The organism is Bradyrhizobium sp. U531, assembly GCF_051710265.1.
Classification (GTDB): Bacteria; Pseudomonadota; Alphaproteobacteria; order Rhizobiales; family Xanthobacteraceae; genus Bradyrhizobium.
In genome coordinates, this window is sequence record NZ_JASVEN010000001.1 from 1560578 (window position 1) to 1618248 (window position 57671).

Here is a 57671-nt window from a genome sequence, read left to right on the forward strand (position 1 = left end):
ATTTGTCGAGCATGAAGCGGGTGGCGACCCCGGACACCAGGAACAGCAGCGACAGCCGCCAGGGGTTGAGGAACAGCATCACGGGTTCCAGCCAGGTCAGCCGGTGCACGCTCTTGATGTGAAATCCCCAGGACACGTAGAGCATGCCGACGTGGTAGAAGATCAAGAGCCCGAAGGCTAAAATCCGCACCCAGTCCAGATCGATGCGCCTGTCCGAGTTTTGGAATTGCTGTGGTGTTGTCATGGTTTTCTGCTCCTTGACGGACGACGAACGCGGTTTCCGGGCCATGGCTGACACTGAAAATGTCTGACACTGAAAATGGCTGACACCGAAAATGCGCCGCCGACGGCGCGCGTCGAGCCGGTTTGGGATCAGAATCGGACGCGAGGGGATGAGCCGCCGGCGGCTGGGACGAGTCGCGGGCCTTTCGGGACCAGCGGCGGCGACCGGACGATGTTCGCTGCGATCGCGGCGGTCGCGCTCGCAACCGGAATCGTCAACGCGTTTTCGGGCGCCCAGGACGCCGCCTGGCGCGGCGACAGCTACGACATCGGCCGGCGGCTGTTCTGGGAGATGTCGAGCATCGCAATCATCCTGCTGCTGCTGCCGCTCCTGGTGCTGGCGGTCCGACGCATGCGCCGGACATCGGGCTTCGCCTCCCGCGCGGCCATCGGGGCGATCGCCCTGCTCGGCTTCTCGGCACTCCACATCACCGGCATGGTCTGGGTGCGGAAGCTCGCGCTCTGGCTCGCCGGCGGCGCCTATGATTTCCGTTTCTCGCTCGCGACGGTGCTGTACGAATTCCGCAAGGACGCTGTGGCTGTCCTCTTGATCGCCGGCACGATCTGGCTATTCGAAAGCCGGCGGGAGCTGAAGACCGCCGCAGCCGCTCCCTTCGCGCCACCGGCCCCGCAACAGCCGTCGTCGCCCGACGTGATCTGGCTGCGCGATGGAACGAGCCGCATTCGCGTGGTGCCGCGCGATATCCTCTGGGTCGCGTCCGCCGGCAACTACATCGAATACAGCCTCGCCGACGGCACAAGGCACCTGATCCGGGGCACGCTGGCGGCGGCGGAAAGCGAGCTGGCGCGCTTCTCCATCGTTCGTGTTCACAGGACCAAGCTTGCCAATCTCGACCGGGTCTGCGGCGTGGACCTCAATCCATCAGGAGATTTCGAGCTCGCCTTCGACAACGGGCAGAAGCTCGGGGGCAGCCGACGCTACCGGCCGGCGGTCGCCTCGCTCGGAGGTCGGATCGAGGCGGCGGGAATCGCCGCTGCCGATCAACCGATGATCGATAAACAGCCGTGATTCCAATCGGTTGATGGGCTCCCTCCGGCATGGCGGTGCGCTTCCATCATCGCCCGGCTGATCCGCGCCGCACCCCCGTCCCCGGGGCATGATCGGCCATGACGCCGCGATGACGGGCTAAGCTCTTGAGCCGATTGAGAGATGTCGAAGAAGCTTGCTTTTTGACCCGTGCCTCGTGTTAGAAGCGCGCGTCAGTTCACCTGCGCGCCACTCGCGCATCATCCGAGGGCGCGCCTCTCCATCCTTCATCCGTGCTCCCGTCGGCGGCAACGCTGGCAGAGCCACAATCGGACGATGCGCAGGGATCACCTCCAAGGGACTCAATCAGAGATCTTCCATGCCTGAAGTCATTTTCACTGGCCCTGCCGGCCGCCTCGAAGGTCGCTACCACCCGGCCAAGCAGAAGAACGCGCCGATCGCGATGATCCTGCATCCGCATCCGCAGTTTCACGGCACGATGAACCATCAGATCGTGTACCAGTGCTACTACGCCTTCGCGCATCGCGGCTTCTCGGTCCTGCGCTTCAATTTCCGCGGCGTCGGCCGCAGCCAGGGCTCGTTCGACCACGGCACCGGCGAATTGTCGGATGCGGCGGCAGCCCTCGACTGGGCGCAGACCATCAATCCCGAAGCGCGCGCCTGCTGGGTCGCCGGCTTCTCCTTCGGCGCCTGGATCGGCATGCAGCTGTTGATGCGCCGCCCCGAGGTCGAAGGCTTCATCTCGATCGCACCGCCGGCCAATCTCTACGACTTCTCGTTCCTGGCGCCCTGCCCGTCCTCGGGCCTGATCGTGCACGGCGAGAAGGACGCGGTGGTGCCGCCCAAGGACGTCAACACGCTGGTCGAGAAGCTGAAGACGCAGAAGGGCATCGTGATCGACCAGCAGGTCATCCCCGGCGCCAACCACTTCTTCGACGCCAAGCTCGAGCCGCTGATGGAGACCATCACGGCCTATCTCGACATGCGGCTGGCGAACGTTCGCTGAGGCTTGGCCTTGTAGCCCGGATGGAGCGAAGCGAAATCCGGGACACCTATCGCTGCAGAAACACCGTCCCGGATTGCGCTTCGCTCCATCCGGGCTACGGGACTGAGCTCGCAGCTCACGCGAGCTTCAACGCCACGATCCCCATCAAGACCAGCGCGATGCCCGCAAGCTTCATCGCGCTCAAGCTCTCGCCGAACAGCACGACGCCCATCACGAAGGTGCCGGCAGCCCCGATGCCGGTCCACACCGAATAGGCGACGCCGACCTCCAGCACTTTCAGGGCGCGCCCGAGCAGGACGACGAAGGCCGCGAGCAGCACCACCGACACGATGCTCCAGCCCAGACGCGTATAACCTTCGGCATATTTCATCGAGATTGCCCAGCCGACATCGAGCGCGCCGGCGATCACCAGCATCAACCACGCCAGGGATTGCGACATCGCTGCGTGCTCACGCCGCGAGCTTGAGCAGATGCGCGTCGTGACGCACGAGGAAGGCGCGCAGCAATTGCGGATAGTCTTCACTCACGGCCGTGCGGACGCTCGGGCGCTTGGCCAGCTCAGTGCGCCAGGCGCGGACCTTCGGCACATCCCTGAAGATGCCGTGCTCGGTCAGTTCGTCGAACAGGTCGAAATAGCGGAACACCGGCGCGAACACCGCGTCGACGAGACTGAACGCCTCGCCTGCGAAATAGGGCCCTGCGCCGAGCGCCGCTTCAACGCGCGCGAATTTTGCAACGAGCGCCTGCCGCTTGCTCTCGAACGTCGCCGCATCCGTCGTCGTCTCCAGGCCCCAGAGATCGCCGAGGATCGCCGAGCCGAACTCCATCCAGGCGCGATGCGCAGCGCAATGCAGCGCGTCGGCCGGATGAAGCCTGATGCCGCCTTGCGTCTCCTCGATGTATTCGCAGATCACGTTGCTCTCGAACAGCGCCACTTCACCCTGCTCCGTCGTCACCACCAGCACAGGCACCTTGCCGAGCGGCGACAGCTTCAGAAACCAGTCCGGCTTGTTCGCGAGGTCGATGTCGACCCGCTCGAACGGCACGCCCTTCTCCTTGAGCGCGATCACGGCGCGCTGCACGTAGGGGCAAAGCTTGTGGCTGATGAGTTTGAGTGAGGCGGTCATGGCGGCGATCCCGGCAGTTAGATGCAACTGCATCCAACATAGATGCATTTGCATACACTCGTCAAGATCGATGCACCTGCATTAATGACAGCCAGGGGCGCGCGACCACCTCGCCCGTCGGGCAAAACACCCCAAACCCGTCAACTCCTCGCGCTAAAAATATTCCACTTTCCCGAATTTCGGATTTATGGCATAAACCCGTCATCCCGGCCCTGCCAGAGGGGCGCTTCGCGATCGTCACGAGATGCGGGCCGGGGTGCGGTGGACGCGGTAGCGCCGGCGCGGATGTGTGGCGACAGGGCGGGCAACCGTGAGTCTCACGCAACGTGCATACGACACGGCGCGGTCACAGCGGCCACGTTGGACATCGGGGGCGAGCACGCGTCAGCCCCCGATGATCTGGCGGGGACGTCCGCGGACGGAGAAGTCGTGTGGTCCCGACGCCCGCGGTTCTGGCGTCAAGGTTTGCGGTGATGCGGCGGCCAACCGGTGCGCACATCGATCAGCCGCAAGGCGACGGGGGCAATAGTGCAACGCTCCCCGAGGAGAGCACGAAGGACACCGTTAAAACCATCCGCGCAGGGAAGGCCGGGCGACCGGCACACCTGTGGTCCACCCCGTGTGCGTTCTTTACGCTCACGGACCTGCGGGTGCCGCCGGCGCCCGGCCTTCCCTGCGCCCTCTGGTCATCATGGGGCGCAAGACGGCAGCAAAGCTCGGGCCAAATGCGCCGCGAGATCGCGAAGGTGTGTCTGCGATGACGGTCCCTATTGAAGGAGCAATCCAGTGCTGCAAACTCCGTCATTGCGAGCGCAGCGAAGCAATCCAGGACTGCCACCGCGGAACGATTCTGGATTGCTTCGCTGCGCTCGCAATGACGTTGAAACAGCGGGGCCCCGCCCCTCAGGGCCGGGCGATCACTCCGCCCGTCATCGGCATCGGCACGCCCGTGGTGGCCGGATAGGACAGCGGCAGCCCCTTCAGGCCGCGGGCGGCGAGGAAACCGAAGGCCTGGGCCTCGATGGCGTCGGAGGCCCAGCCAAGCGTTCCGGCGGCCTCGACGGTGGCCGAGCCCACCCGTTCGCGCAGCATCCTCAGCATGGTGAGGTTGCGGGCGCCGCCGCCGCAGACGATCCAGCTCCGTGGCCGCCGCGGCAGCAGCGGGATGATGCGGGCGATGGCCGCCGCGGTGAAGGCGGTGAGCGTGGCCGCGCCATCGGCCGGCGCAACATCGCCGAGCCTCAAGGCCGCAAAATCGTTGCGGTCGAGCGATTTGGGCGGAGGCAAGGCGAAGAACGGCAGCTCCAGCGCACGCGCGACCCAGGCCTCGTCTACCTTGCCGAGGGCTGCGAACTTTCCTTCCGCATCGAACGCCTGGTTCATGGTGCGGTACATGAAATCGTCGAGCAGCGCGTTGCCGGGGCCGGTATCGCAGGCGATCAGCGTGTCGTTGCCGTCGATATAGGTGATGTTGGAGACGCCGCCGATATTGACCACAACGATCGGCCCCTCGCGGTCCAGCGAATTGGCGAGCGCGCGGTGGTAGACGGGTACGAACGGGGCGCCCTGCCCGCCGGCCTCGACATCGGCGGCGCGGAAATCGTGCATCACGGGAATATGGATCGCCTTGGCCAATGCCGGTGCATCGCCGATCTGCACCGTCAGGCGCCGCTCGGGCCGGTGCAGCACGGTCTGGCCGTGGAAGCCGACGATGTCGATGTCCTCCGGCCGCATCCGGTTCTGGGCGACGAAGGCGGCCACCGCCTCGGCGTGGGCCTGGGTCACCGCGCGCTCGGCCTCGGCCAGGATGCCCGGCCGGGCGTCACGCTGCGGCAGGTTCACGGCCTCGGCGAGCGCCTGGCGCAGCAGATTGCGCTCGGCCGGGCTATAGGCCCGGTAGCCGGACGGCCCGAACGCCTTCACCTGCTTTCCATCGGTTTCGATCAGCGCAACATCCACCCCGTCCAGCGAGGTGCCGCTCATCAAACCGAGTGCCGTCAACATCATGGATCAGCGTCCTCAAAACACCCCCTCCGGCATGCCGATCTTGTGCCAGAGGGACACATCTTATAATGCCACAGCGCCAAGTGGCGGGCAGCAATCGGGTTCCCATGGAAGACCCTTAAATTGCTCCCAAAACAGTAAACCAAGAATTTCTGGGCATGCCGACAGATGACTGCATTTAAATCGGATTTCCTCAATACCCTGCAGGAACGTGGCTTCATCCACCAATGCTCCGATTTCGAGGGGCTGGACGCCCTCGCCGCCAAGGGCGAGGCGACCGCCTATGTCGGCTACGATTGCACCGCCCGCTCGCTGCATATCGGCAATTACCTGACCATGATGCTGCTGCACTGGCTGCAGCAGTCCGGCAACAAGCCGATCACGCTGATGGGCGGCGGCACCACCATGGTGGGCGACCCCTCCGGCAAGGACGAGACGCGCGCGATGCGCACCGTCGCCGAGATCGAAGCCAACAAGGCCTCGATCCGCGGCGTGTTCGCCAAGGTGCTGAACTACGGCGATGGCAAGAGCGACGCCATCATGCTCGACAATGCGGAGTGGCTGACCAAGCTGAACTGGATCGAGATGCTGCGCGACGTCGGCCGGCATTTCTCGGTCAACCGCATGCTGACCATGGACTCCGTGCGGCTGCGCCTCGAGCGCGAGCAGGAGATGAGCTTCATCGAGTTCAACTACATGGTCTGCCAGGCCTACGACTTCGTCGAGCTCGCCAAGCGCACCGGTTGCAAATTGCAGATGGGCGGCTCGGACCAGTGGGGCAACATCATCATGGGCGTCGATCTCGGCCGTCGCATGGGCACGCACCAGCTGTTCGCGCTGACGACGCCGCTGTTGACCACGGCCTCGGGCGCCAAGATGGGCAAGACCGCGCAAGGCGCGGTGTGGCTCAACGCCGACGCGTTCTCGCCGTATGATTTCTGGCAGTACTGGCGCAACACCGAGGATGCCGACGTCGGCAAATTCCTCAAGCTGTTCACGACGCTGCCGATGGCCGAGATCAGGAAGCTCGAGGCGCTCGGCGGCTCGGAGATCAACGAGGCCAAGAAGGTGCTCGCCACCGAAGCGACCGCGCTGCTGCACGGCCGCGACGCCGCGAACGAAGCGGCGGAGACCGCCCGCCGCACCTTCGAGGAAGGCGCCCTCGCCGAGAGCCTGCCGACCGTGGAAATTCCGCGCGGTGAGCTGGACGCGGGCCTCGGCGTGCTCAACGCCTTCGTCAAGGCGGGCCTCGTCGCCTCCAACGGCGAAGCCCGGCGGCAGATCAAGGGCGGCGGCCTGCGCGTCAACGACGAGCCGGTCACGGACGAGAAGATGGCGCTGTCGGCGGCCAATCTGACACCGGAAGGCGTGATCAAGCTGTCCTTCGGCAAGAAGAAGCACATCCTGATCAAGCCTGCATAGGCGTATGAGCTTTTCGCTGCTTGTCAGGGCGCGCCGATGCGCGCTCCCTGACGGGCAATGGATCAGAACACGCCCAGGGAAACGACCAGGGAAACGACCAGGGAACACGCGCGTTCGCAGCAAGGCGCTGTGCGCACCGCGCTCGTGGTGCTCGGGCTTTGCTTTACACTGGCGGTGCTCGGCCGCGGCCTGAGCGATAGTTTCACCGTCTTCCTCAAGCCGATCTCCGAGAGCTTCGGCTGGGACCGTGCACAGGTCGTGTCGATCTACTCACTGACCTGGCTGGTCAGCGGGCTGACCGCACCGCTGGTCGGGCGCCTGTTCGATCATTCCGGACCGCGCATCGTCTACGCGCTTGGGCTGTTCCTGCTCGGCTCGGCCTTTCTGATCGCGGCGCACGCGCAATCGCTCTGGCAATTCCAGATCTCGATCGGGCTCTGCGTCGGCATCGGCGTCGCCTTTATCGGCAACGTGCCGAACACGATCCTGCTCGGTCGCTGGTTCGGCCCCAAGCTGCCGACCGCGATGGCCGTGGTGTATTCGGCGATGGGCGGCGGCGTGCTGGTGCTGCTGCCCGCCTCGCAGCTGCTGATCGACCATCTCGGCTGGCGTGACACCTATCAGCTGTACGGCTTCGCCGCGCTGGGCCTGCTGGTGCCGCTGATGCTGCTGCCATGGCGCATGTTCGCGGCCGGCTCGCCCCATATGACCAAGAGGACCGATCCCGACTTCATCGACAATGGCTGGACGCTTGCCAGCGCGATGCGCCACCACGCCTTTTGGGCGCTGTTTTCGACGTTTTTCTTCACCGCCGTCGGCATGTATGCGATCGCCGCCCAGATCGTGGCCTATCTGATCGATGCCGGCTTCCCGCCGCTGCAGGCGGCGACCGCCTGGGGATTTTCAGGCGTCGTCCTCGTGTTCGGCATGATCGGCGTCTCCGCACTCGATGGGCTGATCGGACGGCGGCCATCGGTGCTGCTCAGCTACGCGATCTCGATTATCGGCATCGCCCTGCTCTGGCTGCTTCAGTATTATCCGAACATTATCCTGCTCACCGGCTTCGTCGTCTGCTTCGGCAGCATGATGGGCTCGCGCGGCCCGCTGATCACGGCGACCGCGATGAAGATCTTCCGCGGCAAGCGCGTCGGCACCATCTTCGGCACCATCTCGATCGGCAGCGGATTGGGCTCCGCCTTCGGCTCATGGAGCGGAGGCCTGATTCACGACGTCACGCACGGCTACAATCTGCTGCTGGTTTTCGCACTTGCGAGCGTGATCCTCGGAATGATTCCATTCCTGATCGTCCCCGCCTTGCGGGAGTAAGTCTCCCCGACGTAACCTGCATCCCTCGATGTCACCGGGGAATTACGGACGACATGCGGGGGACCGTACGGAAAAAATCCGAAGCAAGCAGCATGAACGGACGAACTGCGGTGTTTTGTCCGACATGACGAAAATGTCAGCGCGGAATTGATCCGGATTGGCTTGCGAGGCAGAGCTGAATACGATCCTAGTCGCGCATTGGATGGAGGGCACAAACCAATGAACTTTCCCTATCTCACTCGCTTTCAACCGGTTCTCTTGAGCCTGTTTCGCTTCATCACCGGCCTCTTGCTGTTCCAGTATGGCGTCGCCAAGCTGTTCAAGTTTCCGGTGCTTCCCTATTTCGCGAACATCCCGCCGTTGATCTACGCCGCAGGCACGCTCGAGCTCGTGCTCGGCGCGCTGCTGATGATCGGCCTGTTCACCCGCCTCACCGCCTTCATCCTCGCCGGTGAAATGGCCTTCGCCTACTTCATGGGCCACATGTTCAAGGGCGAGACGCCGGTGTTCCTGCCGCTGCTCAATGGCGGCACGGCGGCGATCCTGTTCTGCTTTTCCTGCCTCTATCTGTCCGCCGCCGGCGGCGGCTCGGTCAGCGCCGATGCGGCGATGGGCAAGGAATAGCGGCACGTTCGCACGGCGCCGACGCGCCCCTGTTTGACCAGCAAAGCAGCACGGCACCGGCGGATCCGCCGGTGCCGTCTCAGCGCGCCCCGAGCACGTTCCAGATCAGAACGAGGGCCGCGACCAGCAGCGCGGACATGATGATGCGGTGAACGAATCGGTTCACTGCCGCCTCCGCCGGGCTCGATTCCCACCCAATCTCGACATCCCCCGTCCTCCGCAACCTGCCGCGCCACGTGCGGACCGGGCGCATTCGGCCTGCATGTTTGCGCACGCGGTTGCGGGCGCCACGCGCGCGGCAGCACGTCGCACGCGTCCATTCATGATTAGTAAGAACTTCATGCTACCGACGCGAGCAATAACAACCCTTTCGTCGAGGCCGAGATGAAGCTGCTGAGCCACCTCAAGATCCGAACCAAGCTTGCCAGCATGGTCTGTCTTTCGGCCCTCACAGTCACGGCCATCATCGGCGTGTCGTCCGTCCTCAGCAAGAGCCGCATGATGGAGGACCGCGTCCAGCAGATGCGGACCGCCGTCGAGCTGCTCTACAACTACGCGCAATCGCTTCAGGACGAAGTGACCGCCGGCAAGCTGACGCTGGCCGATGCCAAGGCCCAGTTCCACCAGCGCGGCCGCCGCATGAACTTCAACGGCAACCAGGGCTACCCCGTCGTCTACAACGCCGACACCTCGATCCTGGTGAACGGGGCCAACCAGCAGCTCGAAGGCAAGGTCACCGGCGCGAAGGACTCCAACGGCGTCCTGATCGCCGACGCCATTCTCAAGGCCGGCGAAGCGACGCAGGGCGGCGTGACCTCCTATCTCTACCCCCGTCCCGGCCAGACCGAGCCGGTCCGCAAGACCGTGTTCGCGCGCAAATTCGCGCCCTGGAATGCGACCATCAGCTACGGTCTCTATGTCGACGACATCGATGCCGACGTGCGCGCCCTGACGCTGGAGCTCGCGGCCATCGGCCTCGGCCTGATGCTGCTGATGGCGACGCTGTCCTGGCTGATCGCCCGCGACGTGCTCAGCGCGCTCGATCGCCAGAAGACCCGCATGCAGGAGATCTCCGAAGGCGCGATCGACAAGCCGGTCGAGGAAACCGAACGCGGCGACGAGATCGGCCGCATGGCCGAGACCCTCGAAGTGCTCAGGCAGACGGCTTTGACCGCGCGTGCGCTGGAGGCCGAACAGGCCGCCACCAAGACCCGCACCGAGCAGGAGAAGCGCGACGCGCTGATCGCGCTCGCCGATCGCTTCGATGCCTCGGTCGGCCAGCTCGTCGGCCTGATGGCCTCGGGCTCCGGCGAGCTCGAGCATACCGCCAAGTCCATGTCCTCGACGGCCGAAGGCACCAATCGCCGCGCCGCCGTAGTCGGCTCGGCTGCGACCGAAGCCAGTCAGCGCGTCCAGACTGTCGCAGCGGCCGCCGAAGAACTCTCCTCCTCCATTACCGAGATCAGCCGTCAGGTCGCCCAGTCCGCCGAAGTCACGGGACGCGCGGTCGACAGCGCGCGCCGCACCGACACCATCGTGCGCGCGCTCTCGGATGGCGCCCAGCAGATCGAGCACGTCGCCGAGTTGATCTCCAGCATCGCGGCGCAGACCAATTTGCTCGCGCTCAACGCCACCATCGAGGCTGCCCGTGCCGGCGAAGCCGGCCGCGGCTTTGCCGTCGTCGCCTCCGAAGTGAAGTCGCTGGCGAGCCAGACCGCGGAAGCCACCCGCGAGATCGGCGACAAGATCGCCCAGATCCAGGGCGCGACCAAGGAGGCCGTGGACGCCATCGGCGGCATCACCGCCACCATCGAGGAGGTCAGCCGCATCGCCACCTCGATCGGAGCTGCCATCGAGGAGCAAGGCGCCGCCACCGCCGAGATCGCCCGCAGCGTCTCGCAGACCGCGGATGCGACCAAGCAAGTCACCACCAATATCGACGGGGTCTCGACCGCTGCGAACGAGACCGGCAATGCCGCCGGAATGGTGCTCGCCGCAGCTTCAAGCCTCTCCAAGCAGGCCGAGCAGCTCTCCGGCGAAGTCGGAACGTTCCTGGCGGGCGTGCGCGCGGCCTAGGCCTTCGGGCGCAGACATCTCCACTTGCGTCATGGCCGGGCTCGTCCCGGCCATCTACGTTTTAGGCCATCGCGACAGCAAGAACGTGGATGCCCGGGACGAGCCCGGGCATGACGACCGTGAGAATGTCCGTGGGCAAAGAGCCTTGCTATTGCCGCCGCGCGACGCTGCAGCCGCTCGAGAGCTGGCGGGTCGAGCCGGTCGAGCCGTCGTTCGACTGCGAGGGGAATTCCTCGAACGGCGTGTTCTGCTTGCCGGTGTTGAACTCGAAGATCTTGCGGAACACACCCGGCACCATGGCCGAGACCGGATTGACGCGCATCACGGGCGCGGCCGGCGTGCCCACGACCTCGTAGGTCACGCCGATCAGTCCCTCTTTGTCGCCGGCGCCGAGGAACAACCCGAGGACCGGGATCTGTCCGAACATGTTGTTCAGTCCGTACATCGGCACGAAGGTGCCGCTCATGCACACCTGGTTGCCGGGATAGTCGATCGACCCCTCGATGGTGGCGCCGATCATCGGGCCCTTGACCACGCCGTCGCGGATCGTGAGCGCGCCGTTCTGACGGATGAACTCGGCGCGGAGCGCGCTGAAGGAAACGCCGTTCCCGGTGCCGTTGGGCGCGCCGGCGGCGACGCGTTCGAGCTGGGCCTCGCCCTTCACCGTGAAGTCACGCACGTTGATGAGGCCCTCGCGAGCACTGTTCGGCTCGGACGTCGGCGGCTCCATCGCCACCACCATCTGGCCACCGACCGCCTTGGTGTAGGTGTCGGTGAAGCGCAGCAGCGCGCCGGCATCGTTGGTCTGGAGGTAGATCACCTCGCGGTTGCCCTGCGCACGCCCGCCGCGCAGGTCCGCCGCCACCGGCGTGTCCTTGCCGACCTTGCCGCTCAGGGTGAACGCCTTGATGGCGCCGTTGCGCTTCGACATCTTGGCATCGACGCTGCGCATCGCCTCGCCATTGAAGCCGGCGACGGCGCCGAGCTTCACGTCGATGTCGAAGTCGACGTTTTTCATCTTGTTGTTTTTGTCGTCCTTGGAATTGCCCGAGATCGCAGATTTCAGGAAGCCGCGGCCGTCGAACACGTCGCCGCGCATGGTGCCCTTGACGACGCCGTCCTGGCTGCGCTCCACCTTCAGCGACGCCTTGTCGCCGTCAGACGGCGAGTAGACCGGGAAGTTCGCGTTCATGAGGTCGCCGCTCGAATCGACCTCGATCGAGCCCTTGATGGAGGCGCCGCCACCTTCGATGACGATGTCCTCGAGGCGCGTCGATTGCGCGGTCGGCACGACCTTGAAGCTCGCCTTGCCCGACTTGCCCGGCAGCTTGACCCAGCCCGGCAGGATGTTGTCGAGCTTGACCGAGGTCAGGTCGGCCTCGACGCCAAGCTTGGTGGTCTGGTCGGGACCGCCGGCGATCTTGCCCGACAGCTTGATCGGTAGCGATCCGCTGACCGCGGGGCTGAGATCAAATCCGAGGCGCGCGCGGCCGGCATCGTCCAGCGTCGCCTGCAGCCTGACGTCCGCATCGCCTTCGGCCGGCTTGCGATAGTCGAGCGAGGCCGCCTGCCCGTTGATCTTGACGTCGCCCTTGACCTGATAGCCCTGGTTGCTCGCGACGATCTTGAGATTGTTGGCTTCCAGCTTCTGGTTCATCACCAGCTTGTCGGCGGCAAAGCCGTTGAGATCGGCGGCGACCGTGTAGGTCGTGTCGGCCTTGGTCAGCTCGCCCTTCACCGGCAGGCCGAGCTGAATGTTCGCCGTGAACGTCCCCTTGCTGGTGTTGGGATCAATCACGGTCGACGACAGATCGCTCAGGCGATCATTGGACAGCATTTCAGCCGCCGCGGGCACGGGACCCTCGACGCGGAATCTGGTCCGCGAGGGCGAGGGCTTCGGCGCCATGTCCGGCACCTCGAAGACGAAATCGGAGATCGTGACCTTGCGGCCGGCCGGCGTATCGGCAATGCCCTGGCCGATCGTCACGGTCGCGGTGCGGCCGGTCACACGCGCCTTCAAATCCGCATCGTGCACGACAGGCATGCCGTCCACGGGACGAACCGCGACGCCGCTCGCCACGATATTGACCGACAGGCCGTCGTCGGGAATGGGCGGTCCCTTGCGCGGAAGATTCTTCGTCGGCGAATTGACGCCGATCTCGATGCGCTGGAGCGTGCCGCGCTCGATGCGCTCGATCACCCATTCGCGCAGCTCGGGCACGACCAACGTCGGCCACATGCGCTTCAAGGCGGAGGCCGACATCGGCGTTCCCGCAAAGCCCAGCGTCAGCCGCGGCTCGCCCGAATAGTCGATGGCGCCCGTGCCGGCGACGCCGATCTCACCGTTGCTGATGTCGGCCTGCGTCAGCAGGAAGCGCTTGTGGTCGGTGTCGAAGCGGAAGCCGACCGCGATGCGGTTGAAGACGAGCGGCGGCTCGTTGTCGATGCCGCCGAGCAGGATCGAACCGCCGCTGAAGCCGAGCTGCCAGTCGTTGACGGTACCGTTCGGCGGCTCGACATGGGCCAGGAGCGTCAGGCGGTTGGCACCCGACAGGACCTTGAACGGCGCGACCAGCACCCGCCGATTGGCGTCCCACTCGATGTTGATCTCGGCCTGGTCGATCGCCATCGGGTAATCGGGCGTGTCGGTGTCGATGATCTGGCCGGCGCCGACGGCGATCTTGCCGCGGAAGAAGGTCGGCACGCCGTCGCGGCCGAGCTCGCCCTTGAGCTCGCCGGTGAGCGGCAGGTCGGCGGTGTAGGTGAGGTCCTTGACGCGGAGCGCCAGCAGGATGTTGGAGGTCGAGACTTTGTCGGCCTTGATATCGACCGCGCGCACGCCGTTCTCGGCCGGCCCGATCGTGGCCCGCAGCATCCAGGGACGCGCGCCCTCCTCGCCAAGACTCAACGTGACGCCACCGCGGCTCGGCCTGCGCAGGCTGAGGGTGATGTTCTCAAACGACCATTTGCTGCCGCGCTGCTGATCGTCGACGATCAGGTTGCCGTTCTTCAGACCGATCTCGTTGAGGTTCTGGCCGTCGAGGCCGGTCATGCTCAGGCTGTCGAGCCAGTCGAGCCCCTGCAGGATGCCGCTCTGGGCGGTCGCTTGAGGCGCGCCCTGGGAGGCGGCCTGGGACGGATCCTGGCCGGCGGGCGCCGTGGCGAATGGCGGCGGCGGCACGCCGTTGCGCGGGAAGGTCGGCGGAAGGCCCGCTTCCTTCTTCGAGGCGACGCCGGTTGCCAGCGGCTTTGCAGTATCGCCGGCGGAAACGGTGACGGTGCCGTCGGGCGCGATGCGGATCGCAAGTTCGGCATCGACGAGATTGAGGCTCTCGGCGCGCAGGTGCCCCATCAGGAGGCCCGCGCCCGACAGCTTCACCTCGGCCTTCGGCGCGCTGGCGACGATGGCATGATCGCGGTCGCGCACGATGATGTCACGGATACGGACGGCGATGCGGACGCGGCCGGCGCGCTCGATCTGGGTGCCCCCGATCTCGACCGAGTTGCCGTGACCGATATTGTCCTCGATCGCGGCCGCCAGCCATGGCGTTGCGATGTCGAGGTTGATGGGGCCGGCGCCGAGCCGCCACCACAGCGCGCCGAAGCAGCCGACGAAAACGACGGCAAGCGTCCCGACGACGAGGACGACACGCTTCAGCCAGCGATCGGCGACCAGCCAGCGGCGCAGCCCGCCAAACACGTCACCGAAGCGATGAAAGCCCGAATTGGAACGCGACAACAGCCGGCGCGCGCGATGCCCCGCGGCCGCCTCCTGATCGGGATCCCAATCGGCGTCGTCCCATTCCTGCGGCTGTTGCTGACCGCCGTGCCGATCGTAGTCCCGATTGTAATCCTGGGGCGACTTGTTCCTTGCCATTGCCTCTCGATACAGGCGCCCGTCGTTGGATTGAGCGCCGCCGGGACCGCAGCCGTCCGCGGGAAGCGAAGCTCCCTGCGCCGGCACTGCCGCCATACCTCGAATATTCCTGCTGTTCGTCATCTCGCCCCGGGAGCGCGTTCAACGAGCAGTGGGGTGGTGCGTGGAATTCCTTGTAACCATACTCCGGCGTCGTCAGACTTGCCCAGCCAGGGGCACGATTCCGGCACACCGGACGAGAGCTGCAATACCGCTTCGGTTGACCCGCCGAAAGCGACGAAAGGAAGGCGTATGTCCAAGAAATCCCGAAAGAAATCGTCCACAACGCCCTCCGGCAGTCCAGCGTCTAAAAAGAAGGCCCTGAAAACGCGGGCATCGACTGAAACAAAGCCTGCAAAAACCCAGCGAACGGTGGCCCGCAAATCAGCCGCGACCATAGCAAAAGCAGGATCACATAAGGCCGCGTCGAAACAGTTAAATTCTTCCAAATCGGCCTCCCCGCCCGCCGGGGCGAAGTCCGGCCCGACCGAGGGCCAAAAAGCCCCCGCCTTCCGCCTGCCCCGCGACGGCGGCGACATCGTCACATCAGCGGATTATGCCGGCCGGAAGCTCGTCCTGTTCTTCTACCCGCGTGCCGATACGCCCGGCTGCACGAAGGAGGCGATCGACTTCACCCGCCTCGCCGGCGCGTTCGCGGCCGCCGGCACCGCCGTGCTCGGGATCTCCGCCGATCCGTTAAAGGCCCAGGAGAAGTTCCGCGACAAGCACGGTCTCGGTATCCCGCTGATCTCGGATGAGCAGCACGCGATGCTGGAGGCTTATGGCGCCTGGGGCGAAAAATCCATGTATGGCAAGAGCTTCCTCGGAATTCTTCGCACCACGATACTGGTCGGCGCCGACGGGAAAGTCGCCCGGATCTGGCGCAACGTCCGGGTCGACGGCCATGCCGACGCGGTGCTGGAAGCGGCAAGAAGTCTTTAACCAGACCTTTAAATTCGCGCGTTCCCGTTTCCGGAAAATTAACCATGACCGGCCCAGATTGCTGCGGCAATTAGGGCCGTACGGACTCATCCGACCGGCGCGGGAGTGCCGATGTCGAAAAGTTCTGCCCAATATTCGCAGTACCCCCAACATCACCCTCACGACCACGGCCGGGCCTACCAACGCCGCCCCGCGGCGGCGGCAGCCGTTGCCATTCCCCTTCCCGCGGCCGACGACGCCTACACCATCGTCCATCACGGCAAGCAGTTTCGCCTTGGACCCGTGGTGTTCTGGATCGTGGTCGGCACCGTCGTGCTGCTCGGTCTCTGGTCGGCGGCAACCGCGACCTATTTTGCTTTCCGCGACGACGTCCTCACCCGGCTGATCGCCCGCCAGGCCGAGATGCAATACGCCTATGAGGACCGCATCGCCGAGCTGCGCACCAAGGTCGACCGTACCACCAGCCGCCAGTTGCTCGACCAGGAACAGTTCGACCAGAAGCTCGATCAGATCATGAAGCGCCAGACGGCGCTGGAGTCCCGGGCGACGGCGCTCGGAGCCATGCCCGACGTGACCGGCTCGATTCCGCGCGCGGTCCCGCAGCGCGGTGATTCGAGTCAGGCCACGCCAAAGCCCTCGCCGATCAGCGACACCGTCATCTTCGTGGCGCCGCCGGATCGTGAGGCGCGCCTCGAATCCCGCGCTCCGAACGTGGCTGCACCGCCGACCAACCAATTCGCCAAGAACCAGGGTTTCGACAACGTCCTGATCCGGCTCACGACCGCCCTCGATCAGGTCGAGCGTCGCCAGATGGCGGCGCTCAGCGCCGTCGAGGAAGGCATGGATTCGCGCATGCGCCGGATGCGCGGCGTGGTCAGCGATCTCGGCCTGAACCTTGCCAATCTCGAAGCCGCGGTGCCGCGCACCGCGATGGGCGGCCCCTTCGTGCCGGTCAAGCTGACGTCCAATGCCGGGCCGTTCGAGAAGCAGCTCAATCGCATCAACGTCACCCGCGCCGAGATGGATCGTCTCAACCGTACGCTGGCGCTGGTGCCCTATCGCAAGCCCGTCGTCGGCGAGGTCGAGTTCACCTCCGGCTTCGGCGTGCGCAGCGACCCCTTCCTCGGCCGGCCCGCGATGCATACCGGGCTCGACTTCCGTGCCGCCACCGGCGATCCCGTGCGTGTCACTGCCTACGGCAAGGTGGTCTCCGCCGGCTGGTCCGGCGGCTACGGCCGCATGATCGAGGTCGATCACGGCAACGGGCTTTCGACCCGCTACGGCCATCTCTCCGAGATCAACGTCAAGGTCGGCGAGGTCGTGAAGATCGGCCAGGTCGTCGGCCTGGTCGGCTCAACCGGGCGCTCCACCGGTCCGCATCTGCATTACGAGACCCGCATCGAAGGCGAAGCGGTCGATCCGCAGAAATTCCTGCGCGCCGGCGTGCGCCTCAGCGCGGGCTAGATCCCGCGCTCACTTTTCGCGCCCGCGCGTTCCTCAACGCCGGCCGCCGCCCATCCCGCCTCCGGGACCGCCGAAGCCGCCACCACCCATTCCACCGCCGGGCCCCATGGGTCCGCCGGGCGACCCCATGCCGCCTGGGCCTGACGGACCGCCAGCTCCCGTCGGCGCAGAACCGGGCGCCGCTCCCGAAGGCGATCCCGGTACGGGCGCGCCGGGCCCGCCGCCGGCCGGACTGGGCGTGCTGCGATTCGGATGCAGGATCGAGCCGCCGGGCGACCGGTTGGGATTATTGCCGCCACCAGACGGAGGTGCTCCAGGTCCCTGACCGATGGCCTGCGCCGAATCCACCTGGAAGCCGCGCGACCGATCGAATGCGCCGCCCACCACCATGCGCGCTTCGCCGGCCGCAGGCCCGAATCGTGAGCCGTCACGGGCCACGAAGCCGGAGCCGAGCTGCAGGTTCGCCCCCGCGCGTTGTACGTAAGCCTCGACCGACAGACGGCTCGCGCCGACCAGATCCGAGAAATCGTCGATCCGCGTGCGCGCCACCTGCATTGCGCCCTGGCTGGTGCTGCCCTCGATCTGGACCCGCTGGCCGGCCAGCAAGGGATCGACGCCGTTCAGCTTCAGCCCGCCAATCCGCAAGCCGTCGGGCCCGCGTTCGACCAGGCCGGTCACACGCTCGGTCGTCCCGCGTCGCGGCTCGACCAGGCTTGCCACGATGACGCCGTCGGTGCGGCGCAGACCATAGACGGCCACTTGCGCGCCAGGACGGAGCTTGCTCTCCTTGTCGCTCACGATCTTCTGGCCGAGCACCGTCAATTCGTTGCCCTTCACCGTCTCGACGGGACCGGCAACTTCGCTCGCGATCGCGATGTTGCGCGTGACGAGAGTGCCATCGGCCTGACGGACCGCGACCACACGGGCGAGCTGGCCGATGCGCAAGGCTTTGGGGCTCGCCGCCTCGCCGTCGATCCGCAACGCCACGTCGCTGGCATAGGTAACCCGCTCGCCGTTGACGTAGATGCTGCCGAAGCGCTGGATGACGCCGACGATACCGGTGCCGCCGATGCCGTGATCATCGCCGCGCGTGATGCCGGTGCCGCCGATTCCCTGGTCGGTGCCACGCTTGACCTGCGCACGCGCCATCGCCGTGCCGGCCAGCCAGAACCCCATCAACAGCAGACGGCGCGAGATCAATGGCGGCCGGCTCATGAGGAACCGCCCTCCTTGCCGCCGTCCTTGCTGTTGTCCTTGCCACCGTCCCTGGAATCGCCCTGCTCGTCGGCGTCCTCGCTGTAGATGTAGATGCCGAAATTCCAGCGGGCGTCACCGCCCTTGTCCTTGGCAAGCGCGCGGTTGGCCTCGCGATTGGCGGTCTTCAGCGCCTCCATGGCGAGCTCGCGCGAGCGCGCCTCGAGCTTCCGCGCCAGCTTCGGCGAGATGTTGTTGTAGTGCACCGCGCGCTCGAGAAAGCGCGGCCCATCCGCGACGTTCTGCGCGGCGGCCGCGATGTGGTCATGCAGGTTGCGGCCGAGATAGTGCCACTTGCTGTCGTCCTCGCCCGACGGGACGAAGGCGGCCTCGACCAGCTCGATCTCGTCAGCCTCGTTGATGGTCACGAGCTCGCGGTCGATCCATTCGTCGAGCACTGCGCGCGGACGCACGTCCTTGGTGACGGACGCGACCAGCTGCTCGAACGACGGCGCATCGTCCTCCGCCGTGCGCGGCAACGGCAGCGGCTCTCCCCTCGCATCGGTAAATTCAGGCGCGGCCAGCCAGCGCGCGATCACGGCGCTGGTCAGCGATACCGCCGCGGGCGCCTCGTGCACGGGAGCACCCGCGCCGCGCAACCGCGCCACCTCCTTGCGATGGATGCCGGTGAGCAGGCTGACGCGGCTGTCGGTCTGCTCCTTTCCCTCCAGCGCGAAATCGTGCTCGGCCACGTTGACGAACAACTCGCGCAGCAATTGCGCCAGCGCCGGAAAGGTCATGCCGCTGCGGATGCAGAGCCGCACCAGCGGGCGCAGCAGCCGCGCCAGCGGCGCGTGCAGCTTATCGGCGGCATTCGGCTGCGGAGCCGCTGCTTTGGACCCTGGCTTGGCAATCATGTCCGAATTGTAGCGACCCCCGGCGTGGGACACAATCCCACTTTTTCCTGTTTGCCGATTGACGTGGTAAATTTTCCCACATATACGGATCGGCACTGAGGGGCGCGACGTAAAGGGACACGACATGGCTGACCATCTGGTCCGCATTTCCAGTTCACCGCGTGCGGTGCCGGCTCCCGCCTGGGGGCACGGCGCGATCGAACCAATGCTGCCGGCGCTGCTGCGCGGCGTGATCTTCATCTCGGTGCTGGCCGCACCGTTCGTCGCAGCACTCCTGGCAGGCTGACGCCATCATGCATCACACCCAAGAAACCTCGCACGAGATCACACGCCGCCCGTCGGTGCTGCACATCTTCAAGATCTACTATCCCGACCTGTTCGGCGGCACGCTCACGGTGATCCGCGACATCTGCGCGAGCTTGAAGGACGCCTTCGACTCCGCCGTGCTGGTCTGCTCGCAATCGGCCGAGAAGCGCCGGATCGTCGTCAACGACGTGCCGGTCGAGCGCGTCCGCTCGTTCGGCAATCTGCTGTCGCTGCCGGCCGCCCCCACCTATCCCTGGCGTCTCTGGCGCAAGATCGCCGAGCACGACCTGCTGGCGCTGCACGCGCCCTTCCCGCTCGCCGACCTCGTTTTCGCGTTCGGTTTCGGACGCAAGCGGCCGCTCGTGGTGCACTGGCACGCCGACATCGTCACCCATGCCGGCCTGCGCTGGTTCATCGAACCCTTGATGCGGCAAACCCTGCGGCGCGCCAAGGCGATCATCGTCTCGGACCACGTGTTGGTCGACACCACGCCGCTGTTGCGTGAATTCGAGGACAAATGCCACGTCGTGCCGTTCGGCATCGACACCTCCGGTTACGACTGGCCGACGATCGAGCCGCACCACGTCAACGACCGCGGCCGGCTCGTGCTCGCCTGCGGCCGGCTCGTGCCCTACAAGGGGTTCGACGTGCTGATCCGCGCGGCGGCCGCCCATAATTTCGAGGTCTGGATCATCGGCGAAGGCGTCGAGCGGCCGCGGCTGGTGCAGCTCATCGAGGAGCTCGGCCTCACCGAGCGCGTCCGCCTGCTCGGCTCGGTCAACGATTGCGAGCGCATCAAGCTGATGTGCCTTGCCGACGTCTTCGTGATGCCCTCGCTCACCAATGCCGAGACGTTCGGGCTGGCTCAGCTGGAAGCCATGGCCGCGGGCCGCCCTGTCGTGAACACGGCGCTCGACACGGCCGTGCCCCGCGTTGCCCGCCACGGCGTGGAGGCGATCACCGTCCCGCCCGGCGACGCCGAGAAACTGGGCGAAGCCATCGACACCCTTATCCGCGATCCCGAACGTCGTCGCCACATGGGACTTGCCGCGCGGACGCGCGCACTCACCCGCTATTCGGCGACCGCATTCAGGCAGGGCATGGAGACCGTCTATCGCGATGCCGTCGCTGCGCCCAGCGAGCAGCGATCGGCAAATGCCGAACCGCCGCCGGCGACCGCATGGTTCGACAGCATCCGGATCGCGGCGACGCTGGCCTGGTCGGACATGCGCCACCGCTACGTCCGCTCACTGCTCGGCCCGTTCTGGATGTCGCTCCAGATGGCGATCGTGGTCGCTGTATTGGGCTCGGTGATCGGGCAGATCTCGAATGCCGACGTGCTGTCGCGTCTGCCGATGCTCGCGCTGTCGATGACGGCCTGGACCTTCCTCAACAGCGTGGTACTCGACGCCACCACGGCGCTGCAGAACTCCGCGAGCCTGATCCGCGACCGCGCGCTGCCGCCGGTCATCTTCCTCCTGCAGTGCACGTTCCGCCAGGCGCTGTTCGCACTTCATAACGCCTGCGTGCCGCTGGTGCTGTGGTTGATCCTGTCGCCACACGACCTCTCGCACGGGTTTGCGGCGCTGCCCGGCCTGCTGCTGTTCGTGGTCTGCACCTTCGCCCTCAGTCTCGTCCTCGGCGCGATGGCAACCCGCTATCGCGACCTCAAGCCGATCATCGAATCGACCCTGATGCTCGCCTTCCTGGCCTCACCCGTGATCTGGTCCTCGGACGTGATCAGCCATCGCTCGACGGTGATGCGGCTCAATCCGCTGACGCATCTCTTCGCGGTGTGGCGCGAGCCTCTCACGGGCAGTCCCGTCGATCCCGTCAGCATTGCCTACGTCCTCGTCGCGCTGGCGCTGCTGATCGGTGCGAGCGTGCTGACGCTGGTCCATCTGCGCAAAGCGGCGTTCTGGATCTGAACCATGGTCTCCATCAACCTGCGCAACGTCTGCCTCGATTATCCGCTCTACGGCGCCTACGACTATTCGCTGAAGCGGCGGCTGCTCGGCCATCTCATCCGCGAGCCGGGCGAGATGCGGATCATCCGCGCCGTGGACGACGTCACGATCGAGGCCGAAACCGGCGCCCGCATCGGGCTCGCCGGCCCCAACGGCTCCGGCAAGTCGACGCTGTTGCGGCTGATCGCCGGTGTCTATCCGCCGAGCAGCGGCGGCATCGCGATCCAGGGCAATGTCGTGCCCCTGCTCGGCCTCAACGCCGGCGTCAACCTCGACTTCGTCGCGGAGGACAACATCGCGCTGCTGCTGCGGATCAGCGGCCACAAGCCGACCCGAACGATGATCGACGAGATCTGGGCCTTCACCGAACTCGAGACCCGCATGCGGCGGCTTCCCCTGAGGATGTTCTCCTCGGGCATGCTGATGCGGGTGCTGTTTGCGACCGCGACCGCCTTTCCCGCGGACATTCTGCTGCTCGACGAATGGCTCAGCGTGGTCGACGAGCACTTTGCGGAGAAGGCCCAGGCGCGGCTGTTGAACCTCGTGTCGCAGGCGGCGATCGTCATCATCGCCTCGCACGACCAGCCGCTGCTGCGCCGCACCTGCACGCGCATCATCAACCTCGATCACGGCCGCATCGCCTCGACCGTCACGGTCGAGCCGCCGGCCGCACAATTTCCCGAGCTCCGCGAGAAACGCGCATGAAGCAGAACATCCTCGTCGTCTCCGAAGCGCTGGGCGAGCCCAACCACAAGCGCGGCATCTTCCACTTCACCCGCGAGCTGGTGCGTTCGCTCGCGGCCGAGGGGCATGACCTGACGCTGCTGGTCGAGACCACGCGGCGCTATCGCAAGCTGCAGCGGCGCGAGCGACGCACCAGGCTATTTCCGGCGGCGGCACGCAACATCGAGCTGCTCGCGCTCTACCGTTTCCTGGATGAGATCAACATGGGCGAGCCGGCCGTACGCGGCGGCCTGCGCCGCACGCTGGACTGGATCCGCCACAAGGCCACCATGTCGGTGTCGTGGGACTATATCGTCTGCTTCCTGCGCGCGGTCGGCCTGCGAGCCTTGCACGCCCGCCTGATCGAGAACAGGACCGCGGCGCTCGAATACGTCCCGCCGGATCTGCGCCATCTCGAACTGTTCCGTGATTTCCAGCTCGAGCCCGGCTTCTACAGCTATCAGGATTCTTCGGCCTTCTTCCTGCTGCCGCCGCCGCGGATCGACGCGCGCGATTACGACGTCATCGTCGTGGACACCCCGACCCGGGTGGCGATCACGCGCAAGCCCGGCGCCAAGGTGATCTGCGTCGTGCATGACCTGCTGCCGCTCACCGACCTCAAGCTCAGCGACGTCGCAACGCGCTTGTTCCTGTCACGGCTCCTCACCAGCCTCCGCCAGGCCGACGAGCTCGCCTTCGTTTCAAACTACAGCATGATGCGGTTCAGGGACCTGTTACCGCAATTTGCGCACCTACCGGCGCGGGTCGTTTATCCCCGCACCCGGTTCGACGCCCCGGATGTCCTGCACCTCCCAGCCCCGTCGGGGCGTCCGGGGCGGCCGAGCTTCGTCGTCATCGTCTCGAACGAGCCGCGCAAGAATGTTGCCACCGTCGTCCGTGCCTTCCGTGGCGTGCCCCAGGCCGATCTCGTCGTGATCGGTTACGCCGGCGAGATCGGCCGGATGCGCAATCCGCCGCCGAACGTCCGCTTCGCCGGCTATGTCGACGAGCACGAAAAGGCGAGCCTGATTGCGGAGGCGCACGGCCTGATCATGCCAAGCCTCGCCGAGGGTTTTGGCGTGCCGATCATCGAGGCCCTTGCTGCGAACACGCCGGTGCTGTGCTCCGACATCGCCGTGTTCCGCGAGGTCGCGGGCGAGCTTGCCGACTATTTCGACCCGTTCTCCACGGACTCGATCGCCGCCTCCGTCACCCGCGCGCTGACCCGGCAGGAGGAGTGGCGCGGCAGGATCCGGGCACGGCGCCACGAGCTCGCGCAGCGCTTCGGCTACGAGACCCAGGCCCGCGATTTCCTCGGCCAGCCTGATCCCGCCGCAGGCCTCGCCGCCGCACCGCTCGCATCGTACGGATGAGCGCCGAAACCGCGTTGCTGCCCGCTCCGGCCGATCGGCGAAACGGTCGGGGCGCATGGCGAACCTGGAGCAAATCGGCCGCGCTGGTCCGGGCGACGGACGTGCTAGTCATCCTGATCGCGGCCTCGCTGCCGTGGTCGACCACGGCGCCTTCGATCCTTGTCGGGCTCTTTCTGCTTGCGGTGACGCCCACTATCGACTGGCCGGACTATGCGCGCAGGCTCAAGCAGCCGGCCTATGTGCTGCCCTTCGCGATCTTGCTGCTCGCCGTCGTGGGCCTGCTGTGGTCGGACGCAGCCTGGGCTGACCGTTTGCATGCAATCAAGCCGGTCGCAAAGCTCGTGCTGATACCGCCGCTGCTTTATCATTTCAGCCGCTCGGACCGCGGCGTTTGGGTTGCCCTCGCCTTTCTCGTCTCCTGTGCCTTGCTTGCGGTCTTCTCCTGGGTCGTGCTGCTCGACCCCGCCTGGAAGCTCACGGCGACGGCATCGCCAGGCGTTCCCGTCAAGAACTACATCGACCAGAGCCAGGAGTTCACGCTCTGCGCCTTCGCGCTCGCCCTGCCGGTGCTCACCTGCTGGCGCAATGGACACGCGATCGCGGCAGCCGCCTGCCTTGCCCTGATCCTGCTGTTCGCCACCAACATGGTCTTCGTGGCCTCGGCTCGCACCGCGCTGCTGTGCATCGTTGTGCTGCTGGCCTTGTTTGCGTGGAAGCATCTCAACCGGCGGGCAGCACTGGTCCTGCTCGCAGGCTCGGTCGCCGCGAGCCTCTTCGCCTGGACGGCGTCGCCTTACCTGCGCCAGCGCATCACCGATATTGCCGTCGAGTATCGACACGGCCATGAGGACATCAGCCGCGCCTCCACCGCCCAGCGCCTGACCTATTGGCGCAAATCGCTGCACGCCTTCGCCGAGGCGCCTCTGCTCGGCCACGGCACCGGCTCGATCAAGCGACAGTTCGAACGCGCCGCCACGTGCGAAAGCAATCTCGATGGGGAGATCGTCAGCAATCCCCACAACCAGACCCTCAACGTCGCCGTCCAATGGGGCCTCCTCGGCGTCGTCCTGCTCTACGCGATGTGGATCGCCCATCTCCGCCTGTTCCTCGGCGGCGGTGTTGCGGTCTGGATCGGCCTTGTGGCCGTGGTGCAGAACATCGCGAGCTCGCTCGTGAACTCGCACCTGTTCGATTTCCACGAGGGATGGATGTACGTGCTCGCCGTCGGCGTCGCCGGCGGCATGGTTTTGAAGAGGACCGCCGGCGAGCCCTGACTACTGGCTGCGCTCGTGGCCGACTTCCCCGGTGATGACGTCGCCGAACAGCTCCCAGGCCTGCCCGTTGAAGCGCATCAGCTGCATCTGCTCGATCGGAAAATAGTCGTCCGGCGACGTGTTGACCATGATGCCGGGCAGCATCAAGTCGGTGTGAAAGTCCTTCAGGCTGGCCGCCTGCTTCATGACGTTCTCGTGCGTGAGATTATCGCCGCACTGCTTCAACACCTGCGTCATGGCCTCGGCCTGCACATAGCCGTAGATGTTGTTGGCGTTGGCCTTGTCGCCGTCGGGATAATATTTGTCCATGAACTCCCGCCATTTCACGATGGCCGGATCCTTGTCCCAGGTCGGATCGGTGGGATCCTTCAGATAGGCGGTCGAAATGATGTCCTTGGAATAGTCGAGCCCGGCGGGCTTGAGCACCGAGGCGACCGAGGTTGCGGTGTTGGCGAGGAAGAACTTCGGCTTCCAGCCGAGCTCGCCCACTTTCCGGATCGCCTGTGCCGAACCCTTCGGCGCAGCCCATGAGAAGAAGATGTCGGCGCCGGAATCGTGCAAGGCGACGATCTGCGAGTCGATCGAGGGATCGCTGACCTCATAGGATTTGTCGGCGATGATCATGTTCACCTTGTCGCCGAGCCCGTCTTTCAGGCCCTTGAACTGGTCCTTGCCGGCGTCGTCGTTCTGCCAGAACACGGCGATCTTGCCGTTCGGGAATTTGTCGCGGATGTATTTGGCGTAGATCCGCCCCTCGCTCTGGTAGTTGGGCTGGAAGCCCATGGTCCACGGAAAGCTCTTGGGGTCGCCGAACTTGGTGCCGCCGGAGGCAACGAAGAGCTGCGGCACCTTCTTGGCGTTCATGTATTTCATGATCGCCGAGTTCGAGGGTGTGCCGAGCGGCTGGAAGATCAGCAGCACCTCGTCGCTCTCGACCAGCTTGCGCGCCTGCTCGATCGCCTTCGGCGGCGAATAGGCATCGTCATAGCTGATGAAGTTGATCTTGCGCCCGTTGATGCCGCCCTGCTCGTTGATCATCTTGAAATAGGCGGCCTCGGTCTTGCCGATCACGCCATAGGACGAGGCAGGCCCGCTATAGGGCATGATGTTGCCGATCTTGACTTCGGTGTCGCTGGCGCCGGGATCGTATTTCTTCTGCGCCAAGGCCGGGCTCGCGGCGAGCGCTCCGGCAACAAGCATGGCGAGGGCAGCAAGGTTTTCGCGACGACCCGGCATCGTTCTCTCCCCTATTTTGTAGTCTTGTTTTGCCGGGGAGTGTCGCAAGGAGGATAGCCGCTGGCAAGCGCTGCGATTTTCCGCGAGATGAAACGGCGCGTCGGGAACTTACGTGAGGCGCCACCGGAATACGCGCCCATCGATCACGAGCAGCGCGCTGGCAATGACCAGGGCGCCGGCAATCTCGCGCACCGAAATCGGCTCACCCAGGACCAGATAGCCGAGCAGGATCGCAGTCACGGGAAGAAGGAGCGTCACCAGCGTCACGTTGGTTGCCCCCGACCGCCGCAGCACCTGAAAAAAGACGAGATACGCGAGGGCGGTCGAGAGGCCAGCCGAGCCGAGTACGGCAAGCCAGGTCGTCACGCCAGGCATCGGCAGGCGCCATGGCCGATCGAACACGAAGGCGAGCACCGTCATCATGACCGTCGACGCGAGCAACTGGCATGTCGCCGTCGCAAGCGGTGGCGATTTCGACAGCCAGCGCCGAGCCACCAAAGCCGCGAATCCGTAGCTGAGAGCCGCCCCGAGACAAAGCAGGATCCCGAGCCCCTGCCCCGTCAGCAACTCGATCCCGGCTCCCTTCAGAATGATGACGCCGATCAGGCCGACGACAACACCCGCCGCCCGACGCGCTATCAGCCTCTCTTCTCCGACAGCAGCCATGACGACGACCGTGAATAGGGGCGTGGTCGCGTTGAGGATCGACGCCAGCCCACTCGAAATGGACAATTGCGCCGTCACGATCATGCAAAAAGGCAATACGTTGTTGAGCAACGCCATGGCGATATACGGGCGCCAACTCGCGATGTCTCCGGGAAGGCTGATCCGGTAAAGCCGCAGGAGCGGCAGAAGGAAGGCCGCGCCGACCGCCACTCGCAGCAGCACCAGCGTCAGCGGCGGCAATTCCTTCAAGGCTGCGCTGTTGAAGAAGAACGAACCGCCCCACAGGATCGAAAGGAGGCCCAGCAACAACCAGTCGCGTGCGTCGATCCTGTTATCGGTGGGAGGCATTACATCTCGCATCTGGCGGCCAGAGCCGACGCCTAGCGCGAAGCCATGGACGTGACCACCCGATTTCCGCAACAGAACCGTGCGGCTTATTTCGGCCGCGACACCAGCTCGATCATCTTGCCTTCGTCGTCGTCAGGCATCGCCGCCTTCGCCTGCGCGTAGGACTCGACCGCAGCGCGCGAGACCAGCGGCTTGTCGGCCAGCAGGCTCTCGGCGAGCCTCACGGCATAGTCGGCATCCTTGTGCCGGAGCGCCGCGGTGAAGGTCGCGCCGGAAAAGTCGCGGGCGACCATGCGCTTGGAGTGACGCTGAACCTGCGGGCTGGCGGCAACGCCCGCCTGGATCGACTCCAGCACCAGGTTCATGTCGAGCCCGGCCTGCTCGGCGATCGCAAGGCCCTCGGCGAGGCCGGCGATCTGGATTGCGCCCATGAGATTGTTGATGAGCTTGTAGACCGTGCCGGAGCCCACCGCGCCGAAATGGCGGATGGTCGAGCCGATCGGAGCCAGATAAGGCCGCGCACGCTCGAGATCGGCGGCGTCAGCGCCGACCAGCAGCGTCAGCTTTCCGGCCGCCGCCGCGTCCGGCAGTCCCGTCACGGGGCAGTCGATATAGATCAGCCCGCGCGCGTTGAGCTCGCGGCCCATCTCGCGGGCGTGGTCATACGAAACAGTCGAGCATTCGATCGCGATGGTGCCGGCCTTGGCGGTCTTGGCCGCACCCTTCGGCCCGAGCCAGACCGCGCGCGAAGCCTCGTCGTCGGCGACCATGGTCACGACGGCATCGGCATCGATCGCGGCATCCTCGGGCGACGTCGCCCAATGCGCGCCGCGCGCGATCAGGTCTTCAGCCTTGGCCTTGCTGCGATTCCACAAGCTGACCGTGAAGCCGGCATCGAGATAGCGGCCGGCCATGCCATGCCCCATCCGTCCAAGCCCGATGAAGGCGACGCGGGGCATGATCAGTCCACATCCTCGATGTCAACACCCGTGGTCCCGAACGCGCGCTGCGCCAGGGTCGCGGCCATGAAGTCGTCGAGCTCGCCGTTGAGCACGCCCGATGTGTCGGAGGTCTGCACGCCCGTGCGCAGATCCTTCACCATCTGATAGGGCTGCAGCACGTAGGAGCGGATCTGGTGGCCCCAGCCGATATCGGTCTTGGCGGCCTGGTCGGCGGCGGCCTTTTCCTCGCGCTTCTTCAGCTCGATTTCATAAAGACGTGCGCGCAGCATGTCCCAAGCCTGGGCGCGATTCTTGTGCTGGGAGCGGCCGGCCTGGCAGACCACGGCAACGCCGGTCGGAATGTGGGTCAGACGCACCGCGGATTCGGTCTTGTTGACGTGCTGACCGCCGGCGCCGCCCGAGCGCATGGTATCGACTCGAACGTCGGATTCCTTGATGTCGATCTTGATGCTGTCGTCGATGACCGGGAATACCTGCACGCTCGAAAACGAGGTGTGGCGCCGCGCGTTCGAGTCGAACGGCGAGATGCGCACCAGGCGATGCACGCCGGCCTCCGTCTTCAGCCAGCCATAGGCGTTGTGGCCGGAGACCTGGATGGTCGCGGACTTGATGCCGGCTTCTTCGCCCTCGGACTCTTCGAGATATTCGACCTTGAAGCCGTGCGTTTCGGCCCAGCGCGTGTACATGCGCAAGAGCATCTGCGCCCAGTCCTGGCTCTCGGTGCCGCCGGCGCCGGCATGGACTTCGAGATAGGAATCGAAGCGGTCGGCCTCGCCCGAGAGCAGCGCCTCGAGCTCGCGCCGCGCGACTTCCTTCTTCAGGTTCTTCAGCGCGGCTTCGGCTTCGGCAACGACACCGTCATCGCCCTCGGCCTCGCCGAGCTCGATCATGCCGATGTCGTCTTCGAGCTCCTGCTCGACCTTGCCGATGCCCGAGAGCGAATCCTCCAGCGAGGTCCGCTCCTGCATCAACTTCTGGGCCTTCTGGGGATCGTTCCAGAGGTTGGGATCTTCTGCGAGCTTGTTCAGCTCAGCGAGGCGCGCCGTCGATTTCTCGACGTCAAAGATGCCTCCTCAGCAGCCCGACTGACTGCTTGATCTCTTCTACCAACCGTTCGATTTCGGCGCGCATGTCGTTCTCTGATCTCGCGGAATCCCGCGTGCAATTCGAGATGGGGATGTAGCGGCGGCGGCTGCAAAGCGCAACCACCCCGCCCCGTTCGCATCAGGCGTTATCCGCTACCACAATCCGCCGGTGCCCGGCCGAATGAGGAAGCCGGAATCCGGCTGCTGCTGCTGCGAGGCGGGCATGCCACCGCGCCCGTCGGCGTCGGCAACGCCGATGACCGAATAATTGTCCGGCGGCGCCGTGCCCGGCTTGAAGGCCTCGAGGATGGTCCCGCCGGTCTCGCCGGGACCTGCGCGCATGCCGGTCTTGGAGACGACGCGCACCAGCTTGATGCCGGCCGGTACCTTGAACGGAACCGCGGGCTTGTCGGCGAGCGCGAGCTTGAGGAAATCGCGGGCGATAGGCGCCGCCAGATGGCCGCCGGTCGCAGCGTTGCCCTTACCGAGCGCACGCGGCTTGTCGTAGCCCATATAGATCGCGACGGCGACGTCGGGCGAGAAGCCCACGAACCAGGCGTCCTTGGCCTCGTTGGTGGTGCCGGTCTTGCCGGCGATCGGCTTGCCGACTTCCTTGACCACGGTCGCCGTACCGGCCTGGACCACGCCCTCCATCAGCTCGGTGATCTGATAGGCGGTCATGGAGTCCAGCACCTGCTCGCGGCGGTCGATCAACTGCGGCTCGGTCTGGTTCTTCCAGCCGCCCGGCGCATCGCAGCCGCGGCATTCGCGCTGATCGTGCTTGAAGATGGTGCGGCCGTAGCGATCCTGAATACGGTCGATCAGCGTCGGCTTCACGCGGCGGCCGCCATTGGCGAGCATCGAGTAAGCGGTCACCATGCGCATCGCCGTCGTCTCGCCGGCGCCGAGCGCATAGGAGAGATAGTTCGGCAATTCGTCATAGACGCCGAAGCGGCGGGCATATTCGCCGATCAAGGGCATGCCGATGTCCTGCGCGAGGCGCACCGTGACGGTGTTGAGCGACTGCCGCAGCGCGTTGCGCAGCGTCACCGGGCCCTGGAACTTGCCCGAGGAGAAGTTTTCTGGCCGCCAGACGCCGGCGCCCTGGCCCTGGTCGATTTCGATGGGCGCGTCGAGCACGACGGTCGAGGGCGTGTAGCCGTTGTCGAGCGCCGCCGAATACACGATCGGCTTGAACGACGAACCGGGCTGCCGATAGGCCTGCGTGGCCCGGTTGAACTGGCTCTGGTCGAACGAGAAGCCGCCGACCATCGCGAGCACGCGGCCGGTCCAGGGATCCATCGCCACCATCGCGCCCGACACTTCGGGGATCTGGCGCAAGCGGTACTGGCCCTCGACCGGCTGGCCGTCCTTGTAGAGCGGATCGGCATAGATGACGTCGCCGGGCTGAAGCACCTGCGACACCGCCGTCGGCGTCTTGCCCTTGGTTCCATTCTGCGCAGCCCGCGCCCACCGGACGCCGTCGGCCGTGACGATGCCGGTCTCGCGCTGCTTGCTGACGGCACCGCCGAGCTCCCGGTTCGGCTGGAAGCCGATGCGCGCCGACTGGTCGCTGGTCTCCAGCACCACCGCCATGCGCCACGGCGAGATGTCGGAGAGCGATTTGATCTCGGCGAGCTTCACGCCCCAATCGCCCGAAATATCGAGCTTGCTCATGGCGCCGCGATAGCCCTGCTGCTCGTCATAATTCACGAGGCCCGAGACCATGGCCTTGCGCGCCATGACCTGGATCTTCGGATCGAGCGTGGTGCGAACCGAGAGGCCGCCTTCATACAGCTTCTTCTCGCCGTACCGCTCGAAGATGTCGCGGCGAACTTCCTCGGCGAAATACTCGCCGGCGAAGGTGTGGGCGCCGTTGGACCGGTTGGTGACGGCCAGCGGCTCCTTGCGGGCCTTGTCGGCGTCGGCCTGCTTGATCCAGCCGTTCTCCACCAGGCGGTCGATGACGTAATTGCGGCGCTCGATGGCGCGATCACGGTTGCGCACCGGATGCAGCGTCGCCGGCATCTTCGGCAGCGCGGCCAGATAGGACGCTTCCGCCACCGTCAGCTCGTTCACCGACTTGTCGAAATAGACCAGCGAAGCGGCTGCGATGCCGTAGGCGCCGAGGCCCAGATAGATTTCGTTCAGATACAGTTCGAGGATCTTGTCCTTCGAATAGGTCTTCTCGATCCGCATCGCCAGCAAGGCTTCCTTGATCTTGCGCGCGAAGGAGACCTCGTTGGTCAAAAGGAAGTTCTTGGCGACCTGCTGGGTGATGGTGGAGGCGCCCTGCGGACGGCGGTTGGAGCCGTAATTCTGGATGTAGACCACGCCGGCGCGGGCCATGCCGGTGTAGTCGATGCCGCCATGCTCGTAGAAGTTCTTGTCTTCAGCCGCGAGGAACGCGTTGATCACGAGCTTGGGCACCGCCTGGATCGGCAGATACAGCCGCCGCTCCTTGGCGTATTCACCGAGCAGCGAACCGTCGACCGCGTGCACGCGGGTCATCACCGGCGGCTCGTAATCCTGGAGCTGAGAGTAATCAGGCAAGTCCTTGGAGAAATGCCAGATCAGGCCTGCCACGGCCCCCACACCGACAAGGAACACCACGGTTCCCGCGGCGAACAGGAAGCCCATGAACCGCACCAGCAAGCGCATTATGTGTTTTTCCGTTCAAACTCTGGATTAGCCCAGTATCAGCCCAGTATCGGCCCTTGGCACTTCCAACCGGTGCCAACCTCATGTCGCGAATTCACCAGCCTACGCAATCACATCAGTGCCGGATATCAAGACGCTTGCCGAGCGGGATTCTCGCCGATTCCGGAACCCCCTGCCGGGTTTTTATAAAGCGCCCGCTGTGGCCAAACTAGGGCTTTTGCGGCCAGCCGGAGAAACCCTTTCAATTCAAAGATCCCCGGGTCGCCAATTTGGCGATCCCAGGGTCGTCAGTTCGACGATCCCAAGGTCATCAATTTGATGATCCCCTGGTCGTCAGTTTGACGATCCCGCGGTCGCCATCCTCTTGGTCAAGAACCCGTCGATCGCCTGCGCCATCGAGCCCACGGCCTTCGACCGCCAGCCCTCGGACACCAAATGCTCGAGGTCGCCCTTGTTGGAGACATAGCCGATCTCGACCAGCACCGAGGGCACATCAGGCGCTTTCAGGACCCGGAAGCCGGCCGACTTCAGGGGATGCTTGTGCATCCGCACCGTCGACTTCATTTCACCCATCAAGAGGCGGGCAAAACGGTTTGAAAAGGTGCGGGTTTCCCGCTGCGTGAGGTCGATCAGGATGTCGGCGACGTCGGTCGGCTCCTCCGCGAGATTGAAGCCGGCGATCGCATCCGCCCGGTTTTCCGCATCCGCCAGCCGCTGGGCTTCGGCATCGGAGGCCTTGTCCGACAGCGTGTAGATGGTGGCGCCCTGCGCATCGCCCTCGGCACGCGGCAGCGCGTCGGCATGGATCGAGACGAACAAGGCGGCCTTGAGGTTGCGGGCGACCTTGGTTCGGTCATTGAGGGGGATGAAGGTGTCGTCGTCCCGCGTCATGACCACACGGTACTTGCCGGCCTTCTCAAGCTTGTCGCGCAGCGCCAGCGCGAAGGCCAGAACCAGGTTCTTCTCGCTCTCGCCGCTCGACTGCGTGCCATTGTCGATGCCGCCATGGCCGGGATCGATCACGACCACCGGGCGGCCATCGGCCTTCTGCTGCGCCGTGTCCGGGGCTGTCGCCGCGGGAGCCGTGGCGGGCTGAGCCTCGGCGATCGTCGGCCGCAGCTCGGGGCGGTTTTCGGGCGCGAGTGCCGTCACGAAGGCGGCACGATCGACCTCCTCCAGCTCCAGCACGAGTCGGGCCGGCTGGCCGTTGGCCGCCTCGAGCACATAGGATTTGGCGATCCGGGCGGGTCCCGTCAGGTCGAACACGATTCGCGAGCCGCCGGGCATGACGAGCCCGTAGCGGAAGGCCTTGACCAGTCCGCGGCCCCCGGCTCCCGTGCCCGCGGGCAGCTGAAAGCTCACCTGCGGCACGTCGACGACGACACGGTACGGGTCAGCCAGTGTCACGGCGCGGAAGGTGACGGCCTGGTCGATGTCGAGAATGAAGCGGGTCTGCTTGCCGTCGCCGGCCAGGCGGGCGGCCGTGGCAACTGGAAAATTCGTCGCTGCAACAGCGGGTTGCACTTGGCTTTCAGCCGCCCTCAGGCGTGAGGAATCAGCGCATGGCACTGCTGCGGCGCACAGAAGTACGCAGCTCAGCAAAACCCGTTGATTTGTGCGGCTCGCCACCGATTCCGTGCCTCCGAGCAGCCCTTTTAACTCGATAGAACCACAGGGTTAATCGATCCTTAATGACGGAAACGCGAAACTCTCTGACTGTGACCGCCGTGCGACGCTCCCTTGCACGGATGGCTCATTCCTCGTATGTACGGAATGCTGACGGCCGATATTTCCGGTTGTGTCGCATTCAGCCTCCCGGTGCAGCGCCGGAACTTCCAAGGTTTGGGAATTCCAGCGTTTTCCGTTTCCCTCTAGACCAGCGCGGTGCGCGGCAGCGAGGTGGAACGGGTCAAGTGTCGGCGGCGGAACGGTCTCGGGCTACCACTCACGCCGCCGAGACGGTTCTGACAGCGATGTAACCCGTTACCCGGTCCCTTGATCCCAGGGGGGCGGTTCGTGATCTCCAAGGCGAGCGCGCTCGCGCCATGCCTGGCCAGCAGCAACTGATTGAAGGGCGGCCTCGCCGCCCAATGTTTCATACGGGCCGACGCTTGATGCGCCAGACTGTGCCGACGAATTCTGAAGGACCATTCGCGACGCTGCGGAGTGAAAATCCCGCGCGCCGCCTTGGTCCTGAGGCTTCCGGTTCGGCAAGGCGCGAGAGACGGCGTTTCGGCCTTCCCCTCACCCCCGAATCAGGTGGACCGTCGCGTCACCCGGCGGCGCGATACGCGCCCACGGTGATTAGCGCCCGCCGCCGCCAAGAGTTAAGACATGCCCAACAAGATGTTGATCGATGCCACCCACCCGGAAGAGACCCGGGTCGTCGTGGTCCGCGGCAATCGCGTCGAAGAGTTTGATTTCGAGACCGCGCAACGCAAGCAACTGCGCGGGAACATCTACCTCGCCAAGGTCACAAGGGTCGAACCCTCGCTCCAGGCCGCTTTCGTCGAATATGGCGGCAACCGCCACGGCTTCCTCGCCTTCAGCGAAATCCATCCCGACTACTATCAAATCCCGGTCGCCGACCGGCAGGCGCTGATCGAGGCCGAGGAACAGGCCCATCGCGAGGCCGAGGAAGAGAGCGAGAACCGCTCCCACGGCCGCCGCCGCTCGCGTCACCGCAATTCTCGCCGCCGCAGTCAAGGCGAGCGCGTGCGCAGTGACATCGTCGAAGGTCTCGAGGCCGGCGCCGATCCCGCCGCCCAGCCGCTTGAGGGCGCGCCGCTGCCGGAGCATGCCGAGGGTGCCTTCCACGACGGCGAGCATCTGCACGCCGATTCCGGGCATCACGGCGAGCACGAAGACCACGAGCACGGCGAACATGACCATGACGATCATGGTCACGACGACCACCATGCCCACGATCACGAGCATGACCACCAGCACGATCATCACGACCACGATCATGCCGACGAGACGCCTGTCGCGGCGGTCGGCGCCGAGCCCGTGGTCGCGGCCGAAACGGCTGCAGAACCGCAGGAGGCCGCGGCCTCCGAGCCGCACGCCGAGGCCCTCGCCGAAGCCGTGACCGCTGCCGCCGAGCCGGCTGACGCCGTTTACGGTGAGAGCACCGAGACGACGCACACCGAAGCCGCGGACGCTGCTGGTGAAGACGACGATGAGGACGAGGACGACGGCGAGGAAGCCGAAGAGGAAGTCGTCGAATCCGTCGGCGGTGACGACGTGCTCGAGGAAGTGCCGGAGCGTACCTTCCGCCCGCGTCGCCAGTACAAGATCCAGGAAGTCATCAAGCGCCGCCAGGTCATGCTGGTGCAGGTCGTCAAGGAAGAGCGCGGCAACAAGGGCGCGGCGCTGACGACCTATCTGTCGCTCGCCGGCCGCTACGCCGTCCTGATGCCCAACACCGCGCGTGGCGGCGGCATCAGCCGCAAGATCACCAGTGCCCAGGACCGCTCCCGCCTCAAGGAAGTGGTGCAGGATCTCGACGTGCCCGAGGGCATGGGCATCATCCTGCGCACCGCAGGCGCCGCCCGGACCAAGCCCGAGATCAAGCGCGACTTCGAATACCTGATCCGGATGTGGGAGACGGTGCGCGACCTGACGCTGAAGTCGCAGGCTCCGACCCTCGTCTACGAGGAAGGCTCGCTGATCAAGCGCTCGCTGCGCGACCTCTACAACAAGGAAATCGACGAGATCTCGGTCGCCGGTGAAGCCGGCTACCGCGAAGCGCGCGATTTCATGAAGATGCTGATGCCCGCCAATGTCAGCGCGGTGAAGCAGTATCGCGACGGCCAGCCGCTGTTCTCGCGCATGGGCGTCGAGAGTCAGCTCGACGCGATGTTCTCGCCGACGGTGCAATTGCGCTCCGGCGGCTACATCGTGATCAACCAGACCGAGGCGCTGGTCTCGATCGACGTCAATTCCGGACGATCGACCCGCGAGCACCATATCGAGGACACCGCGCTCAAGACCAATCTGGAGGCAGCCGAAGAGGTCGCCCGCCAGCTTCGCCTGCGCGACCTCGCCGGCCTGATCGTCATCGACTTCATCGACATGGACGAGAAGCGCAACAACCGCGCGGTCGAGCGCAAGCTGTCCGATTGCCTGCGGCAGGACCGTGCGCGCATCCAGGTCGGCCGCATCTCGCATTTCGGCCTGCTCGAGATGTCGCGCCAGCGCATCCGCGCCAGCGTGCTCGAGAGCTCGACCGATCCCTGCCCGCATTGCGGCGGCACCGGCCATGTCCGCTCGGTATCCTCGGTGGCGCTGCAGCTGCTGCGCGGCCTCGAAGAGATCCTGATGAAGGGCGCGACCCACAACCTCGTGGTCCGCACCCGCACCGACGTCGCTCTCTATGTGCTGAACCACAAGCGCGGCCATCTGCGCGACCTCGAAAACGGCTTCAAGGTCACCCTTGCGGTCATCGCCGACCCCAGCGTCAGCGGCCCGCAGGCCTACCTCATCGACCGTGGCGAGCAGGTGCATACGCTCGAAGCCGCCAAGGCGCTGCTCGCGGCACAGGCTGCTGCGAGCCCGCCGCCTCAGGCTGAAGAAGCCTTCGACGACGAGGACGGCTTCGACATCGAGACCGAGTCCGAAGTCGAGACCGACGAGACCGAAGGTCTTGCTGAAGAAGCCGCGGGCGAGGCAGCTTCCGAGCAGGACGGTCAGCGCCGCAAGCGCCGCCGTCGTCGGCGCGGCCGCGGTGGCCAGCGTGACGGCGAGTTGCGCGAGGATAGCGCGCCCACCCTTCCCGAGGCGGCCGCTGCGGCCGGCGAAGGCGAGGATGAGGCCGAGGCCGAGCAGGACGGCGAGGAAGGCGAGGAGCAAGCCGCCCGTGGCGAGCAGCAGGGCAACGGTGACCGCCGTCGCCGGCGTGGCCGCCGCGGCGGACGTCGTCGTCGCGGTGGCGGCGAGGAAGGTCTTGCCGGCTCCATCGGCGACGAGCTCGACACCAATCAGCCATCGGAGGCCGCCGAGGCGGTTGCCGATTTCGACGGCTTCGGCAACGAAGCAGCGCCCTCGATCGCCCAGGGCGAGCACGCAGCCGAGCCGCAGGCCTCTGAGCCCGAGCCGCGCGCCGAAGTACAGACCGAGGCGCCCGCCCAGCCCGAGCCCGTTGCCGCGGATGAGCTCGCTGACGATAAGGTCTCACGGCGCCGCTCCACGGTCCGCGAAAAGGTAAGCTTCCTGTCGAGCAGCCCGAGCGAGCCGGCAGCGCCGATTGCGCAGGCGGACGAGCCGATCGCGCCGCCCGCACCAGCGGCGGAGCCCGCGCCGGAAGCGGCAGCCGAAACGCCAACCGCGCCGCGTCGCGCCGGCTGGTGGTCCCGCCGCTTCGGCGGCGGCGAGTAAAGCCGAACATCCCCTGCAAAACGCCCGGCTCTGCCGGGCGTTTTTGTTTCGCGATTGTCCTGATGTGCTAAGCCCTTTTTCGCAATCGATAGAGGGGACCGGCCTTGTCAGAGCTTTGCGATTCCAGCGCCGTGGATCTGCGGCGCTTGTTGGCCGCGCGGGCGATTTCGCCGGTCGAGCTGCTGGACGCTTGCCTGTCGCGCATCGCCGCGATCAATCCCGCCGTCAATGCCGTCGTCACGCTGGATGAGCCGGGCGCGCGTGCCGCCGCCAAAGCGGCCGAAGCCGCCATCCTGCGCGGCGAGGATCGCGGCGCCCTGCATGGGCTTCCGGTCCTCATCAAGGACACCCAGGACACCGCCGGGATGCGCTCCACCTATGGCAGCCCGCTGCTGAAGGACAACGTCCCGGCCGCCGACCAGGGCTCGGTCGCGCGCCTGCGCGCCGCCGGCGCCGTCGTCTTCGGCAAGACCAACACGCCGGAATGGGCGGCCGGCGCCAACACCCGCAATCCCGTCTTCGGCGCGACCGGCAATCCCTTCGATCCCATGCGCTCGGCCGCCGGCTCCTCAGGCGGCTCGGCGGTGGCGCTCGCCTGCGGCATGGCCCCGCTCGCCTCGGGCTCCGACACCGGAGGCTCCTTGCGCAATCCGGCCGGTTTCGCCGGCATTGTCGGCATGCGTCCGTCCTATGGACTTGTTGCCAGCGAGAGGCGTGCGTTCGGCTGGTCCAACCTGTCGACCGACGGGCCAATGGCGCGCAATGTCGCCGACACCGCGCTGATGCTGTCGGTGATGGCGAGCGACGACGCCCGCGATCCGCTCGCCTATACGCTGCCCGGCGAGCCCGTGCGTGCGCGCGCCGAGCGCTGGGCCGCACCGCGCCCCGCAGAGCTCGGCAGACTGCGCCTCGCCTTCACCGAGGATTTCGGCTTCGCCCCGACCGAGCAGGCGATCCGGCGCGTGTTCCGCGCGCGGGTGAAGACGCTGGCGCCGCTGTTTGCCGAGTGCCGCGAAGCGAGCCCGGATTGCACTGGCGCCGACGACGCCTTCGCCGTGCTGCGCGCGGGCATGTTCCTGGCGACGCACGGCAAGAACTACAAGGAACGGCCCGAGATGCTCGGCCCCAATGTCCGCGCCAATGTCGAGGAAGGGCTCGGCTACACGCTCGAAGACCATGCGCGGGCCACGACGACGCAGACGCGGATCTATCGCGCCTATCAGAGCTTCTTCGAGACCTGCGACGTGCTGATCAGCCCGACCATCACGCTGAGCCCGCGGCCGTGGTCGGAGCCTCATCCGGCGGAAATCGACGGCGTTCCGACCAAATCCTACTTCCACTGGCTCGCGCTCGCTTACGCCGTCACGTTGCCCGGTCATCCCGCCATCAGCATTCCGCTCGGCGTCGATGAAGCCGGATTGCCGTTCGGCCTCCAAATCGTCGGCCCGCGCGGCGGCGATGCCATCGTGCTGTCGGTGGCCGCGAGCCTCGAAGCCGCGTTCGCAAATGACGCGCAATTGTGCCGGCCGGTCCCGGACCTCGCACGGCTCGCCGCGGCGCCACCTCTTTCGTCCGCTCCCGGCTTCCTCACCTGGGAATAACGCGGCCTGACAGGAGAAGTCTTTCGATGCAAAGCGCAATCGTTCTCGGCGGCGGCATGATCGGTGTCAGCGCCGCCCTGCATCTGCAGAAGCGCGGCTGGACCGTCACGCTCGTCGATCGCAGGGAGCCGGGCCGCGAGACCAGCTACGGCAATGCCGGCATGATCCAGGCCGAGGCGGTGCGCCCCTACCCGATGCCGCGCGACCTCGGGACGCTCCTGAAGATCGCGACCGGCCGCACCAACGATGTGCGCTACAGCCTGTCGTCGCTGCATCTCCACGTCGAGCCCCTGCTCCGCTACTGGTGGCACTCGGCGCCGAAGCGGCATCGCGAAGCGATCGTCGGCTGGGCGCGGCTGATCGCCTATGCGACCAGCGAGCATGACATTCTCATTCGCGAAGCCCATGCCGACAATCTGATCCGCCGCGCCGGCTATCGGGCGCTGTACCGCGACGCTGCGGACCTCGCTCTCTCGGTCAAGGCGGCGGAACAGGACCAGCGCGAATTCGGCGTGAAGTTTCGCGTGCTATCGGGCAGCGAGCTCGCGAGGGCCGAACCGATCCTGCGCGACGATCTGCCCGGCGCGATCCACTGGCTCGACACCTGGACCGTGTCCGATCCCGGCGCGCTGGTGACGGCGTATGCCGAGCTGTTCCAGCGCCTCGGCGGCGCCATCGTGCTCGGCGACGCGCAGTCGCTGCGGCAAACCGCAACCGGCTGGTCGGTCGATACGGATCAGGGGCGTCTCGACGCCGCCCACGCCGTCGTGACGCTCGGGCCGTGGTCGCCGGATCTCCTCTACAAGTTCGGCTATCGCATTCCGCTGGTGCGCAAGCGCGGCTACCACATGCATTACAGCGGCGGCGTATCGCTCGATCTGCCGCTGGTCGACAAGGGCAACGGCTACGCCATGGGCCCGATGGCCAAGGGCATCCGCATCACCACCGGCGCGGAACTGACCGGCGCGGACGCACTGGCAACGCCGGTGCAACTCGCCAGCGCCGAAGCCGCCGCGCGCGAGCTGATCGAGCTCGGCAAGCGCGCCGAGCCGGATCCGTGGTTCGGCACGAGGCCGTGCACGCCCGACATGCTGCCGGTGCTCGGGCAGGCTCCGAAGCATCCCGGCCTCTGGATGAATTTCGGCCACGGCCATCAGGGCTTTACGCTGGGACCCGCAACCGGACGCCTGCTTGCCGAGATCATGAGCGGCGAGACGCCGGCGATCGATCCGACGCCATACCGGCCCGGGCGGTTCTAGCGCGCGGCAAGCACGGCGAGCGCCGCCGACAGGCGCATCAAGGGATCCTCCCATCCGCGCGGCCTCCGCTGGCGAAACAGCCGCATGGTCGGATACCACGGACTATCCTCGCGCTCGCGCAGCCAGCGCCAGTCGAGCGCGTAAGGCGTCAGCATCCACACCGGACGGCCGAGCGCGCCGGCAAGATGGGCGACCGAGGTGTCGACCGCGATGACGAGATCGAGCGCGGCAATCGCTGCCGCAGTGTCGGTGAAATCGGACAGCGCGGGCGCAAGGTCGACGACGTCGTCGCCGAGCGCGGCCAGCACTGGCGTATCCGCAGGACGCGGCTCCTTCTGCAGGGAGTAGAGCTGCACGCCGGGCATCACCAGGCGCGGTAGCACCGCCTCCGCCGCCAGCGAGCGCTGCCGGTCGCCCTTGTGCTTGATATTGCCGGCCCAGACCACGCCGACCTTCAGTGCCGTCACATCCGCAAGCGCCGCGCGCCACCGCGAGACCTTTGCGGGATCGGCATGCAGATACGGAATTTCGGCCGGCACCGTATGAAGCGTGGTGCCGAAGATCCGCGGCAGGCTCATCAGCGGCAGCTGCAGATCGAACGGCGGCAGCGGCTCGCCGCGAGCAACCACGGTCACATCGGGGAGCTGCCGCAACAGAACCGCCAGCGCGGGCTGAACCTGGAGCACGATCTTGCCGCCTCGCGCGGCGACCATCGGCACGTAGCGCACGAAATGCAGGGCATCGCCGAGCCCGTATTCGGCGAACAGCAATAGAGTACGGCCGTCGAGCGGCTCGCCCTGCCATTCCGGCTCGCCGAAGGCGGGGTCGCCGTCCGACAGCGTCTTGCATTTGCGCCGCCAGCGATAAGCCTCGAAGCCGGCCGCGAAGTCACCGTTCATCAGCAGGAAATGCGCGTGGTTGTATTGCGCGAGCGGCTGCTCCGGATCGAGTGCGATCGCGCGGTGCGAGACGTTGAGTGCCTCGTCGATCTCGCCGGCGTTGCGCAGCGCGACCGCGAGATTGGCGTAACCCTTGGCATAGGCAGGGTCGGCCGCGACCGCGCAGCGATGCGCGGCGACTGCATCCTCCGCGCGCTCCTGCTTCTCGAAGATGATGCCGAGATTGGTCCAGGCCGGGGCGTGATCTGGCCTGAGCAGCAGCGCGTGCTCGCAGGCGGCGATCGCCTCCTCCAGTGTGCCGAGCTCGGAGAGGCAGGCGCCGAGATTGCTTGCGACGATGTGATCCGATGGATCGCTTGCAAGGTTCTGCCGGTAGATCGCGGCGGCCTCCTGCAGATGACCGGCCTCGTGCAGGACGAGGCCGAGCAGCCGCAGCGCCGGAGCATCGTCCGGCGCGAGCGCACGCGCGCGGCGGTACGCGCTGATGGCGTCCTCAAGCGCCCCGCGCCGATACAGCACGGCACCGAGATTGCAGAGCAATCCGGGATCGTCGGGATCGATCTCGATCGCATGGCGATAGGCCGCTTCCGCTTCGTCGAGCCGCGCCTGGTCCGCAAGGAGATTGCCGAGATTGAGCCAGGCACCAAGATAGGCAGGCTCCCGCGCAAGCACCGCGCGATAGGCTTCCTCGGCCTCGGCGAGCCGCCCCTGCCCGGCAAGCACGACGGCAAGATTGAAGCTCGCGCGCGTCAGGTGCGCATCGAGCGCAAGCGCACCGCGATAGGCGGCTTCCGCCTCGTCGAAGCGGGCGAGCTCGCCGAGCGCGACGCCGAGCTTGTTGCGCAGGCCGGCATCGTCAGGCCGCCGGATCAGCGCGCGCCGGAACGCCGCCACCGCCCCCTCCTGCTCCCCCTTCACCGCCAGCGCGTCGCCAAGCGTGACGAGCGCGGGCGCGTGGTCGGGATCCACAGTGAAGACGCGGCGCAGCAGCGCGGCGCCCTCGGCCGCGCGGTCCGTGACGAAGGCGGCCACTGCGGCCAGATGCAGCGCCGGCACGTGGTCCGGGTCGACCTTCAGAACCTCCGCGCAAAGCACACCTGCCCGTTCAGGCCGCCCCGCCGCAAAATGCTCCGCCGCCTGCGCTACCGTCAGATTTGCCGTCGCATTGCCCACGCTGTCGCCCGCCCTTCGAGGTCCGAGATGCGGGTTTAACGCGCGAGGTCGAAAATTCCGTCAGCCTTCTTGCGTCGTCAGCAGCGCCTGGGGTCGCCAGATCCGCCGGCGCAGCCGAAGCCCATTTCGGCTGGTTCGCGGCTGGGCGCCCAAGCAAAAGGGCTGATCGAGGATCTCGACCAGCCCTTTTCCTTCAAGGCCTGACGGCGCATCTTGCGCCGACGGACGCGGCTTGCAGATCAGTCCGTCGTGATCGCCGTCTCCATGTCGGTCGGATCGATCCGCTTGGAGAGGTTGGCGTTGAGCTTGTCGCGATCGAGCTCACCCTCCCACCAGGCGACGATCACGCAGGCGACACCGTTGCCGCACAGATTGGTCAGCGCGCGGCACTCGCTCATGAACTTGTCGATGCCGAGCACGATCGCCATGCCCGGCACGAGGCGCGGATCGACCACGGCCAGCGTCGCCGCCAGCGTGATGAAGCCCGCGCCGGTGATGCCGGACGCGCCCTTCGAGGTCAGCATCGCCACGACCAGGATGGTCAATTGCTGGCTGAAGCTCAGATCGTAGCCGAGCGCCTGGGCGATGAAGAGCGTCGCCAGCGTCATGTAGATGTTGGTGCCGTCGAGGTTGAACGAGTACCCCGTGGGCACCACGAGACCGACCACCGACTTGGAGCAGCCGAGCCGCTCCAGCTTTTCCATCAGGGACGGCAGCGCGCTTTCCGAGGACGAGGTGCCGAGCACGATCAGCAGTTCGTCCTTGATGTAGGCCAGGAACTTGAAGATCGAGAACCCCGCGAGGCGTGCGATGATGCCGAGCACGACGAACACGAACAGCGCCGCGGTGACGTAGAACGTGGCGATCAGGCCGACGAGGTTGAGGATCGCGCCGGTGCCGAACTTGCCGATCGTGTAGGCCATCGCGCCGAACGCGCCGATCGGCGCCGCGCGCATCACGATGGAGATGACGCCAAACACGGCATGAGCGGCGTCGTCGATGAAGCTGCGGATGGTGTGGCCGCGCTCGCCGAGGCTCATGATCGCGAAGCCGAACAGCACCGAGAACAGCAGCACCTGCAGGATCTCGCCTTGCGCAAAGGCGCCGACCACGGTGTCCGGAATGATGTGCAGCACGAAGTCGACCGACTTCTGACCCGCGGCCTGCTTGGCGTAATTGGCAACGGCCGCCTCATTGGCAGCGCCGCTGCCGAAGCCTGCGCCCGGCTTCACCACGTTGCCGATGAAGAGGCCGATCACCAGGGCGAAGGTCGAGACGACCTCGAAATAGACCAGCGCCTTGACGCCGATGCGACCGACCTTCTTGGCATCCTGGATGTGAGCGATGCCGGAGACGACGGTGCAGAAGATGATCGGGGCGATCACCATCTTGATCAGCTTGATGAAGCCGTCGCCGAGCGCCTTGATCCATTCGTTGGTGGCGACCGCCGGCCAGAGCCAGCCGACGATGGCGCCGAGCACGATGGCGATCAGCACCTGGACGTAGAGAACCTTGTACCACGGCTTTGCTGCGGGCTGCGCGATCGGCGCCCCCGCCATCGTTGTCGTCGTCATCGTTTCACTCCCCCTCAAAACGCTGGGCCAGCCAAGATCAACTTGGCCGGCCCTGTCAATTGGAACCGCGAACTCCTTGCGCGCTTTACCGGCGGCGCTCGATCAGCCGGCGCGCCGCGGGCATCAACGTCGCGCCCAGCGCGTTCTTGACCAGCGAAGCCGCAATGAACGGCACGATGCCGACCTGCCAGGCCTTGGCGGCGCCGAGCCCAAGGCCGAACGCCAGCCAGCCGAAGCCGGCGGCCAGAATGACGAGATGGCCGACGGCCATCGCCGCGAACAGCAACGGCACGCTGCGATCCCAGCCGCGCTCGGCGAGCCAGCCGGTGACGAAAGCCGCCGCAATGAAACCGAACAGGTAGCCCGCGGTCGGGCCGACCAGGGGTGCAATTCCACCCACCGGGCCGGCAAATACCGGCGCACCAAGCGCGCCTTCGGCGAGGTAGGCGATCATGGTTGCGCTGCCAAGGCGCCAGCCATAGGCCGCCCCGATCATCAGCACCACCAGCGTCTGCAACGTCATCGGCACGTAAGGCAGCGGCAGGTTGACCTTGGCTGACAGCGCCATCAAGGCGCTCCCGAGCGCAACCAGAACGACAGCGCGCAAGCTGCCGACCGTTTCGCCCGGCCGGGTCGGCCACATCAATGCGGCGAGGGAAAAATGCGGCGCGGCGGCAGTCGGGACAGATCGGTCAGACAAGATGAGCTCCGGATGTGGTCGAAAACTGGCGGCTATTTAAGCCAGTGAGCGATCCGGTCAACTGCTTCGCGCATTTCTTCGGGTGAGCGCGCATAGGAAAAGCGAATGAACGAGCGGCCGTGAACGGGATCGAAATCGACGCCCGGCGTGGCCGCGACACGCGCCTGCTCCAGCATCTGCTTGGCGAACTCGAAACTGTCGGAAGTAAAGTTCGAGACGTCGGCATAGAGATAAAATGCACCATCGGCCGGCAGGAAGTTGCTGAGGCCGGCTTTCGGCAATCCCTCGATCAGGATCCGCCGGTTCTCCTGATAACCATGCTTGATCGCCTCCATCTCGGCGGCGCCGTCGAAAGCGGCTTCAGCAGCGATCTGCGAGAGCGACGGCACCGAGATCGAGAGATTCTGTTGCAGCCGCTCGATCGGCCGGACCAGAATTTCGGGCACGACCATCCAGCCGACGCGCCAGCCCGTCATGCAAAAATATTTCGAGAACGAGTTGATCACGAGGGCATGCTCGGAGAGCGCCGCCGCGGTGACCGCCGGAAACGCGTAATCGAGCCCGTGATAGATCTCGTCGGAGATGAAACGGATGCCGGCTTCTTCCGCCGCGATGATCAGGCCGGCGAGCGCCTCGCGCGACATCATCGTCCCCGTGGGATTGGCGGGGCTGCCGACCAACACGCCCTTCAGCGGCGTCTTGCGATGGGCCGCGAGCAACGCCTCGCCGGTCAGCGCATGGCGCGTCTCGTCGGTGGTCTCGATCAGCACCGGCTCGCAGCCGAGCGCGGTGAGGATGTGACGATAAGGCGGATAGCCCGGCACCGTCACGGCGACGCGGTCACCCGGCTCGAACATCGACAGGAAGGCCAGGATGAACCCGCCGGAGGAGCCGGTCGTGACCACGATCCGCTCGGGGCTGACGTCGCAGCCATAGGCATCGCGGTAATGGCGCGCGATGCGCTCGCGCAAGGACGGGATGCCGAGCGCGGAGGTATAATCGATCCGCCCTGCCTCGAGCGCCGCATGCGCGGCCGCGATCGCGGTTTTGGGCGCCCCGGCCGCGGGCTGGCCGACCTCCATATGGATGACATGGCCCCCGGCGGCCTCGATTCGGGCCGCCGCGGCCATGACGTCCATGACCATAAAGGGGGGAACATCGCTGCGGCGGGAGGGCGTGAGCCACTGCCCCAACCGGTTCCTCAAGGTCGCATCGTGCATCGATTTCTGCTATTTCGCTGGCGGGCCGATGCGTCCGGCCCGGGAAACGGGGCGCTTGCGCCCCAGACTGGCCGCATTGTACGGCTCATAAGGGGTAAGGCTCGCAAGGGCATATCGCGTATCCGGTCCGCCGCCAATCGCCAAAACCAATCACGAAACAGCTAGTCCAGACCGTTTGACCAAGACCGTTTGATGTCGCTTCAGATCGCATTGCGCAAGCAGGCCTCCGCCCTCACCGCCCTCGTCACGGCCGCGGCGATCGCGCTGACGCCGTTCTCGGCCGCGCACGCGCAGTCCAAGGGCCCGCCGGTGTTGCGCGACACCGAGACCGAGCAGCTGCTGCGCGAATACACGCGCCCGATCCTGCGCGCCGCGGGTCTGGAGAAGCAGAACATCCAGATGGTGATCCTCAACGACGGCTCGTTCAACGCCTTCGTCGCGGACGGCCGCCGCATCTTCGTCAATTGGGGCGCGATCCTTCAATCGGAAACGCCGAACCAGATCATCGGCGTCCTCGCGCACGAGACCGGACATCTGGCCGGCGGCCATCTGTCCAAGCTGCGCGAACAGCTCGCCGCCGCCCAGACCCAGATGATCATCGCGATGCTGCTCGGCGCCGGCGCGATCGCCGCGGGCAGCACCCAGCGCAGCAGCGCCGGCAACAACGGGCTCGCCAATGCCGGCGCCGCCGCGATCTCCGCCCCGCAGGAGGTGATCCGCCGGACGCTGCTGTCCTACCAGCGCCAGCAGGAGGAGAACGCCGACCGCGCCGGCGTGAAATTCTTGACCGCGACCCAGCAATCGCCGAAGGGCATGTACGAGACCTTCAAGCGCTTCACCAGCGAGAGCCTGTTCGCAGCGCGCGGCGCCGATCCCTATCTGCAGTCGCATCCGATGCCGGCCGAACGCGTCGCCGCGCTCCAGGAGTTCGCCAGCTCCAGCCCCTACTGGAACAAGAAGGACGACGCCGCGCTCCAGCTCCGCCACGACATGGTGCGCGCCAAGATTTCCGCCTTCATGGAGCGGCCCGAGACGGTGTACCGCCGCTATCCCCAGACCAATGACAGCATGCCGGCGCGTTACGCCCGCGCCATCAGCACCTATTTGCACGGCGATTTGCGCAGCGCACTCACCCAGATCGACGCGCTGATCCAGGTCCAGCCGAACAACCCGTACTTCTACGAGGTGCGCGGCCAGGCCCTGCTGGAAAGCGGCAAGCCGGCCGAGGCCATCCCTGCCCTGCGTAAGGCTGTCGCACTCTCGAACAATTCACCCCTCATCGAGATGTTACTTGGGCAGGCTCTGGTTGGAGCCGATAATAAGGCCTACACCGACGACGCCGTTCGGATTCTCCGCGCCGCAGTGGCGCGGGAGCCAGAGGCGGCCCTCGGCTATACCCAGCTCGCGATGGCCTATGGCCGGAAGGGAGAATATGCCGAGGCCGATCTCGCCTCGGCGCAGGCCGCTTATCTCCGCGGCGACAACAAGACCGCCCGCGAGCTCGCCACGCGCGCGAAAACCCGTTTCGCCGTCGGCACGCCCGGATGGGTCAAGGCCGACGACATCGTGGCGGCCAAGCCACCGCGCAATTGACCACCGTGGCGGCCAGGCCGCCACGCAATTGGATGACCAAACGACGCCCGGCACCGCAACACGCCACCAGGCGAGAGTCCACCGGGACGTTTCTCGAAACCTGCTTTGGATAAGAGGATTTGCCTATGCCTTCGCTGCGCCTGCTTGCTCCTGCGTTGTTCGCGCTCGCTCTGTTCGGCGCAGCCGTGCCCGCGTCGGCTGACAGTTTCTCCGACAGCCAGCGCCGCGACATCGAGGCGATCATCAAGGATTATCTGGTCAGCCATCCCGAGGTGCTCGAGGAGGCCATGACCGAGCTCAGCAAGCGTCAGGCCGCGGCCGAGACGCAGAAGCACGAGGCCAGCGTCGCGCAGAATGCGGAAGCGATCTTCAACTCGCCGCGCCAGGTCGTGCTCGGCAACAAGGACGGCGACGTCACCTTCGTCGAGTTCTTCGACTACAATTGCGGCTACTGCAAGCGCGCGATGGACGACATGCTCACCATCATGAAGGGCGATCCGAAGCTGAAGGTGGTGCTGAAGGAATTTCCGGTGCTGAGCCAGGGTTCGGTGGAAGCGGCGCAAGTCGCCGTCGCCGTGCGCATGCAGGATCCCACCGGCAAGAAATATCTCGACTTCCACCAGAAGCTGCTCGGCGGCCGCGGTGCCGCCGACAAGGCACGCGCGCTCCAGGCGGCCAAGGAAGCCGGCCTCGACACCGCGAAGATCGAGAAGGACATCAGCAGCCCCGAGGTGCGCGCCACCATCGAGGAGAACTTCAAGCTCGCCGAAGCGATGGGCATGAACGGCACGCCGAGCTACGTCATCGGCAAGCAGATCGTGATCGGCGCGGTCGGCGTCGAAGGCCTCAAGGAAAAGATCGGCATTGCCCGCTGCGGCAAGGCGACCTGTTGATCACACGCTTCCGATACTGAAAGCACCAAAGGGCCGGCTGCAACAGCCGGCCTTTTTTATTGCACCGAACCTTGGCGTATTCGGGCCAAGTCTTTTTCGTGCCAAATCGTTCATCTGGCATTCAACAAACAAATGCCGCGGAACAGACGAAGTTCCGGAACAACTCAAACCTCCTTTCGTTGTCGGCGCGGGCAATGACGCAAATAAACACGTGAGGAGAAATTCGATGTTGAACCGCTTTATGATCTCGGTCGCCGCAGCCGCCCTCGTCGCCGGCACCGGTCTGGCGAACGCACAGGGCACCATGGGCCGCGACAGCGGCGGCGGCGCCGGTGGCACGCAGCAAATGCAGCATTCGCAGCCTTCGGGCGGCGCCGCTGAGCGCGGCGGCGCGACGGGCCGCGATACCATGAGCCCGAACAAGGGCACCGTTGGCCAGGCCGGCGGCGCGGCTGAGAAATCCACGGGCGCCATGGAAAAATCCGGCATGGAAAAGTCCGGCGCGATGGAGAAATCCGGTGCCGCCGAAAAGTCCGGCGGGATGGACAAGTCCGGCACGATGAACAAGAACGCGGCTGACGACAAGGCCGGCATGAAGGGCGAGCACGCCCAGGGTGCGCAGGACAAGTCGAAGAGCATGAGCTCGGACTCGACCACCAAGTCTGATCCCGCCAAGTCTGGCAAGGACATGAAGGCCGAGGACAACAAGGCCGGCGGCGCCGCCAAGACCAACAACGCGGCGACGACCGACAAGTCCCAGACCACGACCGGCACCGCCCCCGCGACGGCGGCCGCGCCGCCGGCCGAAAAGCGCTCCCAGATCTCGACCGCGATCAAGTCGACCAAGATCGAAGAGACGACCAACGTCAACTTCAACATCTCGGTCGGCACCGCGGTCCCGGCCTCGGTCCACTTCCATCCGCTTCCGCCCCGGATCGTCGAGATCTACCCGGAGTGGCGTGGCTATGAGGTGATCTTCGTCCACGGTCAGTACGTGATCGTCCGTCCCCAGACGCGCGAGATCGTCTACATCATCGAGGGCTAAGCCGCTTCGCTGACCACCAAATGAGCCCTTGCTGAGAGATCGGCAGGGGCTTTTGGTCTACCGCCCGGTCCCGGCGGCGTGGCTCGGCCGCCCAGCCATCCTTTGGACTGGTTAACAAGCAATTTCCGTGGTTTCCACACAGGTTTTTACGCACCGGATGAGGTCGCTGAACCCGCCCCTGAGGCCCTTCAAGGCTTCCCCTCACGCGCTTTGTTACCTATAACCCCGCCACGCCGAGCACCTTTTCGGGATTGGAATGGCAGAACCTGCAACCGACACGATCCTCGTCCTCAACGGGCCGAACCTCAACATGCTGGGGACGCGCGAGCCGGAGAAGTACGGCCACGCGACGCTGGCCGACGTCGAGACGCTGTGCCGCGAGACCGCGGCGACGTTCGGCCTCAAGGCCGATTGCCGGCAATCCAACCGCGAGGGCGAGTTGATCGACTTCATCCACGAGGCGCATGCGCGCAAGATGAAGGGCATCATCATCAACGCCGGCGGCTATTCCCACACCTCGATCGCGCTGCACGACGCCCTGCTCGCGGTGCAGATCCCGACGGTCGAGGTGCATGTGACCAACATCCACGCCCGCGAGAGCTTTCGTCACCACTCCTACACCGCACGCGCGGCCTTCGCCTCGCTCTGCGGTTTCGGCATCGAGGGTTACCGTCTCGCCATCCAGGGCCTTGCCGCCAAGCTTGCCATCAAGCCCAAAGCCTGAGCCCCCTCTCAAACAGAACATTCGGATCAAACAACATGGCGCGCCAGCCAGACGACAAAGCAGCCGCAAAGTTTTCCAGCGAGGATTCCGCGCTCGTCCGCGAGCTGGCTTTGCTGCTCGATGAGACCAGCCTCACCGAGATCGAGATCGAACGCGCGGGTCTGCGCCTGCGCGTCGCCCGCAACGTCAGCGTTGCCGCGACCATGCCGATGCAGATGGCAGCAGCTCCCGCCGCCCTTCCGGCGGCTTCCACCGCGCCGGCCGCCGCCGCGGGCCCCGACCTGTCGAAGCATCCCGGCGCCCTGACCTCGCCGATGGTCGGCACCGCCTATTGGGCACCGGAGCCCGGCGCCAAGCCGTTCATCGAGGTCGGCAGCAAGGTCTCGGTCGGCCAGACGCTGCTGATCATCGAAGCCATGAAGACCATGAACCAGATCCCCTCGCCGCGCGCCGGCACGGTGACGCAGATCCTGGTCGAGGACGGCCAGCCGGTCGAGTACGGCGAGCCGCTCGTCATCATTGAGTGAGGAATTGGCGAATGGCGGGTAGCTATCGGTTACCCCTCCCTGTTCGCCATTCGCTATTCCCCATTCGCCCCGAGGCACCATGTTCGACAAAATCCTCATAGCCAATCGCGGCGAGATCGCCCTTCGCATCCTCAGAGCGTGCAAGGAGCTCGGGATCGCCACCGTCGCCGTGCACTCCACCGCCGACGCCGACGCCATGCATGTGCGCCTGTCGGACGAGAGCGTCTGCATCGGGCCGCCCGCGTCCAAGGACAGCTATCTCAACGTGCCCGCGCTGCTCGCGGCCTGCGAGATCACCGGCGCCGACGCCGTTCATCCCGGTTACGGCTTCCTGTCCGAGAACGCCCGCTTCGCCGAGATCCTCGGCGAGCACAATCTGCATTTCATCGGTCCTAAGGCCGAGCACATCCGCCTGATGGGCGACAAGATCGAGGCGAAGAAGACCGCCAAGAAGCTCGGCATTCCCGTGGTGCCCGGCTCGGACGGCGCCGTCGGCCCCGATGACGACGCCATGTCGATCGCCAAGCAGATCGGCTTTCCGGTGCTGGTGAAGGCTGCGGCCGGCGGCGGCGGACGCGGCATGAAGGTCGCGCACAGCGAGGCCGACCTGCAGGTGGCGCTGTCGACGGCGGCCAACGAGGCCAAATCCGCCTTTGGCGATGCCTCCGTCTACCTGGAAAAATATCTCCAGAAGCCGCGCCACATCGAGATCCAGATCCTGGGCGACGGCCGCGGCGGCGCGATCCATCTCGGCGAGCGCGACTGCTCGCTGCAACGCCGCCACCAGAAGGTCTGGGAGGAAGGTCCCTCGCCCGTGCTGGCTGCCGCCGCGCGCGCCAAGATCGGCGAGACCTGTGCGAAGGCCATGCGCGAGATGAAATATCTCGGCGTCGGCACCATCGAATTCCTGTTCGAGGACGGCGAGTTCTACTTCATCGAGATGAACACCCGCATCCAGGTGGAGCATCCCGTCACCGAGAGCATCACCGACATCGACCTCGTGCTGGAGCAGATCCGCATCGCCGCCGGCGGCGACCTGCCGGCCAGGCAGGACGAGGTCCAGGTCATCGGCCACGCCATCGAGTGCCGCATCAACGCGGAACACCCGCAGACCTTCCGGCCCTCGCCCGGCCGCATACTCCAATACCATCCGCCCGGCGGACTGGGAGTGCGGATCGATTCCGCCGTCTACCAGGGCTACACGATCCCGCCCTATTACGATTCCCTGGTCGGCAAGCTGATCGTCCACGGCAAAACCCGCGCCGAATGCCTGATGCGGCTCCGCCGGGCACTGGACGAGATGGTGGTCGAAGGCATCGAGACCACGCTGCCGCTGTTCCGCGCCTTGGTGCGGGAGGACGACATCATCAACGGCGATTACCACATCCACTGGCTGGAACAGTACTTGGCCGGCAAGGCGGAACCCGCCCCCCGATAAATCGCTTTTGCCATGGAACCCTTTGGCCTCCATCGCGTTCTCGACGCGGGGACAGTTCCAAGGGGGCGTTTTGACTTCCGCTGAATGTGACAGAGCGAGGCCGTCGTGACGGCCGCAGCCCAACGACGGCGTGCATTCTGGCAGATCCTGCTGATCGCGGCGGGCCTTCTGATTCTGACCGGCATCAGCGCCGGCTCGGTCTATCTCGTCAACAAGGCGCGCGAGGACAACAAATGGGTGGTTCACACCATCGAGGTGGAGAACCAGATCAACGCCCTGTTGCTGGAAGTCCGACGCGCAGAAAGTTCGGCACGCGGCCTCCTGCTCACTCAGGCCGAGAGTTTTAGGATCGACCACGAAAAGGCCATTGCGGCCATCGTTCCCGCGCTCGACAAGCTGACACGCCAGAGTGGCGACAATCCTGCGCAACGCGAGAACGTCGAAAGGCTGAGCGCGGCGATCGAGACCCGCCTCGGCCAATTCGCGCAGGAGATGGATTTCATCCGCCAAGGCCAGCCCGACAAGGCGGCCGCGCTGATCCGCGAAGTCGTGTCCACCGATGCCACGGCCACGATTGCCAAGATCGCGAACGCGATGATCCAGGAGGAAGAGCGGCTATTCCGCCTGCGCTCGGAAAATGCCGATCGCAGCCAGACGTTCGCCGCCTCGATGACCGGCATCGGCTCCGGCCTCGTGGTGCTGCTGGCGCTGATCTCGACCTGGCTGGTGCGGCGCTCGGCCCGCGCCCGGGACGAGGCGGAAGCGCGCCTGCGCGATGCCAACGTCAATCTGGAGTCGGTCGTCGACGAACGCACCGCGGATCTGCGCGAGGCCAACGACGAGATCCAGCGTTTTGCCTATATCGTCAGCCACGATCTGCGCTCGCCGCTCGTCAACATCATGGGCTTCACCAGCGAGCTCGAAGAGCTCAGCGGCGACATGTTCCGCCGCATCAGCAGCCTCGCTCATGTCTCTGCGGATGGCGCGCCGCTGGCCCCAACAGGGGCCGGCGAGATCGCGCTCGAGGGGGCCGACAAACAGCTTTCGGTGGATTTTTCCGAAGCGCTCGGCTTCATCAAGACGTCGATCGCCAAGATGGACCGGCTGATCTCGGCCATCCTCAACCTCACCCGCGAGGGCCGGCGCGAATTCCAGCCCGTGAAGGTCGACACTGGCGAGCTGATCGAGGCCATCGTCTCGACGCTGGCGCACCAGGCGTCGGAGGCGCAGGCCGAGATTCACGTCGAGCGGCTGCCCGATATCGTGAGCGACCGGCTGGCGCTGGAGCAGATCTTCTCCAATCTGATCGACAACGCCATCAAATACCTGAAAAACGGCGTACCCGGCGAGATTAGAGTCCGCGGGCGCACCAAGCTCGGCTACGCTATCTTCGAGATCAGCGACAATGGCCGCGGGATCGACGCCAAGGATCACCAGCGGATATTCGACCTGTTCCGCCGGGCCGGAACCCAGGACAAGCCTGGCCAAGGCATTGGGCTGGCGCATGTACGTGCACTTGTGCGTCGCCTCGGCGGCACCATGTCGGTATCATCTGAACTGAACGCGGGCAGCACCTTTACCATCACGCTGCCGATTGCCTGGAATGTGAACAACCGGAACTCTGATCGATGACCCAGCCTGTCACCATCATCATGATTGAGGACGACGAGGGCCACGCCCGCCTGATCGAGCGCAACATCCGCAGGTCGGGGGTCAACAACGAGATCGTGTCCTTCAAGAACGGCACGGACGCGATGCTGCATCTGTTCGGCGCTGACGGCTCCGGGCTCGTGCAAAAGGGCAACGCGCTCCTGATCCTGCTCGATCTCAATTTGCCCGACATGACCGGGATCGACATTCTGAAGCAGATCAAGGAAAACAAATATCTGAAGGCCTCGCCCGTGGTGGTGCTGACCACCACCGACGACAGCCAGGAAATCAAGCGCTGCTACGAGCTCGGCTGCAACGTCTACATCACCAAGCCCGTCAACTACGAGAATTTCGCCAATGCCATCCGGCAGCTGGGCCTGTTCTTCTCGGTCATCCAGGTCCCGCCCGCCGCCCCATGAACCAGCGCACGCCAACCCTGCTCTACATCGACGACGACGGTGCGCTGGCGCGCCTGGTCGAACGCGGCCTGACGCGCCGCGGCTACCAGGTCATGCACGCCGCGAGCGGCGAGGAAGGCCTGGAGCGCATCCGCCGCGCCGGGGCTGAGGGCGGCATCGATGTCGTGGCGCTCGACCAGTACATGCCCGGCCTCGACGGCCTGGAGACGCTGGAGCAGATCATGGCGATATCAGGCGCGCCGCCGGTGGTGTTCGTCACGGCCTCGCAGGATTCCAGCATTGCCGTCACCGCCCTGAAGGCGGGCGCTTCCGATTATCTCGTCAAGGACGTCACCGGCGATTTCATCCCCCTGCTCCATGTCGCCTGCGAAGGCGCGCTGCGGCAGGCCGAACTGCAGAAGGCGCGCGAGGAAGCCGAAGCCGAGATCCATGCCTCGCGCGACCGTTACGCCGCCCTTGCCGCCGAACGCGAGATGCTGCTGCGCGAGGTCAACCACCGCGTCGGCAACTCGCTCCAGATCATCGCCTCGCTGCTGCATTTGCAGGCGAGTTCCGCCGCGCAGGACGAGGTCAAGGCGGCCCTGACCAATGCGATGGGCCGCGTCGCCGCGGTCGCGCAGGTCCATCGCCGCCTCTACACCTCGCAGGACCTGAAGAGCGTGGTCCTGAACCAGTATCTGGACTCGCTGCTCGAGGATCTCCGCCGCTCGGCCGAAGGTAACCGGATGTCGCGCCTGACGCTGAAGGCCGAACCGATCGAGATCGATCCGGACCGCGCGGTCGCCGTCGGCATCGTCGTCAACGAACTGGTGATGAACGCGGTCAAATACGCCTATCCCGACGGCGCCGGCCCGATCCATGTCGAGCTGAACTCGCAAGGCGACGATCTCCTGCTGTCGATCACCGACGACGGCGTCGGCGATAACGTCAAGGCCGATCCGCGCTCCACCGGCATGGGCCAGCGCATCGTCGCGGCCATGGCCTCCAAGCTCGATGCCTCGGTCGAGCGCGATCCCGCGCATTCGGGAACCCGGATCGTGCTGAAATTCGGTCGCTTGCCCGCAAGCCTCGGCAAGCCCAACACCGCCGCCGCAGGCTGACCGTCGCGCTTGGCTGCGCCCCATCGCAACCGCATCGCGATCCTGCTATGATTGCGGACCATGACTTCGCGCGACTCCGCTTCGTCTGAAATCACCCCGGCCGTGCTGCTGCGCGCCTATGCCTGCGGCATCTTCCCGATGGCGGAGAGCGCCGAGGATCCGACCCTGTTCTGGGTCGAGCCGGAGCTTCGCGGCGTCATCCCCCTCGACGGATTTCGCGTCGCCTCGCGGCTCGCGCGCACCGTGCGCTCGGACGTATTCCGCGTGACCGTCAACACCGCGTTCAAGGCGACGATCGCGGGCTGCGCCGCGCCGCAAACCGGGCGCGAGGACACCTGGATCAACAACCGCATCCGCGACCTCTATGGCGGCCTTTACGAGCTCGGCCATTGCCACAGCGTCGAAGCCTGGCAGGGCGAGGATCTCGTCGGCGGACTTTACGGCGTCAGTCTCGGACGGGCGTTCTTCGGCGAGAGCATGTTCCACACCGCGCGCGATGCCTCCAAGGTCGCGCTGGTGCATCTGGTCGCGCGGCTCATCCATGGCGGCTTCGAGCTGCTCGACACCCAATATGTCACCGAGCATTTGAAGAGCTTCGGCGCGGTCGAGATCCCGCGAAGGCGCTACACCGCGCTGCTCGACAAGGCGCTCGCCGGCGAGCCCGGCGATTTCCTGCGGCTGTCGTCGGGAGATGCGATCCCGGGCGCACGCGCGCTCGAGATCATCGCCGCGCGGCAGTAGTCCAGGTTGACCGGCTGCAAACCCGCGGGATTTGGCCTAGCGGCCAAACCCGGGAATACCGAACAGGCCCGGCCGCTGCTCCGGCGGCGGAGGCGGCGGTGGTGGTGCCGGTTGCTGCGACTGGATGGGCGGCAGAGGCTGCGGCGGACGTTGCTGCACCTGCTTCGGCGCGGCCTTCTTCTGCGCAGGCGGCGGAGGCGGTGCCGGCTTGGTCGCGGGGTCCGGCGCCGCGGTCGCGATGGTCTGCTGCGGCTCTTTGCAGTCGGTGAGCCAGATATCGTAGATCGGGTGCTCGACGCCGTGCAGGCCCGGGCTTGCCGCGTACATCCAGCCCGAGAAGATCCGCTTCACCTCGCCCTGCAGGGTGATCTCGTCGACCTCGACGAAGGCGTCGGTATTCGTGGCCTCGGTCGCCGGCCGCGTGTAGCACGCGTCGGTCTTGACCCTGAGCGCGCCGAACTGGACGGTCTCGCCGATCTCCTCGTCGAAATTGATGATGCGTCCGGTGATCTTGTCGAGGCCGGAGAAGGTCGCCTTCTTGTTCACGATCTTCTGGGCCGGCGGCTCGGTGACGACCTCGTCGCCCGGCTGCAGGCTCGCCGGGGTCTGCGGCACGGCGCCGGCAGGCCCGCCCTTCTGCTGCGGCTGGCGCTGCCCGGGGGCGCCCGGCTGGGCGGCACCCGGCGGCGCGACCGCCACGGGCGGCGGCTGGTTGGGCGGAGCAACGGGAGAGCCCGGCGGCGGCGCCAGCGGCTGGCTCTCGACCGGCCCGGGCATCACATTGCCCTGCCGTCCCTGAGGCGGCGGCATCGGGCGCGACGGCAGCACGCGGCCCTGCGGCGGCAGCTCCGGCACCTCTTCGTCATCGTCGGGAATCTGCTGCGGCTGCGGCTGGCCGCGGGGAATGTTGCCGGGGGGCCGCAGCGGCGGCGGATCGGAAAAGATCGTGCCGATTTGCGCCTGAGCCGGCGTCGCAACCGTCAGTGCTGTGGCGGCCAAAAGCGCCGCAAGACCTGTCAGAGTAATGGTTCGAAACATCTCGCGCGGCTTCAACAGCGAATCGGGCTTGTTGGACATTCTACAGGGGATACCGCCGCTCGCAGGCCCTCCGGTTAACACGGCGAATACGGCGGGGGAAGGGCGGCAACCCTGCCCTTCCCGGCCGCGTCTGGCCAGACCGGCCGCTGAATGGGATAGTCGAAGCCCCTTCCCTGGGGCGCGAGGCGGGCATTGCCCCGAAAACGACGTCCCCATCCCCACCCCGACTGGAAACACCCCGAGGTCGCCCCCATGCCTGTCGTGCTCGATCCCGATGCCGCCGCCGTGTACCGGGCTTTCCAGGAGGCTGGCCGCCCGGCCTACGAGACCCTGACCGCGGATGAAGCCCGCGCCTATTATGCGCAGGCGCGCTTTGCCACCAATCCCGACGCGCCGGAGCTTGCCCGCGTCACGCCGCTCTCGATCCCGGCACCGCACAGCGCCATCCCTGCCCGCCTCTACGTGCCCAGCGAGCCGCGCCAGTACGAGGGCCTCTCGCCTGCGCTGGTGTTCTTCCATGGCGGCGGGTGGGTGATCGGCGATCTCGACTCCCACGACGTCGTCTGCCGCCAGCTCGCCGACGCCGGCGCGCTGATCGTGATCTCGGTCGACTACCGCCTCGCCCCCGAGCACAAGTTTCCCGCCGCCGCCGATGACGCGATTGCCGCCACCAGATGGATCGCCGCCAACGCGCGCGAACTCGGCATCGACGCCACGCGCCTTGTGATCGGCGGCGACAGCGCCGGCGGCAATCTCACCGCCGTCGTCGCGCTCGCCGCGCGGGACGC

45 protein-coding genes (2 of these 45 running past the window's edge) are annotated in these 57671 nt (G+C 65.9%); 27 read left to right on the forward strand and 18 right to left on the reverse strand.

Going from position 1 to position 57671, the window contains the following annotated elements; genetic code table 11:
* Positions 1 to 244 carry the 5' end (the start) of an acyltransferase family protein gene (locus QRQ56_RS07715; protein WP_438738870.1) on the reverse strand. Its footprint begins 950 nt before the window's first position, so only the first 244 of its 1194 coding nucleotides appear in the window; it begins with the start codon at positions 242 to 244; its stop codon lies off the left edge, out of view.
* Positions 245 to 454: 210 nt separating this feature from the next.
* On the opposite strand from QRQ56_RS07715, the gene QRQ56_RS07720 reads away from it, so the two are divergent.
* Both QRQ56_RS07720 and QRQ56_RS07725 read left to right on the forward strand, forming a co-directional pair.
* On the forward strand, positions 455 to 1312 hold the full coding sequence (locus tag QRQ56_RS07720) for a LytTR family DNA-binding domain-containing protein (protein WP_438738872.1): 858 nt from the start codon (positions 455 to 457) through the stop codon (positions 1310 to 1312).
* Positions 1313 to 1649: 337 nt separating this feature from the next.
* Positions 1650 to 2297, forward strand: a complete 648-nt coding sequence (locus QRQ56_RS07725) for an alpha/beta hydrolase (RefSeq protein ID WP_014495555.1) — start codon at positions 1650 to 1652, stop codon at positions 2295 to 2297.
* 115 nt (positions 2298 to 2412) lie between these two features.
* On the opposite strand, the gene QRQ56_RS07730 is transcribed toward QRQ56_RS07725, so the two are convergent.
* The 3 genes from QRQ56_RS07730 to QRQ56_RS07740 all read right to left on the reverse strand — a co-directional run bounded on the left by QRQ56_RS07730 (position 2413) and on the right by QRQ56_RS07740 (position 5431).
* Positions 2413 to 2736, reverse strand: a complete 324-nt coding sequence (locus QRQ56_RS07730; RefSeq protein ID WP_438738874.1) for a DMT family transporter — start codon at positions 2734 to 2736, stop codon at positions 2413 to 2415.
* Positions 2737 to 2746: 10 nt separating this feature from the next.
* Positions 2747 to 3424, reverse strand: a complete 678-nt coding sequence (locus tag QRQ56_RS07735; protein ID WP_438738875.1) for a glutathione S-transferase family protein — start codon at positions 3422 to 3424, stop codon at positions 2747 to 2749.
* 903 nt (positions 3425 to 4327) lie between these two features.
* Positions 4328 to 5431: an anhydro-N-acetylmuramic acid kinase gene (locus QRQ56_RS07740; RefSeq protein WP_438738877.1), complete on the reverse strand. Its 1104-nt coding sequence runs from the start codon at positions 5429 to 5431 to the stop codon at positions 4328 to 4330.
* Between the two features lie 165 nt (positions 5432 to 5596).
* Between QRQ56_RS07740 and tyrS the strand changes: the two genes are divergently transcribed.
* From tyrS to QRQ56_RS07760, 4 genes are all read left to right on the forward strand, one after another.
* Positions 5597 to 6850: a tyrosine--tRNA ligase gene (gene tyrS / locus QRQ56_RS07745; protein ID WP_438738878.1), complete on the forward strand. Its 1254-nt coding sequence runs from the start codon at positions 5597 to 5599 to the stop codon at positions 6848 to 6850.
* A 57-nt stretch (positions 6851 to 6907) separates the two neighbouring features.
* Positions 6908 to 8176, forward strand: a complete 1269-nt coding sequence (locus QRQ56_RS07750; RefSeq protein ID WP_438738879.1) for an MFS transporter — start codon at positions 6908 to 6910, stop codon at positions 8174 to 8176.
* Positions 8177 to 8395: 219 nt separating this feature from the next.
* Complete coding sequence (locus QRQ56_RS07755; protein WP_438738881.1) at positions 8396 to 8800, forward strand: DoxX family protein; 405 nt, start codon at positions 8396 to 8398, stop codon at positions 8798 to 8800.
* A gap of 384 nt (positions 8801 to 9184) precedes the next feature.
* Positions 9185 to 10876 carry a methyl-accepting chemotaxis protein gene (locus tag QRQ56_RS07760; RefSeq protein ID WP_438738883.1) on the forward strand — a complete coding sequence of 564 codons (1692 nt, stop codon included), beginning with the start codon at positions 9185 to 9187 and terminating at the stop codon, positions 10874 to 10876.
* Between the two features lie 148 nt (positions 10877 to 11024).
* On the opposite strand, the gene QRQ56_RS07765 is transcribed toward QRQ56_RS07760, so the two are convergent.
* Positions 11025 to 14849, reverse strand: a complete 3825-nt coding sequence (locus QRQ56_RS07765) for a YhdP family protein (RefSeq protein WP_438738884.1) — start codon at positions 14847 to 14849, stop codon at positions 11025 to 11027.
* Positions 14850 to 15044: 195 nt separating this feature from the next.
* On the opposite strand from QRQ56_RS07765, the gene QRQ56_RS07770 reads away from it, so the two are divergent.
* The gene (locus QRQ56_RS07770; RefSeq protein WP_438738886.1) at positions 15045 to 15734 is read left to right on the forward strand and encodes a peroxiredoxin; all 690 of its coding nucleotides are present in this window, start codon (positions 15045 to 15047) and stop codon (positions 15732 to 15734) included.
* A 111-nt stretch (positions 15735 to 15845) separates the two neighbouring features.
* Entirely contained in the window at positions 15846 to 17198 is a 1353-nt protein-coding gene (locus QRQ56_RS07775) for a peptidoglycan DD-metalloendopeptidase family protein (RefSeq protein ID WP_438738887.1), read from the forward strand.
* A gap of 33 nt (positions 17199 to 17231) precedes the next feature.
* Here the strand turns inward: QRQ56_RS07775 and QRQ56_RS07780 are convergent, their stop codons facing one another.
* Positions 17232 to 18413, reverse strand: a complete 1182-nt coding sequence (locus QRQ56_RS07780) for a DUF5666 domain-containing protein (protein WP_438738889.1) — start codon at positions 18411 to 18413, stop codon at positions 17232 to 17234.
* Positions 18410 to 19309, reverse strand: coding sequence for a DUF6502 family protein (locus QRQ56_RS07785; protein WP_438738891.1), 900 nt, complete (start codon positions 19307 to 19309; stop codon positions 18410 to 18412). Before QRQ56_RS07785 ends, QRQ56_RS07780 begins: the two co-directional genes overlap by 4 nt.
* Positions 19310 to 19433: 124 nt before the next feature.
* Between QRQ56_RS07785 and QRQ56_RS07790 the strand changes: the two genes are divergently transcribed.
* From QRQ56_RS07790 to QRQ56_RS07810, 5 genes are read left to right on the forward strand one after another with little or no spacing between them, the layout of a single operon-like run.
* Complete coding sequence (locus tag QRQ56_RS07790) at positions 19434 to 19595, forward strand: hypothetical protein (RefSeq protein WP_438738893.1); 162 nt, start codon at positions 19434 to 19436, stop codon at positions 19593 to 19595.
* Between the two features lie 7 nt (positions 19596 to 19602).
* Positions 19603 to 21543, forward strand: a complete 1941-nt coding sequence (locus tag QRQ56_RS07795) for a glycosyltransferase (protein ID WP_438738895.1) — start codon at positions 19603 to 19605, stop codon at positions 21541 to 21543.
* 3 nt (positions 21544 to 21546) lie between these two features.
* Positions 21547 to 22287 (forward strand): ABC transporter ATP-binding protein, encoded by a 741-nt coding sequence (locus QRQ56_RS07800; protein ID WP_438738897.1) that lies wholly within the window; start codon positions 21547 to 21549, stop codon positions 22285 to 22287.
* Positions 22284 to 23678 carry a glycosyltransferase family 4 protein gene (locus tag QRQ56_RS07805; protein WP_438738899.1) on the forward strand — a complete coding sequence of 465 codons (1395 nt, stop codon included), beginning with the start codon at positions 22284 to 22286 and terminating at the stop codon, positions 23676 to 23678. The genes QRQ56_RS07800 and QRQ56_RS07805 overlap by 4 nt, the downstream gene beginning before the upstream one ends.
* A complete protein-coding gene (locus QRQ56_RS07810; RefSeq protein ID WP_438738901.1) occupies positions 23675 to 24952 on the forward strand; it encodes an O-antigen ligase family protein in 1278 nt (425 codons plus the stop codon). Before QRQ56_RS07805 ends, QRQ56_RS07810 begins: the two co-directional genes overlap by 4 nt.
* On the opposite strand, the gene QRQ56_RS07815 is transcribed toward QRQ56_RS07810, so the two are convergent.
* From QRQ56_RS07815 to QRQ56_RS07840, 6 genes are all read right to left on the reverse strand, one after another.
* Complete coding sequence (locus QRQ56_RS07815) at positions 24953 to 26188, reverse strand: ABC transporter substrate-binding protein (protein WP_438738903.1); 1236 nt, start codon at positions 26186 to 26188, stop codon at positions 24953 to 24955.
* Between the two features lie 108 nt (positions 26189 to 26296).
* On the reverse strand, positions 26297 to 27202 hold the full coding sequence (locus tag QRQ56_RS07820) for a DMT family transporter (protein WP_438738905.1): 906 nt from the start codon (positions 27200 to 27202) through the stop codon (positions 26297 to 26299).
* Between the two features lie 86 nt (positions 27203 to 27288).
* On the reverse strand, positions 27289 to 28161 hold the full coding sequence (locus QRQ56_RS07825) for an NAD(P)-dependent oxidoreductase (RefSeq protein ID WP_438738907.1): 873 nt from the start codon (positions 28159 to 28161) through the stop codon (positions 27289 to 27291).
* Between the two features lie 2 nt (positions 28162 to 28163).
* Positions 28164 to 29295 (reverse strand): peptide chain release factor 2 gene (gene prfB / locus QRQ56_RS07830; RefSeq protein WP_438738909.1). Its coding sequence is split into 2 segments (ribosomal slippage): positions 28164 to 29225 and positions 29227 to 29295, totalling 1131 coding nucleotides; the frame shifts between segments, so codons are not numbered across the junction.
* 107 nt (positions 29296 to 29402) lie between these two features.
* The gene (locus QRQ56_RS07835; protein WP_438738911.1) at positions 29403 to 31910 is read right to left on the reverse strand and encodes a penicillin-binding protein 1A; all 2508 of its coding nucleotides are present in this window, start codon (positions 31908 to 31910) and stop codon (positions 29403 to 29405) included.
* Positions 31911 to 32243: 333 nt separating this feature from the next.
* Positions 32244 to 33539 carry an N-acetylmuramoyl-L-alanine amidase gene (locus tag QRQ56_RS07840; protein WP_438738913.1) on the reverse strand — a complete coding sequence of 432 codons (1296 nt, stop codon included), beginning with the start codon at positions 33537 to 33539 and terminating at the stop codon, positions 32244 to 32246.
* Between the two features lie 705 nt (positions 33540 to 34244).
* Between QRQ56_RS07840 and QRQ56_RS07845 the strand changes: the two genes are divergently transcribed.
* The 3 genes from QRQ56_RS07845 (at position 34245) to QRQ56_RS07855 (ending at position 40149) form a co-directional block, all read left to right on the forward strand.
* Complete coding sequence (locus tag QRQ56_RS07845; RefSeq protein ID WP_438738914.1) at positions 34245 to 37289, forward strand: Rne/Rng family ribonuclease; 3045 nt, start codon at positions 34245 to 34247, stop codon at positions 37287 to 37289.
* A 104-nt stretch (positions 37290 to 37393) separates the two neighbouring features.
* Complete coding sequence (locus tag QRQ56_RS07850) at positions 37394 to 38890, forward strand: amidase (RefSeq protein ID WP_438738916.1); 1497 nt, start codon at positions 37394 to 37396, stop codon at positions 38888 to 38890.
* A gap of 26 nt (positions 38891 to 38916) precedes the next feature.
* Positions 38917 to 40149: an NAD(P)/FAD-dependent oxidoreductase gene (locus tag QRQ56_RS07855; protein WP_438738918.1), complete on the forward strand. Its 1233-nt coding sequence runs from the start codon at positions 38917 to 38919 to the stop codon at positions 40147 to 40149.
* On the opposite strand, the gene QRQ56_RS07860 is transcribed toward QRQ56_RS07855, so the two are convergent.
* From QRQ56_RS07860 to QRQ56_RS07875, 4 genes are all read right to left on the reverse strand, one after another.
* On the reverse strand, positions 40146 to 42221 hold the full coding sequence (locus tag QRQ56_RS07860) for a tetratricopeptide repeat protein (protein WP_438738920.1): 2076 nt from the start codon (positions 42219 to 42221) through the stop codon (positions 40146 to 40148). The genes QRQ56_RS07855 and QRQ56_RS07860 overlap by 4 nt on opposite strands.
* Positions 42222 to 42460: 239 nt before the next feature.
* A complete protein-coding gene (locus QRQ56_RS07865) occupies positions 42461 to 43795 on the reverse strand; it encodes a dicarboxylate/amino acid:cation symporter (protein ID WP_438738922.1) in 1335 nt (444 codons plus the stop codon).
* A gap of 85 nt (positions 43796 to 43880) precedes the next feature.
* On the reverse strand, positions 43881 to 44438 hold the full coding sequence (locus tag QRQ56_RS07870; protein WP_438740110.1) for a biotin transporter BioY: 558 nt from the start codon (positions 44436 to 44438) through the stop codon (positions 43881 to 43883).
* A gap of 89 nt (positions 44439 to 44527) precedes the next feature.
* Positions 44528 to 45715, reverse strand: coding sequence for a pyridoxal phosphate-dependent aminotransferase (locus QRQ56_RS07875; RefSeq protein WP_438738924.1), 1188 nt, complete (start codon positions 45713 to 45715; stop codon positions 44528 to 44530).
* A 192-nt stretch (positions 45716 to 45907) separates the two neighbouring features.
* Between QRQ56_RS07875 and QRQ56_RS07880 the strand changes: the two genes are divergently transcribed.
* The 10 genes from QRQ56_RS07880 (at position 45908) to aat (ending at position 55845) form a co-directional block, all read left to right on the forward strand.
* Positions 45908 to 47308, forward strand: a complete 1401-nt coding sequence (locus tag QRQ56_RS07880; protein ID WP_438738926.1) for a M48 family metalloprotease — start codon at positions 45908 to 45910, stop codon at positions 47306 to 47308.
* 125 nt (positions 47309 to 47433) lie between these two features.
* Positions 47434 to 48201: a DsbA family protein gene (locus QRQ56_RS07885; RefSeq protein ID WP_438738928.1), complete on the forward strand. Its 768-nt coding sequence runs from the start codon at positions 47434 to 47436 to the stop codon at positions 48199 to 48201.
* A gap of 226 nt (positions 48202 to 48427) precedes the next feature.
* Positions 48428 to 49246, forward strand: a complete 819-nt coding sequence (locus QRQ56_RS07890; protein WP_438738930.1) for a DUF1236 domain-containing protein — start codon at positions 48428 to 48430, stop codon at positions 49244 to 49246.
* A 256-nt stretch (positions 49247 to 49502) separates the two neighbouring features.
* Positions 49503 to 49970: a type II 3-dehydroquinate dehydratase gene (gene aroQ, locus QRQ56_RS07895; protein WP_438738931.1), complete on the forward strand. Its 468-nt coding sequence runs from the start codon at positions 49503 to 49505 to the stop codon at positions 49968 to 49970.
* Positions 49971 to 50005: 35 nt separating this feature from the next.
* Positions 50006 to 50497, forward strand: a complete 492-nt coding sequence (accB, locus tag QRQ56_RS07900; protein WP_438738932.1) for an acetyl-CoA carboxylase biotin carboxyl carrier protein — start codon at positions 50006 to 50008, stop codon at positions 50495 to 50497.
* A gap of 79 nt (positions 50498 to 50576) precedes the next feature.
* A complete protein-coding gene (gene accC / locus QRQ56_RS07905) occupies positions 50577 to 51935 on the forward strand; it encodes an acetyl-CoA carboxylase biotin carboxylase subunit (protein ID WP_438738934.1) in 1359 nt (452 codons plus the stop codon).
* Positions 51936 to 52040: 105 nt separating this feature from the next.
* The gene (locus QRQ56_RS07910) at positions 52041 to 53567 is read left to right on the forward strand and encodes a sensor histidine kinase (protein WP_438738936.1); all 1527 of its coding nucleotides are present in this window, start codon (positions 52041 to 52043) and stop codon (positions 53565 to 53567) included.
* Complete coding sequence (locus QRQ56_RS07915; protein WP_438738937.1) at positions 53564 to 54004, forward strand: response regulator; 441 nt, start codon at positions 53564 to 53566, stop codon at positions 54002 to 54004. The genes QRQ56_RS07910 and QRQ56_RS07915 overlap by 4 nt, the downstream gene beginning before the upstream one ends.
* Complete coding sequence (locus tag QRQ56_RS07920; protein WP_438738939.1) at positions 54001 to 55104, forward strand: sensor histidine kinase; 1104 nt, start codon at positions 54001 to 54003, stop codon at positions 55102 to 55104. Before QRQ56_RS07915 ends, QRQ56_RS07920 begins: the two co-directional genes overlap by 4 nt.
* Positions 55105 to 55164: 60 nt before the next feature.
* Complete coding sequence (gene aat / locus QRQ56_RS07925; RefSeq protein ID WP_438738941.1) at positions 55165 to 55845, forward strand: leucyl/phenylalanyl-tRNA--protein transferase; 681 nt, start codon at positions 55165 to 55167, stop codon at positions 55843 to 55845.
* A gap of 36 nt (positions 55846 to 55881) precedes the next feature.
* Here the strand turns inward: aat and QRQ56_RS07930 are convergent, their stop codons facing one another.
* Entirely contained in the window at positions 55882 to 56922 is a 1041-nt protein-coding gene (locus QRQ56_RS07930) for a DUF2155 domain-containing protein (RefSeq protein ID WP_438738943.1), read from the reverse strand.
* A 213-nt stretch (positions 56923 to 57135) separates the two neighbouring features.
* Here QRQ56_RS07930 and QRQ56_RS07935 point away from each other — a divergent pair, with 213 nt between their 5' ends.
* On the forward strand, positions 57136 to 57671 hold the 5' portion of the coding sequence (locus QRQ56_RS07935; protein WP_438738945.1) for an alpha/beta hydrolase. It continues 409 nt past the right edge of the window; the window shows 536 of its 945 coding nt (coding positions 1–536); its start codon is at positions 57136 to 57138; the stop codon falls past the right edge of the window.

What these genes read in the sequence shown, in the direction of transcription:
- QRQ56_RS07720 (WP_438738872.1), top strand. Translation starts at nt 455, where the DNA reads ATGTTCGCTGCGATCGCGGCGGTCGCGCTCGCAACCGGAATCGTCAAC.
- QRQ56_RS07725 (WP_014495555.1), top strand. Translation starts at nt 1,650, where the DNA reads ATGCCTGAAGTCATTTTCACTGGCCCTGCCGGCCGCCTCGAAGGTCGC.
- QRQ56_RS07730 (WP_438738874.1), bottom strand. Translation starts at nt 2,736, where the DNA reads ATGTCGCAATCCCTGGCGTGGTTGATGCTGGTGATCGCCGGCGCGCTC.
- QRQ56_RS07735 (WP_438738875.1), bottom strand. Translation starts at nt 3,424, where the DNA reads ATGACCGCCTCACTCAAACTCATCAGCCACAAGCTTTGCCCCTACGTG.
- QRQ56_RS07740 (WP_438738877.1), bottom strand. Translation starts at nt 5,431, where the DNA reads ATGATGTTGACGGCACTCGGTTTGATGAGCGGCACCTCGCTGGACGGG.
- tyrS (WP_438738878.1), top strand. Translation starts at nt 5,597, where the DNA reads ATGACTGCATTTAAATCGGATTTCCTCAATACCCTGCAGGAACGTGGC.
- QRQ56_RS07750 (WP_438738879.1), top strand. Translation starts at nt 6,908, where the DNA reads ATGGATCAGAACACGCCCAGGGAAACGACCAGGGAAACGACCAGGGAA.
- QRQ56_RS07755 (WP_438738881.1), top strand. Translation starts at nt 8,396, where the DNA reads ATGAACTTTCCCTATCTCACTCGCTTTCAACCGGTTCTCTTGAGCCTG.
- QRQ56_RS07760 (WP_438738883.1), top strand. Translation starts at nt 9,185, where the DNA reads ATGAAGCTGCTGAGCCACCTCAAGATCCGAACCAAGCTTGCCAGCATG.
- QRQ56_RS07765 (WP_438738884.1), bottom strand. Translation starts at nt 14,849, where the DNA reads ATGGCGGCAGTGCCGGCGCAGGGAGCTTCGCTTCCCGCGGACGGCTGC.
- QRQ56_RS07770 (WP_438738886.1), top strand. Translation starts at nt 15,045, where the DNA reads ATGTCCAAGAAATCCCGAAAGAAATCGTCCACAACGCCCTCCGGCAGT.
- QRQ56_RS07775 (WP_438738887.1), top strand. Translation starts at nt 15,846, where the DNA reads ATGTCGAAAAGTTCTGCCCAATATTCGCAGTACCCCCAACATCACCCT.
- QRQ56_RS07780 (WP_438738889.1), bottom strand. Translation starts at nt 18,413, where the DNA reads ATGAGCCGGCCGCCATTGATCTCGCGCCGTCTGCTGTTGATGGGGTTC.
- QRQ56_RS07785 (WP_438738891.1), bottom strand. Translation starts at nt 19,309, where the DNA reads ATGATTGCCAAGCCAGGGTCCAAAGCAGCGGCTCCGCAGCCGAATGCC.
- QRQ56_RS07790 (WP_438738893.1), top strand. Translation starts at nt 19,434, where the DNA reads ATGGCTGACCATCTGGTCCGCATTTCCAGTTCACCGCGTGCGGTGCCG.
- QRQ56_RS07795 (WP_438738895.1), top strand. Translation starts at nt 19,603, where the DNA reads ATGCATCACACCCAAGAAACCTCGCACGAGATCACACGCCGCCCGTCG.
- QRQ56_RS07800 (WP_438738897.1), top strand. Translation starts at nt 21,547, where the DNA reads ATGGTCTCCATCAACCTGCGCAACGTCTGCCTCGATTATCCGCTCTAC.
- QRQ56_RS07805 (WP_438738899.1), top strand. Translation starts at nt 22,284, where the DNA reads ATGAAGCAGAACATCCTCGTCGTCTCCGAAGCGCTGGGCGAGCCCAAC.
- QRQ56_RS07810 (WP_438738901.1), top strand. Translation starts at nt 23,675, where the DNA reads ATGAGCGCCGAAACCGCGTTGCTGCCCGCTCCGGCCGATCGGCGAAAC.
- QRQ56_RS07815 (WP_438738903.1), bottom strand. Translation starts at nt 26,188, where the DNA reads ATGCCGGGTCGTCGCGAAAACCTTGCTGCCCTCGCCATGCTTGTTGCC.
- QRQ56_RS07820 (WP_438738905.1), bottom strand. Translation starts at nt 27,202, where the DNA reads ATGCCTCCCACCGATAACAGGATCGACGCACGCGACTGGTTGTTGCTG.
- QRQ56_RS07825 (WP_438738907.1), bottom strand. Translation starts at nt 28,161, where the DNA reads ATGCCCCGCGTCGCCTTCATCGGGCTTGGACGGATGGGGCATGGCATG.
- QRQ56_RS07835 (WP_438738911.1), bottom strand. Translation starts at nt 31,910, where the DNA reads ATGCGCTTGCTGGTGCGGTTCATGGGCTTCCTGTTCGCCGCGGGAACC.
- QRQ56_RS07845 (WP_438738914.1), top strand. Translation starts at nt 34,245, where the DNA reads ATGCCCAACAAGATGTTGATCGATGCCACCCACCCGGAAGAGACCCGG.
- QRQ56_RS07855 (WP_438738918.1), top strand. Translation starts at nt 38,917, where the DNA reads ATGCAAAGCGCAATCGTTCTCGGCGGCGGCATGATCGGTGTCAGCGCC.
- QRQ56_RS07865 (WP_438738922.1), bottom strand. Translation starts at nt 43,795, where the DNA reads ATGACGACGACAACGATGGCGGGGGCGCCGATCGCGCAGCCCGCAGCA.
- QRQ56_RS07870 (WP_438740110.1), bottom strand. Translation starts at nt 44,438, where the DNA reads ATGTGGCCGACCCGGCCGGGCGAAACGGTCGGCAGCTTGCGCGCTGTC.
- QRQ56_RS07875 (WP_438738924.1), bottom strand. Translation starts at nt 45,715, where the DNA reads ATGCACGATGCGACCTTGAGGAACCGGTTGGGGCAGTGGCTCACGCCC.
- QRQ56_RS07880 (WP_438738926.1), top strand. Translation starts at nt 45,908, where the DNA reads ATGTCGCTTCAGATCGCATTGCGCAAGCAGGCCTCCGCCCTCACCGCC.
- QRQ56_RS07885 (WP_438738928.1), top strand. Translation starts at nt 47,434, where the DNA reads ATGCCTTCGCTGCGCCTGCTTGCTCCTGCGTTGTTCGCGCTCGCTCTG.
- QRQ56_RS07890 (WP_438738930.1), top strand. Translation starts at nt 48,428, where the DNA reads ATGTTGAACCGCTTTATGATCTCGGTCGCCGCAGCCGCCCTCGTCGCC.
- aroQ (WP_438738931.1), top strand. Translation starts at nt 49,503, where the DNA reads ATGGCAGAACCTGCAACCGACACGATCCTCGTCCTCAACGGGCCGAAC.
- accB (WP_438738932.1), top strand. Translation starts at nt 50,006, where the DNA reads ATGGCGCGCCAGCCAGACGACAAAGCAGCCGCAAAGTTTTCCAGCGAG.
- accC (WP_438738934.1), top strand. Translation starts at nt 50,577, where the DNA reads ATGTTCGACAAAATCCTCATAGCCAATCGCGGCGAGATCGCCCTTCGC.
- QRQ56_RS07915 (WP_438738937.1), top strand. Translation starts at nt 53,564, where the DNA reads ATGACCCAGCCTGTCACCATCATCATGATTGAGGACGACGAGGGCCAC.
- QRQ56_RS07920 (WP_438738939.1), top strand. Translation starts at nt 54,001, where the DNA reads ATGAACCAGCGCACGCCAACCCTGCTCTACATCGACGACGACGGTGCG.
- aat (WP_438738941.1), top strand. Translation starts at nt 55,165, where the DNA reads ATGACTTCGCGCGACTCCGCTTCGTCTGAAATCACCCCGGCCGTGCTG.
- QRQ56_RS07930 (WP_438738943.1), bottom strand. Translation starts at nt 56,922, where the DNA reads ATGTCCAACAAGCCCGATTCGCTGTTGAAGCCGCGCGAGATGTTTCGA.